Genomic DNA, 56,113 nt, shown 5'->3' with positions numbered 1-56,113 from the left:
CGCCGTTTTCGTGCATGATCCGGTGCGTCTCGTATTTCTGGATCAGGTCCTTCATGGTCTGCGCGTTGGGGCCGATGTACGGGATGCCCCTCTCGTCGAGCATGTCGGCGACCCACTCGTTGTCCGCACCGAGGCCGATGATGTCCTCGCGCTGCGAGATGTAGTACAGGGCGCTCCAGACGATGTCGTAGCGGCGGCTCGAGAGGGCCTGCAGGAACTCCTCCGTCGTCGTCACGTAGGCGATCTCCGCCGCCAGGTCGCCCGAGTTGAGCGTCTCGCACATCGTCTGGGTCACCTTCATGTCGCCCCAGCCCTGGGCATCCCCGCCGGGGCCCGTCACGATCAGCACCTTCCGCATGCAGGTCTCTCCTCCACGTCAGAATGTAAACAGTTCCGGGTCGTGCCGGTATGTTCTCAATGCGTGCGCCGTCAGGGGCGACGCCGCCTCCAGCAGGCGCGCGATCGCCCCGATCTTCTCCCCGCTCCAGGCGATCCGCGAGACGACCTGCAGGTCGATGCGGACCTCCCCCCCGCCCCGGGCGGGAAATTCGGCAAGCACCCCCTCGCTCATCGCCCGGTTGGGGTCGAGGATCTCGACGGGGCCTTCGAAGCGGGCCTGCAGGGCCTCCTCGAAGAGGCGCCGGCTGTACCCGTAGTGCGTGCAGCACAGGGCGGCCGCCACGGGCAGGCGCCTGTCCGTGATTCTCCCTGCGGCCTGTCCCACGCAGTCCTCGATCATGGCCCGGACGGTTGCGCCCTCGGGCGCCTTTTCGATCTCCCCGGCGAGCCGGTCGCAGGGCTGGCAGACGATGCGGCCCGGGTCGATGCCCCGGTCGACGAGGCGCGCCCGGTGGGTGCCCGCCTCGACGGTGGTCGGCGTGCCGAGGAGGATGACGCGGCCCTCCGCCCGTGCGCTCAGGTACGCGTGCATCAGATCGACGGCGAACCCGATGATGTCCGTCACCGGCACGGGGGCCCGCCGGCTGAAGGGTGTGTCGGGATAGAGCGCCGAGAGGGTGTTGCAGGCAATCAGGATCCGGTCGGGCCCGAAGCGCAGCATGGCCGAGAGGGCCCGGTCAAAGACGCGGATGCGCTCGGCCATCCCGGGCAGGCGGTTGTAGCCGCGGTCCTGTTCCGGCCAGGCGTTGAAGTAGGTCAGGGACACGGAGCGGCCCCCCCCTTTCGCCTGCAGGCCCCTGACGATGTCCGCGCAAATCGAGAGGCCGCCCATGCCCGAGTCGGCGATGAGCAGCGAAAGATGCTCTTTCGTCGCAACGGCGCTCATCTCACCGCGCTCCCCGCGCAGGCCGCTTCCGGGTGAGCCACTCGACGGCCAGGTCGTAGGCCCACTGGGGCGCTTCGTCGATGCTCCCCTCCATGATCCGCGTCATCGCGTCGACCCAGAGCTCCCGGTGCTGCATGGTTGCGATGCGGTTGCGCATCATGGCTGCGCCCTTGGCGGGCTCCTGATCCATCCGGGCCAAGATCATCGCGATCTCGTCGCGGAAGCCCTTGATGCCGTAATATCGCAGATACCCGTGCCAGGCATCGGCTATGCCGTTCCGCTCCGCGAGCGGCAGCGTGACCTTTTTCAGGGCTTCGAAGAACCCCGCCGATTCAGCGCCCCGGAGCAGCCGGAGACTATCGGGCCCGATGTCGTAGGGAACGATCTCGATGTGCGAGAGCCCCTCCCGCGCAACACCGGCCTTCACCAGGTATCCCAGCTTGCGGTAGAGCAGGTCCGTCTCCTGCCAGAAGACGAAGTTCCCCAGGCTGTAGCAGACGGGCACGCCGCCTGCGAACTGGATCCCCTGCGGGACGTGGGCGTGATGGCAGACGATGAGATCGGCCCCGGCCGAGGCGATGCGGCCGAAGGCCGCCGCAAGATAGGGCGGCGGGAAGGGGATGTACTCGACCCCGCCGTGGCAGACGACCAGGACGATGTCCACGCCGGGCCGGACGGCGCGGACGCTCTCCGTGACGGCGCCGATGTCCCACCCGAAGACGCCGGGGCCCGAGACGGCGGCCGTCAGGTCCTCGCCCTCGCTGAAGTTGACGATCCCGATGCGGATCCCCCTCACCTCGAGGACGAGGGGCCGGCAGGCCTCCTCGGGGGACATGCCCGCCCCGACGGTGCGGATGGAGTGCCGTTCGAGCAGTTCCAGGGTTTGCCTGAAGGCTTCCGGCCCGTAATCGAAGACGTGATTGTTCGCAAGCGTGACGGCCTCGAAGGGGACCGACGTCAGCCCGCGGATGTGCTCCGGGCGGCCCTTGAAGACGGAGCCGCTCTTCCAGACCGGGGCGGCGTCCCCCGAGAGCGCGCACTCCAGGTTGACGATGCGCAGGTCGCACCGGCGAAGAACCGGCATCAGGTCGCCGTAGACCGCCTCGGGCGTCTCTGCGACGATCCCGTCGAAGGCGCGGATGGGGGCCCAGTCCGAGGCGATGATGATCTCGGCCCGGGCCTGCGGGACCGCGGCGTTCTCCCATCGGCCCCTGCCCCAGTCAAAGCCTCCCAGCCCTGCCCGTTCCATCCTCTCGATCCCCGATCTTGGTCAACCCGACCCTGCCTCTGCGAGAAGGGCCTCGATCCGGGCGTCCTTCTCCTGCCACAGCTGCTGCACCCACCGGTGCATGGCCTCCCGGAAGGAAGGGTCGCCCTCGTAGTCGCCGCGCATCAGCTCCCGCGGGATTTCGATGGTTCTCATGCGCACGATGATGCGCCTGAGCCTGCCGCACATGAACTCCCAGAAGGTCGGGATCCCGTCGGGGTAGACGATGGTCATGTCCAGCAGGGAGTGAAACTTGTCGCCCAGCGCGTTGAGGGCCAGGGCGAGCCCCCCGGCCTTGGGGCGCAAGAGGTGTTTGTACTCGCTCTGCTGCCGCTCGTGCTTGGCCTTCGTGAAGCGCGTCCCCTCGAGGAAATTCATGACGCTCGTGGAGACGGTGGCGAATTTCGCGCAGGCCCGGCGCGTGGCGTCGTAATCCTTGCCCCGCTGCTCGGGGTGCTTTTCCAGGTACGCGGCGCTGTGGCGGTACAGGAACGGGTAATCCAGAGCCCACCAGGCGAATCCCATCAGCGGCACCCTGATCAGCTCCCGCTTGATGAAGAACTTCAGCAGGGGGATGCGGCGGTTGAGCAGGTGCTGCATCACGAAGATGTCCACCCAGCTCTGGTGGTTGCTGACGACCAGGTACCACCCGTGATAGTTCAGGCCCTCCAGCCCCTGCACGTCCCACTTCGTTTTTTGCGTCAGGCGCATCCAGGCGCTGTTGCAGGCGATCCAGTTCTCCCCGATCCAGTGGAGGACCCGGTTCAGCGCCCGGGTCAGGGGCGGGTACGGCAGGAGGAATTTCGGGACGGCGAAGACGAACAGGACGGTCACCCACACCAACACGTTGAGGGCCAGGAGAAATGCCGCGATGGCTCCCACCAGATAGGACGGAAGAAAATTCAGCATGATGCCGTTCCTGTCGGACGTGTCGCCGCCCGGGGCCGCCACACGCCTTGTCACAAAGAAAAAGGGCCAAGCCGAGTCGCTTAACCCTTTGAATGCTCTGGAGCGGGCGATGGGAATCGAACCCACGACGTTCAGCTTGGGAAGCTGACATTCTGCCTCTGAATTACGCCCGCTCTTGAAGGGAAACAACCGATTTTGAAAGAGAGCCCTAAATTAACCGGATTGGCCGATTTGTCAAGATTTTTTTGCCCTTAGCCTCGCCAGGATGGACTGACCGTGGGCGTCGAGGCCTTCCATCGCGGCAAATGCCGCCGCCGGTTTGCCGAACTTGGCGAGCGCCTTGGCGTCGAAGGAAAGCAGACTGATCCGCTTGACGAAATCATAGACCCCCAGCGGCGATGAGAACCGGGCCGTCCCCCCCGTGGGGAGGATGTGGTTGGGGCCCGCCAGGTAATCGCCCAGGGCCTCGGGGGTGTGGTGGCCGAGAAAGACGGCGCCGGCGTTGCGGATCCCGCGGAGCAGCGATTTCGGGTCCGTCACGAGAAGCTCCAGGTGCTCGGGCGCGAACCGGTTGGCCACCTCGACGGCCTCCGCCAGGTCCTGCGTCACCACGACAAGGCCGTACTCCCTGATCGCCTGCGCGGCGATGGACTCCCGGGAGAGTCTCCGGAGCTGCCCCTTCACCTCGGCCAGGACCCGCTTCGCGAGGTCTTCGTCGGGCGTGACGAGGACGGCGCTCGCCAGCGCGTCGTGCTCGGCCTGGGAGAGCAGGTCCGCCGCGGCGACCGCGGGGTCGGCCGATGCGTCGGCGATGACGAGGATCTCGCTGGGCCCCGCGATCATGTCGATCCCCGTGCGCCCGAAAACGAGCTTCTTGGCCGTCGCCACCCAGGCGTTGCCCGGCCCCACGATCTTGTCGACGGCCGGAACGGATCGCGTCCCGTACGCCATGGCCGCCACGGCCTGGGCGCCGCCCACCTTGAAGATCCGGTCGACGCCTGCGATCTGCGCCGCCGCCGCGAGGATGGGGTTGAGCCCTCCTTGGCCGACGGGGCTCGTCATGACGATTTCCCTGACCCCGGCGATCCTCGCGGGGATGGCCGCCATGAGCACCGTCGAGGGGTACGCGGCAAGGCCGCCGGGAACGTAGATCCCCACGCGGTCGAGGGGGACTATCTTCTGGCCGAGCTCGACGCCTGCCCGCGTGTAGGACCAGCTCTCGAGCCTCTGCCGCTTGTGGTACTGCTCGATGCGTCCAGCCGCCAGCTCCAGGACCGCCCGCCCCTGCTCCGGTACCGCGCACAGGGCCTCGCGGATCTCGAGGGGGGAGACCTCGACGGTCTTTTCGGTCAGCGCCACGCCGTCGAATCGCTTCGTGTAGGCAAACAGGGCCCTGTCGCCCCGCCTCTCCACGTCCCGGAGGATGGCGAAGACCTTCTTTTCGAAGGCCGGGTCGAAGGATTTCCCCCGGCTGACGATCCGCTTGAACTCCCGCTCAAAGCCCCTGTCCGATGTCCGCACGATCCGCATGATCCTGTTTCCCTTCCCGCCGCGCTTCGGGCAGCAGGCCTCGAGCATCGACCGGCAAGGCTTGCCTGCCTTGCTGCCCGCGGCTTGCGGCTGCCGTGATTATCCCTTGACCCTTTGGATGCTCGCCCCGAGAGCGGTGAGCTTCTTCTCGATCGCCTGGTATCCCCGGTCGATGTGATAGACGCGGGACAGGGTCGTCCTGCCCTCCGCCACGAGCCCCGCCACGACCAGCGAGGCCGAGGCCCGCAGGTCCGTCGCCATGACGGGTGCCCCCTTGAGCCTTTTGACCCCCTTGACGACGGCGTTGTGTCCCTCGACGGCAATGTTGGCCCCGAGGCGCCGAAGCTCCGCCACGTGCATGAACCGGTTCTCGAAGATGGTCTCCGTGATCACGCTCGATCCCCGCGAGACGGCCATCAGGGCCATCATCTGGGCCTGCAGGTCCGTGGGGAACCCCGGGTAGGGCAGGGTCTTGACATCGACGCTCTGGATCTCCGGCGCGCCCCGGACCCTGAGGCCGCCCTCGGCCGCCTCGACGGAGATCCCCGCTTCCTGCAGCTTCAGGATGAGGGCTTCGAGGTGTTCCGGGTTGCAGCCCTCGAGGACGACGTCGCCTCCCGTGATGGCCGCGGCGATGAGGAAGGTCCCCGCCTCGATCCGGTCGGGGATGACGCTGACCTCGCAGGGCTTGAGGCTCTCGACGCCCTCGATGGTGATCACGTCGGTGCCCGCTCCCTGGATCCTCGCCCCCATGGCCTTGAGCGCATCGGCGAGGTTGACGACCTCGGGCTCCTTGGCGGCGTTCTCCAGCCGGGTGGTCCCCTTGGCGAGGACCGCCGCCATCATGATGTTCTCCGTGCCCCCCACGGTGGAGATGTCGAAGTAGATCCGGGCCCCCCTGAGACGCCTGGCCTTCGCCTCCACGTAGCCCTCCCTGAGATCGATCTCGGCCCCCATGGCCTCGAGGGCCTTGAGGTGGAGGTTGATCGGGCGGGCGCCGATGGCGCAGCCGCCGGGAAGCGACACCCTGGCCTGCCCCATCCGCGCGACCAGCGGCCCGAGGACGAGGACGGAGGCGCGCATGGTCCGCACCAGGTCGTAGGGCGCCTCGCAGTTGGCGATGTTGCCACCGTTGATGCGCAGGGTCTCGCCCTCGCCCTCCATCTGTGCCCCGTGGTTGGCCAGGAGCTTCTTGATCGTCCGGATATCGGCGAGGTCGGGGATGTTGCGGTAGGTGCTCCAGCCGTCGGCGAGAAGCGAGGACACGAGGACGGGCAGGGCGGCGTTCTTCGAGCCGCTGATCCGCACGCGTCCCTCCAGCTTTTTCCCGCCTTCGATGATGAATTTGTCCAACAGATGATCTCCAAAAGAAATTCTTACACCCTGTCGCAGGAAGGGGGCGGGATTCAGGATGCGAAGTGAGGCGTCTTTTGGGCAACCGCTCTTATCGAAGTGGAGCGGTGGCAGCGCAAATTGTTTGAGCCCAGGGGGCGAGTTTTTGCGTCTGCAATGGAACGAGATGGAGAGCGGTCCAAAAGCGTCTATTCGCAGGAAGAATCCTGCTGCCTTCCTACTACACGATTCCTTTCCTTCTCGCAATCACCACCCGGTCGAGGCCGGCCAGGTCCGTGCGGAACCGGACCCCTTCGAACAGCCCCGTCTGTTCCAGGATCTCCGTGAGGGCCGCCCGCTGCCCCGCCCCCATCTCCATGAGGAGCCAGCCGCCGGGCTTGAGCCTCTCCCGCGCGCCCTCGGCGATGCGCCGGTGGAACTCGGTCCCCTCGGGCCCCGCCACGAGGGCCTCCCGCGGCTCGTAGAGCGTCACCTCGCGGGCCAGCGTCTCGTATTCGGCCTCGCTGATGTAGGGGGGGTTCGAGCAGACGATGTCGAAGGCGCCCTCGGTCCCCTCGTAGCAATCGCCCTGCACGAAGGTGATCGGCCGGCTCTCCCCGAGGAGCCGCCGCGCGTTTTCGCGGGCCACCTCGAGGGCCGCCGCAGAGCATTCCGTGGCCGTCATGTCGCAGCCGGGCCACTCCGAGGCCACCGCGATGCCCACGGCGCCCGATCCCGCACCGATGTCGAGGATCCGCGCCTGCACCCCCCGGTAGGCGTCGCGGAGCGCAAGGACCTCCTCGACGAGGCACTCCGTCTCCGGCCGGGGGACGAGGACGGCGGGTGTTACGGCAAACTCGAGGGACCAGAACTCGCGGAAGCCCCGGATGTAGGCCATGGGCTCCCTGCGCTTGCGCCTCCCGGCCAGCTCGAGGACCCGGAGGATCTGCTCGTTGTCCAGCTCGACGGAAAGATCGCGGTAGAGCTCGGCGCGGTCCTTGCCCAGGCAGAAGCCGAGCAGGACCTCGGCGTCGAGCCTCGGGGTCTCGATGCCCGCCCGTTCGAAGACCTCGGTGAGACGGGAAAGAATCCGGGAGATGGAGCGCTTGGCTTCCTGTGACATCCCCTGCCCCTTTCTCAGCGCGCAGGGCGGCTATCCGGCCGCCGTCTTTTTCAGCTCCTCCGTCTGGTAGTGGGTCGCCAGGGCGTCGATCACGGGCTGGAGCTCCCCGTCGAGGATGGCCTGGAGGTTGTAAAGGGTGAGCCCGATGCGGTGGTCCGTCACGCGCCCCTGGGGGAAATTGTAGGTCCGGATGCGCTCGCTGCGGTCGCCGGTGCCCACCTGCTTGCGGCGCGCCTCGGACATCTGGGCGGCGCTTTCGGCCTGCATCTTGTCCAGCAGGCGCGCCCGCAGGACCTTCAGGGCCTTGGCCTTGTTCTTGAGCTGGGATTTTTCGTCCTGGCAGCTCACGACGAGGCCCGTGGGGAGGTGGGTGACCCGCACGGCCGAATCCGTCGTGTTGACGCTCTGCCCCCCGTGGCCGCCCGACCGGAAGACGTCCACCCGGATGTCGTTGGGGTCGATCTGCACATCCACCTCCTCGGCCTCGGGCAGAACGGCCACCGTGACGGCCGAGGTGTGGATCCGGCCCTGGGCCTCGGTGACGGGGACGCGCTGGACCCGGTGGACGCCGCTTTCGTACTTGAGGCGGCTGTACGCGCCGCGGCCCTCGATCATGGCGATGACTTCCTTGAAGCCGCCCATGCCCGAGGCGGAGCTGGAGCTGAGCACCTCGACGCGCCAGCCCGACAGCTCGGCGAAACGGGCATACATGCGGAACAGGTCGGCGGCGAACAGGCCCGCCTCGTCGCCGCCCGTGCCGGCCCGGATCTCGAGGATGACGTTCTTCTCGTCGTTCGGGTCTTTGGGAAGCAGCAGGACCGTGAGGCGCTGTTCGAGTTCCTCGATCCTCCCCTTGAGCGCAGGGATCTCCTCCTTGGCCAGCTCCCGGAGCCCCTCGTCGCCTTCCCGCAGCATCTGCTGGGCCTCGTCGAGCTGGCGGCACGTCTTCTCGTAGTCACGGAACGTCTCGACGAGCGGCGTCAAATCGGCGTGTTCCTTGCTGAGCCTCTGGTACTCGGCGCGGTTGGCGATCACAGCGGGATCGCTCAGGAGCCTCTCGAGCTCCTCGTAGCGCTTTTCGATGTCCTTGATGCGCTGAAACATATTGCTGCGTTCCCTGTGGCGGTTGTGGGTGATGAGGGGACGCCGCCTTCCGGGCGGCATACGAACGGGTGAGCGCGTCTGCGGCGCCCTAGAGGAAGCGGCTCCTCGGGTGAGGGGGAACGGTCGGTCGGGTCATCGAGGTCATGGCGTTCGGGTCCGGGCCCGGAAGACAGGTCCGCCCCGCTGCGCATCGGCAACGGGGCGCCGGGTTGTCGCTACTTCGCCTTCTCTTCCCGGGCTGCCTCTTTTGCGGCTTCCTGGGCGGCGTACTTTTTCTTGAAGCGGTCGACGCGTCCAGCCGTGTCGATGATCTTCTGCTTGCCCGTCATGAAGGGGTGACACTTGGAGCAGATTTCGATCTTGATGTCCTTCCGGGTCGAGCGGGTCTTGATGACGTTGCCGCAGACACAGGTGATCGTCGTCTCGTGGTATTCGGGGTGAATGCCTTCCTTCATAATGTCTTCTTATCCTCCTTGCCGTGGGCCCGATTTCCGACCGGGCCGGCATGTGAAGGTTGGGAGTATAGTCAAAATTCGAGGAATTTCAAGGAAAAATTTCAGCTCCCTTCGCTTCGTCGGGCGCACCGGGCACGGGGACCGGGTCATCGGAAAGGCAGGACCCTCTTTCCTGGTTCGCTGATGCCTGATGCCTGGTGCCTGTCCTACTGGTTCATCGAGGCGAAGAATTCCTCGTTGGTCTGCGTCTTGCGCATCTTGTCGATGATGAACTCGATGGCATCAATGGGGTTCATCTCCTGCAGGAGCCGCCGCAGGATCCAGACGCGGTTGAGCTGGTCCTTCGGGGTGAGCAGCTCCTCCTTGCGGGTGCCCGAGCGGATCAGGTCGAAGGCCGGGAAGACTCTCCGGTCCGCGATCCGGCGGTCCAGGACGATCTCCATGTTGCCCGTGCCCTTGAACTCCTCGAAGATGACCTCGTCCATCCGGCTGCCCGTGTCGATGAGGGCCGTCGCGATGATCGTGAGGCTGCCGCCGTGCTCGATGTTGCGCGCGGCGCCGAAGAAGCGCTTGGGCTTGTGCAGGGCGTTGGAGTCGACGCCGCCGGAGAGCACCTTGCCGCTCGGCGGGACGACGGTGTTGTAGGCTCTCGCGAGGCGCGTGATGCTGTCGAGCAGGATGACGACGTCCCTGCGGTGCTCCACGAGGCGCTTGGCCTTCTCGATGACCATCTCGGCCACCTGGACGTGGCGGGTCGCCGGCTCGTCGAAGGTCGAGGAGATGACCTCGCCCTTGACGCTGCGCTCCATGTCCGTCACCTCCTCGGGGCGCTCGTCGATGAGCAGCACCATGAGGGTCACCTCGGGGTGGTTGGCGGCGATGCTGTGGGCGATGTCCTTGAGCAGGACGGTCTTGCCCGCCCTCGGCGGGGAGACGACCAAGGCGCGCTGCCCCTTGCCGATGGGGACGAAGATGTCCATGATCCGCGTGGAGAAGTTCTCCGGGTCGCTTTCGAGCTTGAGCTTCTGGTCGGGGTACAGCGGCGTGAGGTTGTCGAAGAGGATCTTGTCGCGGGCCTGCTCGGGCGCCTCGAAGTTGACCGAGTCGACCTTCAGGAGGGCGAAGTATTTCTCCCCCTCCTTGGGCGGTCTCACCTCGCCGGAGACGGTGTCGCCGGTCCGGAGGTTGAAGCGGCGGATCTGCGAGGGCGACACGTAGATGTCGTCCGGCCCCGGGAGGTAGTTGTAATCGACGGCCCGCAGGAACCCAAACCCGTCGGGGAGGGTCTCAAGGACCCCCTCGCCGTAGATGGCCCCGTTCTTCTCGGCCTGGGTCTGCAGGATGGCGAAGATGAGGTCCTGCCGGCGCATGCCGCTTGCGCCGGGCACGTTGAGTTCCTTGGCCAGGACCGTCAGTTCATTGATCGGCTTCCTCTTGATCTCGACGATGTTCATGATGGTCTTCCTCGATGCTGTTGCGCGCCGGGTTCACTCCCCGGTCGCCGCAAGGCGGCGGAAGCAGGGATGACCCTTCCTTCTCGAACAGGCGCGCATGGGTGTGGGTGAGTTACTCTTCGTATCCCGGGATTAATTCAACGGGCAGTGCGTCGAACAGCTGGGTTACTCAAGGGAAGGACTTGCAAAAGCCTCTTTGAGATGGCCGCTATGTACAACAAGCCTTCCCCCCTTGTCAAGAGCTATTTCCCCCGCCGAAGCAGGATGAAATTCAGGTGCCGCCCCGTTTTCGCCCCGTCGCGGCGGTGCGAGAAGAAGAGGTCCGGCCGGCAGCAGGTGCAGAACCCGGATGTGCAGATCCTCTCGGGCCTGACCCCTGCCTCCTCGAGCTGGAGCCTGTTGGCCAGCGGCAGGTCGAACATCCAGCGCCCTTCCCTCGCGCCCGGCCGCAGGACGCGCTCCGCGCCGCCCCGCTTCGACATGGCCTCGAAGACGGGCCCGTCGACCTCGTAGCAGCAGGGCCCGATGGAGGGGCCGACGGCGGCCGAGAGATCCTCCGGCCGGGTCCGGAATCTCTCCGCCATCACGCGCACGGCCTTGCCCGCGATTCCCAGGGCCGTCCCCCGCCACCCGGCGTGGACGGCGGCGACGGCCCTGTTTCGCCTGTCCAGCAGGAGCACCGGGGCGCAGTCGGCCGTCTTGATGCCGATGGCCACGCCGGGGCGGTCCGTCACGATGGCGTCGTACTGCCTGTCAGCGAGCAGGTGACAGGCGCTTGCATCCTCGATGACCAGAAACCGCTCGCCGTGAACCTGGTTGACGACAAAGAACCGCTCGCAGGGAATTCCGAAGGCAGCGGCAAGCCGCTGCCAGTTCTCGCGGACTCGATCCGGGGGGTCCCCCTCCCGGGGGCTGAAGTTGAGGGTGGCATAGGGGCCGCCGCTCACACCCCCGATACGTGTGCAAAACCCGTGCAAAATCGACGGGACACTTAAAAATTCCTCCGACTCGAGGTATCGAACGGGGCCGCGTTGGGCGAGTTTGAGCATGATCATCAACGGGAATCATGGAGTTTTGGAATAATGGAAGAATCGGGTTTTCAAAACACAATCCCCTTCCGCGACCCATCATTCCGGTATTCCATCATTCCATCACTCCGTGATTCTGGAAGGCTTTTTCTCTCAAAAACCGGATCACCTCCGCCATGTCCTCGGGCAGGGGCGCCTCGAAGGCCATCTCCTGCCCCGAGACGGGGTGGGAGAAAGACAGCCGGCTTGCGTGGAGGGCCTGGCGGGAGATCCTCTTGAGCACCGCCCGCAGCGCGGGGGGCTCGATGGTCCGCTTCGACCCGCCGTAGACGCTGTCGCCGACGACGGGGTGCCCCAGGGAGGCCAGGTGGACGCGGATCTGGTGTGTCCGCCCCGTCTCGATCTGCGCCTCCAGCAGGGTGAAGGCGCCGTAGCGCTCGAGGACCCTCCAGCGCGTGAGGGCCGCCTTTCCCCGGCGGCTCGCCGTGGACATCTTCTTGCGCTCCACGGGGTGGCGCCCCACGGGGGCGTCGACGACGCCCTCGTCCGCGCGTACATCGCCGTGGACGAGGACGGTGTAGCGCTTGGAGACGCGGCGTCTCTTGAACTGCTCCGCCAGGTCCCGGTGCGCCTCGTCGGTCTTGGCGATCACCATGAGGCCCGAGGTCCCCTTGTCGAGACGGTGTACGATCCCCGGCCGCATCACACCGCCGATGGTCGAGAGATTCCCGCAGCGGAACTGCAGCGCGTTGACCAGCGTTCCCCGGGGATTCCCCGCCGCGGGGTGGACGACCATTCCGGCGGGCTTGTCGACAACGAGGACGGCATCGTCCTCGTAGAGGACGGCCAGCGGAATGTCCTCGGGGACGATCCCGGACGGCAGGGGCGGAGGCCGGTGAAGGGAAACCCTCTCGCCGGGCCTGAGGCGGTGGGCCGCCCTTGCAGGCCTGCCGTCGACGAGCGCCTCGCCGTCGTCGATGAGGCGACGGGCCTGCGAACGCGAGAGCGCGGCGTCCTTCCGCGCGAGGTAAACGTCCAGCCGGAGGCCCTGCTCCTCCGGACCCACGGTGAACTCCGCCTTTGTCCCCCGCTGCGTCGTCATCCCATCCTACCTGGGGCCAGAACGGCCCTCAGGGCGCTTCGGATTTCGGGCAGTTCCTCCGCCGACAGGGTGCGGGGGTCGAAGAGGACCTCGTCCCCGGCGATCCGTGCCACCACCGGCACCGGCAGGGACCGGAGCTTCTCGTCGATGCGCGCGGCCGAGAGCCCCTCCGAGCGCAGGGCCACGAGAACCGTGGGGATCTGCTGCGTCGGCAGCGAACCGCCTCCCGACATGGAGGACCCCTGCCTCAACCCGAGTGTCACGGCCGGGAAGTGTTCCTTCCTCAGCATCTGCAGGAGTCGCCTGGCGCGCCTCGTGACCGACTCGACGGGCTCCGTGAGCGCCGCAAGCGAGCGCAGGCCCGAAACGGCTTTCTGCTCGTTGAGGTAGAGCTTCGCCGTGGCCTCGAGAGCCGCGAGGGTCAGCTTGTCGATGCGAAGGGCCCGGTTCAGGGGGTTCCGCTTGATCGCCTCCAGCAGGTCCTTCCTGCCCACGATGATGCCCGCCTGGGGACCGCCGAGCAGCTTGTCGCCGCTGAAGGTGATCACGTCGGCCCCCTCCCTCACGGCATCGACAACGGTGGGCTCGGGCTGCAGGCCGTATCGATCGAGCCGGATGAAACAGCCGCTCCCGAGGTCGTTCATCACGGGGATTGCGTGACGGCGGCCCAGCGCGACGAGTTCCGGGACGGGGACCTCCTCGGAGAAGCCCACGATCCGGAAGTTGCTCGGGTGGACCTTCATGATGAGGGCCGTGTTCCCGCCGATGGCCCTCTCGTAGTCGGACAGGTGGGTGCGGTTCGTGGCCCCCACCTCGCGCAGCACGGCGCCGCTTCGCTCCATGACCTCGGGGATGCGGAACTCGCCGCCGATCTCGATGAGCTCGCCCCGCGACACGATGGCCTCCCGGCCCCGGGCAAGCGTGCTGAGCACCAGCAGAACCGCGGCGGCGTTGTTGTTGACGACCAGGGCATCCTCGGCCCCCGTGAGCTCGCAGAGGATCCCCCGGACGTGGTCGTAGCGGAGACCCCGCTTCCCGGAGGCCAGGTCGAACTCCAGGTTGGAGTAGCCCCGGCTCACCTCGACGATGCGCTCCAGGGCCTCTTTGCACAGGGGCGCGCGCCCCAGGTTCGTGTGCAGGATGATCCCGGTGGCGTTGATCACGCGCCTGAGGCTGTACTCGTGGAGCCGCTCGATCCGGGCCTCCACGGCATCGGCGGTGGACTCGACCGTGAGCGCCTCGCCGAGGTCCCGCGAGCCCGCCAGGATCCCGGCGCGGAGCGAACCCACGACCTCCCGGATCGTCTCGAGGACCTTCTCCCGGGGGGCCCGCGCAAGCATCCCCCGCTTCTCGAGCGCGGCGAGGACCTCGTCGATCTTGGGCAGGCTCTTCAGGAGGGATCTCTGGTTGTCGTCCATGGGCGCCTCATTCAAGGGCTGGAACAATGGAATGATGGAATGGTGGAATTGTGGGTTTTAAAGGAGTGTCTATACATTACACCCATCATTGCAATATTCCAACACTCCATTCTTCCGCAGCCTTCGGGTGCTATTCCCTGCAATAATCCCTGAAATTATTGACGGCGATGAAGAACTCCCGCATCATCACGACCCAGTAGTAGCGGCCGCGGGGAGTCAGGTAGAGCCAGTCCTTGCGGTAGTCGTACCGGACGGCGCCGACGAGGCGGAAGGGCAGCAGAAGCCGCCCCAGGTGCCAGTCGAAGGCCTTGCCGTACTTGTTGCGCATCGCGGGGATGTCGAGGAAAAGGCCGAAGAGCTTCATGAGGAAGTCGTAGCGCACCCGGTCGCCGAGGCTGAATGCCTTGGCGGCCGCAAGCGGGATCTCCCCGCGGTTGACGCGGGCGACGTAGTCGCGGATGTCGAAGGTGTTGGCGTAGCAGGTCCCGTAGAGGTAGCCGATGGAGCCGCTCCCCAGGCCGGCGTAGTCTTCGTAGTTGACGACGTACTCGTCGATCATCGCTTCCTTGCGGGAGAAGCACCACGCCGAGGAGAAACGGTAGGGCGGCACGAGCCGCCCGGTGATGATCCCGTAGAATTCCCTCTCGCGGTCCTCCGATACGGGCCCCAGGGTCCCGTGCACGAGCTCGCGCGTCCTCGTCGAGACCATGAGGGGGTAGTAGGTGATCTGGTCGACCCCGGTCTCCAGGAGCCGGTCGATGTCGGCCTTGAGGCTCTCCGCGCTCTGCCGGGCGAAGTTGAAGATCATGTCGGCATTGAGCGTGTCGAACAGGCCCCCGATCTCCTTGAGCCTCGCGGCGATGGAGGCGCCGCTGCCGTACTTTTCGTAGCGGTCCATGGCCTTGAGCAGCCCGTCGTCGAAGCTCTGGATCCCAACGGACAGACGGTTCACGCCGGCCTTTTTCAGGACGTCGAGGTGACGGTCCGTCAGGTGGTTGGGGTTGGTCTCGACGGAGATTTCGCGGATGGGAAAGAGGCCCTTCGCGTGCCCGAGCGTGGCGGCCAGCTCGTCGACCATGACCGTCGGCGTGCCTCCGCCGGCGTAGATCCCCTCGAACGTGTAGCCGCGGTCCTTATAGAGGGAGAGCTCCTTCCGGAGGGCCCCGAAGTATTCCCGGCACAGGCCCTCGTCGAAGGTCACGCGGTGGAAGGAGCAGTAGGGGCAGAGCTTTTCGCAGAACGGGACGTGGAGATAGAGCAGGCAGGGGCCCGCCGTGCGTGCCGGCGGAAGCGCCGGGGTTGCCCCTCCTTGGAAGTTCATGGCCCGGGCGAACTGTCTTCGCGCCGCGTGCCCGATGATTTTATCGATCACGGGAACCTCTCCGGGGATGCCTGGAAGACATTTTCCTTGCAGTCAGGCGACGTTAGCAGACATCACCCAAATTATCAACAGGAAAGGCTCCCGGCTCGAGGCCCGGGGAGGCGGGCAGGGCCCGAAGCGGTTGAAATTCCGGTCGCGTGGTGCTATAGCATCAGCGAATTCGTCCGGCCCTCGTTGCCCTTCGCCTCGCATTGTCGCCTCGGGCCTGCAGCCCGCAGACTGCGAGGGGACCGGGCCGGCACGGACGAACACCGATTCTCCCGCTGTCGAAAAGAAAGAGGCCGCATATGACCGTGCACAAGACCTGGCAGCTCTGGCGCGACGGGAAGATGGTCGACGAGGAGGCGGCGCTTCTGCGGAGGAAGGCCGCCGATCTGCCCGTCCCCTTCGACGCCGAGGCGAAGAAGGACATCCGGACCCTCGTCGAGGCCTTCCTGAACCGCAATGACGCCCTGGGGCTTGCGGCCCCGCAGATCGGGATCAGCAAGCGCATCATCGTCTTCAAGGTCAAGGACTTTGACAAGAAGGGCGTCAGCGGCAAGGACGACTGGGAGGTCCTCATCAACCCCCGCGTCACGCAGGCGCGCGGCGACGAGGAGGTGATGAACGAGGGCTGCCTGTCCTGCCCGGACATCAGCGTGGAGGTCACCCGCCCCACGGAGATCAAGGTGAAGGCCGTCGACATGGACGGCAACAAGGTCAACCGGCGCTACAAGGGGTTCCTCGCCCGCATCGTGCAGCACGAGATCGACCACCTCGACGGCCGCCTCGTCGTCGACCACGAGGGCACGATTTCCTACCCCAAGGAGAAGCAGGCGTTTTTCGACAAGCTGTTCAAATAAGGCCGGCGCAGGGCAAAGCGCGCCTGGAGAAGAGCCGCGAACGCCCCGGGATCAAGCAGGTCCCGGGGCGTTCGCGTTTTCGACATGTCCCGCAATCTCACGCCTGCGCCGCAGGGTTCCCCGGTCGGCCCGCCGGTTCACGGCAACGGGATGTGAACCCGCAGTCGATGCCCGGCTCAATCCTCGGCAGCCTTTGCGGGCGCAGCCGCCTTGCGCCTCCTTCTCTTTCTGAGAAGCTGCAGCGTGAAGACGGCCGCCAGCAGCCCGATCCCCACGACATCCGTCACGGTCCCGGGCGTGATCAGGAACGCGGCTGCGACGCCCGTTGCGATGCGCTCCGGAACCGTCGAGTGGTCCTTCAGGTACCCGATGACCGTCGCGCCCAGTGCGACAACGCCCATGAACAGCGTGAGAAGGACCTGCCCGAACCAGACGTAGTCGAACGGCGTCTTCCCGTCGAGAATCGTCGGCATCCAGAGGACGATCGGCGCGGTCACGAAGACAAAGGGGATGATGAACCCGCCCGATGCGAGCGTGAAGGCCCGCAGCCCCGTCCGGAAGGGATCGGCGCCCGAGATGCCCGAGGCCGCGTAGGCCGCGAGAGCCACGGGGGGCGTCACGTCGGCCAGGATGGCGTAGTAGAAAACGAACATGTGCGACACGAGGGGGTGAATTCCCCACTGCAGCAGGGCCGGCGCCGCGATCATGGCGGCGATGATGTACTGGGCCGTCGTGGGGATTCCCATGCCCAGGACGAAGCAGGCCAGCGCCGTGTTCAGGAGCGTGAAGAAGAGGGTGATGTCGCTGACGGTGCCCATGCCCATCAGCAGGGGGTGGACGAAGTGAGCGAGGTTGGTGGCCAGCGCGATGACGGCCGTGGCGAACTTCAGGCCGATGCCGGTCAGCGTCGTCGCCCCGACGATGAACCCCACGCAGGCGCAGGCCGCCCCGATGGCGATCGCGTTCTTCGTCCCGTCCTCGAGGCTCGAAAGGATCTGGGGGATGCGCATCTTGCTCTCCTTGTAGAAGAGTCCGGCGATGACGATGAGCATGTTGGCCCAGAAGGCGGCCAGGGACGTTTCCACCCCGAGATAGAGCAGCCCCGTGAGGACGACGGCGATCCCGAAGGAAATCCCCGTCGCGATGCGTTCGGCGCTTCGCCAGAAATAGTAGAGCGCGATGGCCGGAAAGACGACCCAGCCCGCAAGGATTTCCACATCATCGAAGGGGTTGATGCCGAACAGGCAGGGCAGCACGCTGAGAAGCAGCGGCATCAGCAGCGGCTTGGTCCTCGGGTGAATCTGGCCGGTGGCCGTCGCATAGATGATCCCCCAGAAAGCGGCCAAGAAGGGGCTCTTCCCCGTGACGAGCAGGTAGATGATGATGAAGAGGGGGAAGATCAGAAGCCCCCGCTCCCGAAGCACGTCCATCACGCGGGGGAGGTTGTCCCTGGATATGCCCACGAGCCCGCTCTTTCTTGCCTCCAGGTGAACCATCGTCCCCACGGCGAAAAAGTAGAACAGGGCCGGGACGATCGCGCAGGTTGCGATCTTGATGTAGGCAACCCCGAGGAATTCGGCCATGATGAAGGCCGCCGCCCCCATGATGGGGGGCATGATCTGGCCGCCCGTGGACGCCGAGGCTTCCACGGCTCCCGCAAACACGGGGCGATAACCCACCCGTTTCATCAGGGGGATCGTGAAGGAGCCCGTCGTCACCGTGTTGGCCACGGAGGAGCCGCTGATGGAGCCCATGAACCCGCTGGAGATGACGGCGACCTTCGCCGGCCCGCCGGCCGACCAGCCCGCCAGCGCCATGGCGAGGTCCATGAAGAGCTGGGCAAGGCCCGTCCGGGCGATGAAGAGCCCGAAGAGGACGAAGTGGAAGACGAAGGTGGCCACGACGCCCAGCGGGATGCCGTAGATGCCCTCCGTGCCGAGGAACATGTAGTCGACGATCCGCGAGATCGAGTAGCCCCGGTGGGCGAAGATGTCGAGGCCCGGGATGCCGAGGAAGTAGGGCCCGAGATAGCAGTTGATCAGCACCAGCATGGCAATGATCGGCAGCGGCGCCCCGATGCTCCGCCGGGCTCCCTCCAGGATGAGCAGGAAAGAGAAGCTGCCGACGACGAGCTCCGCCAGGTCGGGGCTGCCGGCCCTCAGGCCGATGTTGTGGAATTCCACGAAGACGAAGACGGAGATCAGGCAGGCCATGAGGGCGAAGAAGACGTCGAAGTAGGGCACGTTGTCCAGCCGGTAGTCGGCTGCCTTGCGTTCACGGACGACCGCCACGAGCATCCGGACCCAGTTGAAGAGAAACAGCGCGATGATGGCGCAGAAAATCCCCAGCAGGAAGAGCCCCCAGAATACAAGCTCCGGGTTGAGGTCCTCGAACCAGGAGCGGATGTTGAGGTGGACATAGCCCAGCCGGGCCAAGTAGACGATGAAGACGACCATCGCGGTGTAAATCGGGAAGTCGACGAAGGGAGTCAGGCGCAGGGGCAGGTTCTCCCGCTGCTTGAAGTACAGCACGAGTGCGAAGGTGGCCGCGGCGAGCGCGGCCGAGGCGCCGAAGGACAGGGCCAGGATCTCGCGGAAGATGGCCGTGTTGAGCATGGCCGCCACGGCGGCGTAGAGGACATCGTAGAAGAGGTGCTTGCCGCCCTTGAGGTGGACCTCTTTCTTCATGGTATAGACGAAAAACACGAGCGGCAGGACGAAGGCCAAGTGGAAGGCCCTGTGGCGCCATTCCTGCAGGACGCCGAACCCCGCCGTGTAGATGTGGAAGACCGACAGGACGATGGTCATCGCGAAGATGAGCTTCGCCGTGATGCCCGTCAGGGGCCGAAAGCGCATCTCGGGGTCGTACTTTGAGATCTGATCCGGGTCCTCCTTGATCTCGGGGGTCGAGATGATCTCTTTTTTCTCCTCTGCCATGTCGTCCATCCTTGCCGGTATTCACATCAGGTCCGAAACGCCCAAAGCAGCAACTCCCAGGCAAAAACCCTTTGAACCGATATCGTGACAGGCCCATCCCCCGCAAGGGCCGGCAGGAATATTTCGCGGCCCTTGACTGACAGGGTGCCTCCCCAGGCCTCGGTCACCTGGAGCCGGATCTCGGGCAGGAGCTGCCTCCTGTTGGAAAGCCGGAAGCCGCCGCCGGTCCGCTCGAAGACCTCGCCCTCGGAAACAACAGCGGGAAGCCCCGTGTTGAGCGAGCGGAATTCCGTCTCGTATAGAATAATCCGGTATCCATCGTCAATTCGGAAATGGTCCGTGACGTCCGATTTCTCCACCGAGTGGACGAAGGACAGCGCGAAGGTGTCGCCGGGCGAGACCCGCTGCAGCAGCAAGACGCGGCCCGCTCCGCCGGATTCCCGCACCTCGAGGCCGTGCAGCGGGAAAAGGCCGGCCGCCAGGACCCCGGCGGCGACGATCGCCAGCGTCTGGAAAACCCTTCTCATAAAAAAAGCCGGGCACCCCGTGGAGTGCCCGGCTTGCCTCCTGCGAGGAAACAGGGCGTCCTATTTCTTCTTGGGCACCGCCTTCTTGGCCGGCTCCGCCTTGATGATGCCCGCTTCCTTGTAGTACTTCTCCGCACCCGGGTGCAGCGGGATGGCCATGCCCGCCAGCGCCGTCTTGGTCTGCACGTTCTTGCCCTGCGCATGGGCCTGGGCCATCTTCGCCGCGCCGTGCTCCCAGAGGGCCTTGGTCAGCTTGTAGACGACCTCATCGGGCACCTCGGCCCCCACGACCCACTGGGCCATCGTGGTGATGGTCGCCACGTCCTTCTCCTGCCCCTTGTAGGTCCCCTTGGGGATCACGATCCGGCTGTAGAAGGGGAACTTCTTCGTGAGGTCCTTGATCTTGGCTTCGTCGATCGGGACGAGAACGATGTTCGTGGAGATGGCCAATTCCGTGATCGCCGCCGTGGGCCAGCCCGCCGTCGTGAAGGTCACGTCGGCCTGCTTGTCCTGCAGGCGCTGGGCGCCGCCCGAGAAGGAGAGCCAGTCGACGCCGGCGAAGTCCTTGTAGGTGAAGCCGTAGGCGCCGAGCACGTTCAGCGTGTCGACCTCGGTTCCGCTGCCGCGGTCGCCGGGGACGAGCCTCTTGCCCTTGATGTCCTTGACGGTCTTGATGCCCGAGTCGGCCCGGGCCACGATCTGGATCGTCTCGGGGTAGAGCGATGCGATGAAGCGGAGGTTCTTGGCCGGCTTGTCCTTGAACTGCTCGAGGCCGTTGTAGGCATTATAGGCCACGTTGCTCTGGACGAAGGCCGACTCGACCTGCTTGTCGCGGATCAGGTTGCAGTTGGCCACCGAGGCCTGCCCTGCCTGGGAGGTCACGACGACCTCGGGCACCTTCTCCGTCAGCGCCTGGGCCAGGATGCCTCCGAGGGGATAATAGGTGCCGCCCGTGCCGCCGGTGGAAATGACAAAGAATTTCTTCTGCTGGGCGATCGACGTCCCCGCGAGGACGAGGGTCAGCGCCAGGACGATGGATACGACGAGAAATGCTCTCTTCTTCATCCGAAACCCTCCTTGTCTTGTTTGAAGTTGGCTCCTGCGAACAAAAGACCGGCTGCGTCACCCGCCAACGTGCAGCCCCGAGCCGAACCTCCGGGGCACGATGACCGATTCGGTCCGATGGATTTGATTAAAATAATTCCCCCCCCTTGTCAAGCATTTCCCTCGGCCATACGCCGGGTTCCATTCGCAAAACCCGTTTCAAAACGGTGCCTTTTGCGGCACGGGAGGCGCCGAGGCTTCAAAATCCCCTTGATTTTTCGAATGCGAGATAATAAAAGGTACCGTTCGTTTCAGAAGCGGCCCGGTCGTGTCACGGGCCGTTTCGCACCGGGAGATCAGCCGATGATCAGGTTCATCGAGGTCCACAAGTGGTTCAAGGACCTCCACGTGCTCAACGGGATCAACTTCCACGTCAAGCAGGGCGAGGTGGTCGTCGTCTGCGGTCCCTCGGGATCGGGAAAGTCCACGCTCATCCGCTGCATCAACAGCCTCGAGCCCATCCAGAAGGGGAAGCTCATCGTCGACGGGATGGACCTCAGCGACCCGAAGACCAACATCACGAAGCTTCGCGCCGAGATCGGCTTCGTCTTCCAGCAGTTCAACCTCTACCCGCACCTGACAACGATCAAGAACATCACGCTCGCGCCCATCAAGGTCCGAGGGATGAACAAGAAGGAAGCCGAGGACCTGGCCATGTCCCTCCTCGAGCGGGTGGGGCTGACGGAGAAACGGGACGCCTACCCGGCGCAGCTCTCGGGCGGCCAGCAGCAGCGCGTGGCCATCGCCCGGGCTCTCGCGATGAAGCCCAAGATCATGCTCTTCGACGAACCCACGTCGGCCCTCGACCCCGAGATGATCGGCGAGGTGCTCCAGGTCATGCTGGGCCTGGCCAACACGGGCATGACCCTCGTCGTCGTAACCCACGAGATGGGCTTTGCCCGGGAGGTCTCCAACCGGGTCGTCTTCATGGACTACGGCAAGATCCTCGAGGAGGCCCACCCCGAGGAGTTCTTCAAGAACCCGAAGCACGAGCGGGCAAAGCAGTTCCTGAAGGAGATCCTGTCTCCCATGCATTAGGCCGAAGACCCGGGCAGCGCGCCCGTGAAAGGAGAAGTTGCGAAGTTGAGAAGTTGTGAAACTTGGATGAACTGAAAACCGGCCATAAGTTCTCTGCTTTTCCGAACTTCTTCACTTCATAGGTTCCTAACTTTATACTCTTATGCGGGTGCCCTGCATCCAGGCATTCATAAAGTGAAGAGTGAAGCAGCCCTGAATCAACCGAAAAGGAGGACTCACATGAAGAAAGCACTGGCTCTGTTACTGACCGTTGCCTTCGTGGCCGGACTGGCGGGTGTCGCCCTGGCCGAAGACACCTACGACATCGTGAAGAAAAGGGGCGTCCTCGTGGTGGGCGTCAAGGACGCCTCGCCCGGGTTCGGCTACATCGACCCCAAGACCCGCGAGATCGTGGGCTACGACGTCGACTTCGCGGCCTACCTCGCCAAGAAGATGGGTGTGAAGCTCGAACTCAAGGGCGTCACCTCGGCGGCCCGGATTCCCCAGCTCCAGGCGGGCAACATCGACCTGGTCATCGCGACGCTGACCTACACGCCCGAGCGGGCCAAGCAGGTCGACTTCTCCCACACCTACTTCCTGACGGGGCAGAAGTTCCTCGTGAAGAAGGGCACCGTGAAGAGCCTCGCCGACCTCGACGGCAAGAAGATCGGCACGGCCAAGGGCACCACCTCGGAGCAGAACGCCTCCAAGGCCCTGCCGAACTCGACGATCCTTTCCTTCGACGACTACCCCCAGGCCTTCCTGGCCCTCCAGCAGGGCAAGGTCGCGGCGGTGACGACGGACGAGTCGATCCTGGCCGGCATCCTCGGCAAGGCCCCCAACAAGGAGCAGTTCGAGATCGCCGACATCCGGATCTCCGACGAGCCCTACGGGATCGCCATGCGCAAGGACAGCCCCAAGATGCTGAAGTTCGTCAACGACACGCTCCTCGAGATGGAGAAGAACGGCGAAGCCAAGAGGATCTGGGACAAGTGGTTCCACCCCAAGAGCGACCAGCCGATGCAGCGCGGCAAGTTCAAGATCACGGCGGACCGGAAGTAGCAGCGGTTCCCCCGTCCCAGCGTTCGGACTGAACGGCAGCCGTCCGCACCCGCCAGGCGGGAGGGTGCGGACGGCTCCTTTTTCAGGCTCCGGCCGACCCTCCGGGCGGCCGGCAGCCGCTGAACCGGCGGCAGCAGGGCAATGTTCAATTACCAGTTCGACTGGTCCGTCGTCCTCACGGGACAGTACTCCCAGTGGATCGTCGACGGCATCAAGATCACCATCCAGCTCTCGGCGGTGTCGATCGTCCTGTCGTTCCTGATGGGGCTGCTCATCGCCGTCATGCGCCTGAGCCACGTGGGCCCCATCCGGTGGTTCGCGCAGGGCTACCTCGAGTTCATCCGGAACACGCCCCTGCTCGTCCAGTTCTTCTTCTGGTACTTCGGTTCCTACCAGATCCTGCCGCAGTCGGTGAACGACTGGCTCAACGCCCGGGACTTCGAGTTCTCCGCGGCGGTCATCGCGCTGACGATCTACACCTCCGCCTTCATCGCCGAGGACATCCGCTCGGGCATCCGCTCCATCCCGAAGGAGCAGATGGAGGCGGCCCGCAGCTCCGGCTTCTCCTACATCCGCTCCATGCAGTACATCATCCTGCCCCAGGCCGTGCGGCTCACGATCCCGCCGCTCATCAGCCAGTTCCTCAACCTCACGAAGAACTCGTCGCTCGCCATGACGATCGGCGTCGCCGAGCTCACGTACCAGGCCAGGCAGGTGGAAAGCTACACCTTCAAGGGCTTCGAGGCCTTCACGGCGGCCACCCTCGTTTACCTGACGCTGTCGGTCACCATCACGGCCCTCGTGACCCTGTACGACAAGAAAGTCCTGTCTCCGACGGGGATGAAATAACCCATGGACGGCTGGTTCGGGTTCCAGGTCATCTGGGACAACATCGAGCACTTCCTCATCGGGCGCTACCCGAGCGGCCCCATCGGCGGTCTTGCGCTCACGATCTGGCTGGCCGTGGTGTCCTGCACCCTTTCCATCCTCATCGGCATCTTCGCGGGCCTGCTGTGCGTCTCCCAGCACCGCTTCATCCGGTATCCGGTGCTGACCGTGGTGAACGCGATCCGGGGGATCCCGCTGCTGATGGTCATCTTCTGGATGTACTTCCTGCTGCCGGCTTTCATGGGGATGGTGGTCCCGGAGAGCTGGACCGTCATCGCGGCCCTCACCGTCTTCACCTCGGCCTACATGTCGCAGATCGTCCAGGCCGGCATCAAGGCCATCCCCCGCGGCCAGACCGAGGCGGGGCTCTCGACGGGGCTGACCCGCGGCCGGGTGATGGTCTACATCGTCCTGCCCCAGGCCGTGCGGAACATGATCCCCTCCTTCGTGAACCAGCTCGTGTCCCTCATCAAGGACACCTCGCTGGCCTTCATCGTCGGCGTGGCCGAGCTCACCCACGTGGCCACGCAGGTCAACAACCGCACGATGATCTACCCGGCCCAAATCTTTTTCTTCATCGCCGTCGTCTACTTCATCCTCTGCTTCATGCTGACGAGCTACTCCCGGTATCTGGAGAAGAAGCTCGCCTACCGCAAGGGCATCTAGGCCGGTGACCGGGGGAATATCTTTCCGGGCAGAGAAGGCAAGTAGGTGAGAGGGTAAGAACGTTGGATGAGTCGTCAGCCGCATTCTCGCTCATGGCTTCTCCAACCTTCTTACCTTCTTACCCTCTTGCCTTCTGCTCGGATGGGCGAACATAAGACCGGGAGAGGAAAACGATGTCCGACGGGAAAACGTACGAAATCCCGCACGAGGTGCGGGCGCAGGTCATGGCGGGGCTGGCCCTGGCCTGGGACGGACAGTGGTTTCTGAAGGTCAACGACAAGTTCGGATGGGAGACGGCGGCTGAGATCAACCTCCGGACGCGCCACGCCTTCGGGCGCCTCGAGATGCGAAGCACCCTGCAGGCCCTGGGCAAGAGGAAGGCCGACGACCTGAAGGACGCCCTCGAGGTCTGGCAGGCCTACTTCCGGATGTTCGGCGCCGACCGCGGCGTCTTCGCCGGGGATTACGCGATCGAGGGCGACACCCTCGAGGTGACGGTGCACAAATGCGCGGCCTATGACGGGGCGAGGCGGGCCAAACTCGAAAAGGACGTCCAGGCCTGTCTCACCTGCGAGGGGCTCTGGCAGGTCTGGTTTTCATCCCTGCTGCCCGACCATGCGGTGAGCCAGGAGGTCATTGCCCGCATGGGCTTCGGCGACCCGCAGTGCCGCTTCCGCGTGACGGCGAAAGCGCGGTGAATCCCGCGCTACGCGCCCTCGGCTTCCCTGCGCGCCTGCTTGATCTGCCTCCGGGCTCGGACGAACTCGATGACGCTCGGCAGGACGGAGAGCACGATGATGCCGAGGATCACGAGGGTGAAGTTCTGCTTCACGAAGGGAAGGTTGCCGAAGAAGTAGCCGCCGAGGATGAAGACGCACATCCAGGTGACCGCCCCGGAGACGTTGAAGGCGAGAAACTTCGGGTACGTCATCTTCCCGATGCCCGCCACGAAGGGGGCGAAGGTGCGGATGATGGGCAGGAACTTCCCGATGAAGATCGTCTTGCCGCCGTACTTCTCGTAGAAGTGGTGCGTCCGGTCCAGGTATTCCTCCCGCACCCAGCCCCGTTCCACGATCTTGGCCCCCACGAAGCGCCCGATCCAGTAGTTGACGTTGTCGCCGATGATCGCGGCGGCCGTCAGCAGGATCAGGATCGTCTGCAGGTCCAGGGATCCCCGGGCCGCGATCGTGCCCGTCACGAAGAGCAGCGAGTCCCCCGGCAGGAAGGGGGTCACGACCAGGCCCGTCTCGCAGAAGATGATCGCGAACAGGATCAGGTAGACCCAGGTCCCGTAGGTCTGGATCAGCCCGTCGAGGTGGCGGTCGATGTGCAGGACGAAGTCGATGTAGTTCAGTAAAAAGTCCATGGCGCAAGGCTCAAGGCTAATCGCTCAGGCTTGAAAAAACAAGAGCGAATATCGTGCCACCGGGCGGCCGTTTTTCCGGAAAATTTGTTGCCCTCCGCCTCACGCCTTCAGCCTTTGCCGTCACTTGATTCTATCGATATCCGCCCCGCGGCCCACCACGACGAGCAGGTCGCTGTCCTTGATGATGAAGCCGGCCGCGGGGATCATCTGGATCTTCTCCGTGAGCGTGTCGCGCACCGCGATGACGTCGACGTGATACCGGTTGCGCAGCTGCAGCTCGGCGATGGACTTGCCGATGAAGCCGGCAGGCGGCGCGATCTCGCAGATCATGTAGTCCTCGGACAGCGGGATGTAGTCCAGGACGTTGGGCGACACGATGCTCCTGGCGACCTTGTCGGCCATGATCTTCTCGGGGATGATGACCTCCGTGGCGCCCACCTTCTCGAGGATGAGCTTGTGGTCCTCGTTGGGGGCCTTGACGATGATGTTCTGCACCTTCATCTGCTTGAGGTGCAGCGTGATCAGGGTGCTGGCCGCCAGGTCCTCCCCGAACGAGACGATGACGAGATCGTCCTCGCGCAGGCCGATGGCGTTCATGATCTCCGGGTCCGTGCCGTCGGCGACGATGGCCTTCGCGGCGTAGTCCCTCACGTGCTGAACGGCTTCCTTTGCCTTGTCGATGGCGATCACCTCGACGCCGCTCTTGGTCAGCTCCTTCACGAGGTTGATCCCGAAGATGCCCAGCCCGACCACGACAACCCGCTTCTTCATGGCAGCGCCCCCTTATCCGACCATGACGGTCTCTTCCGCGTACACGACGGTTTTCCTGCCTTCCCGGAACGACAGCGAAAAGGCCAGCGTCAGGGGCCCCACCCTGCCCGCGAACATCATGAAGACGATCACCAGCTTCTGGAAGTCCCCCAGCCTCGGCGTGATCCCCATGGATAGCCCCACGGTGCCGAAGGCCGACACGGTCTCGAATATGTACTCCACGAACCGCTGCCGCTCCATGGGGCCCGCCTCCGTGTGACCCGCCGCCATGACCGCCGCCACGGCAAAGAAAACGGCGAGGATCGAGGCCAGGGTGATGGAGAGTGTCCGGCCGATGATCTCCCTCGGAACGGTACGGCTGGCAACCGTCACCTCCTCGCTGCCGCGCCAGCGGTTCCAAATCATCAGAAGCAGAAGGGCGAAACTCGTCGTCTTGATTCCCCCCGCCGTGGAGCCGGGGGAGCCCCCGATGAACATGAGCACGAGCAGCATCAGGATCGTGGCGTTGGTCAGCTGGCCGATGTCGACGGTGTTGAATCCCGCCGTCCGGGGCGTGATGGACTGGAACAGCGAGACCAGGAGCTGCGTCTGGGGGGAGAGGCCCTTGAGGGCGTAGCCGTCCTCGAAGATCCAGAACAGAGCGGCGCCCGCCAGGATGAGCCCCGCCGTGGTAACCAGGACGATCCGGCTGTGGAGCGAAATCCTGGCCCGTCGGTCTCTCAGCCGCGCGAACACCTCGTGGTGCACGACGAAGCCGATCCCGCCCAGCACGATGAGCGTCATGATCGTCGCGTTGAAAAGCAGGTCACCCCGGTAGCGGACGAAGCTGTCCGGGAAAAGCGAAAACCCGCAGTTGTTGAAGGCCGAGACGGAGTGGAACACGGCAAAGTAAAGGGCTTTGCCGGCGGGAAACTCCATGACGAAATGGATGAAAAGCAACGCGACGCCCGCAGACTCGATGACAAGGGTGGACAGGATGACGGACTTGAGGATGACGAAAAAATCACGCCGGGGCGTGTGCAGGAACGCGCTCTGGACGATCTCGCGGCCCTTGAAGGAGATGCTTCGCCCCATCATCCCGAATAGAAACGCCGAGAACGTGATGATGCCGAGCCCCCCCACCTGGAAAAGGCAGATGAGGACGACCTGTCCCGCCGTGGTGAGATCGGTGCCCACGTCCACCGTGGAAAGCCCCGTCACGCAGACGGCCGAGGCCGACATGAACAGGGCGTCGATGAAGCGGATGCCCCTGGTCGAGGCGAAGGGAAGCCACAGCAGGACGGCGCCGGCCAGGATGACGCCCGCAAAGCTGAGGATGAAGATCCTCGCCGGCGAGAGGTGACGCGCCAGAAACGGTCCCAGCCCCAGGGGCTCTCTGCTGTGCATAGGGCGGATAAAAAACACGCCTTCACCGTGCATCGAGGAAGAAGGCGCTGTTGTTTCGGATGCTTTTACGCCCGCCGGAACCGGCCGTCAACAGAAACTTTCGGATCTCCCCGCCGGCTGCCCGCGCGCATCGCCGCTGCCTCTCACAGGGCGACCGCCGGGAAGGCCGCGAGGATCTCCCGCAGAAACTCCCCCGGGAGCACCCCTGTCAGGAGCGTCACGAGGGCCGCCGCGCCGATCCATGCCGTCAGAAGCGGCCTCCCCTGGCGGATTTCCAGGCAGCCCGCGTCTTCGCGCATGTACAGAACCGCCACGACCCTCAGGTAGTAGAACAGGGACACGACGGTCATCGCGACGGCCACGAGGACCACGGGGAGATGCCCGGCCTCGATGCCGGCCTTGAACAGGGTGAACTTGGCGAAGAACCCGCCCGTGGGCGGCAGCCCCGCGAGCGAGACCATGAACGCCGCCAGGGCGAAGGCGAAGAAAGGTCTGCGCGAGGCGAGGCCCGACAGGTCCTCGATCTGCAGGCGCCCGCCCTCGCGGCGCTCGAGGGAAACGGCGACGGCAAAGGCCCCCAGGTTCATGAAGAGGTACACCAGGAGGTAGAAGGTCAGGGCCGTCCCGCCCTGCGCCGGCAGGGCCGCCAGGCCGATGAGCATGTACCCCGCCTGGGCGATGCCGGAGTAGGCGAGCATCCGCACGAACCCGCTCTGCCTAAGCGCGGCGAGGTTTCCGACGATCATGCTGGCGGCTGACATCGCGAGGACGGCCTGCGTCCAGAACGCCGGGCCGGGACCCGGCAGGGTGAGCCCCAGGCGAAGCAGCACGGCGAAGGCGGCCACCTTGGGCGCCACGGAGATGTAGGCGGCCACCGGTACAGGGGCCCCCTCGTAGGCGTCGGGGGCCCACATGTGGAAGGGCACGGCGGCGATCTTGAACCCGATGCCCGCGGTCACGAGGGCCAGGCCCGCGAAGGCCAGCGAAGGCTGCGCGAGCGGACGCGACAAGGCCGCGAAGCCCGTGGTCCCCGTCGCGCCGTAATAAAGCGCCAAGCCCATCAGGAAGAGGGCCGACGCGAAGCTCCCGAGGAGGAAGTACTTCACCGCCGCCTCCATCCCGTTCCGGGCCGCCCGGTCGGAGCCGACCAGGACGTAGAGAGGAAGCGCCAGGATTTCGAGCCCCAGGAAAAGCACGAGCAGGTCGCGGCTCGCGGCCATGACGTGCATGCCGACCAGGGCGAACAGGGCAAGCCCGTACACCTCGCCGCCCTCCTGCTCCCCGGCGTTGCCGTCGCGGGAAAGGACGATGGCCGCAAGGGCCGCCAGGTCCGTGAGGGCGAGAAAGATCAGGGTCGCGTCGTCCTTCACGATCAATCCGCCGAAGCCCCGGATGCGGGCCCCCAGGAAAAGCAGCGGGATCGACGCCAGGGAGGCGGCAACGGCTCCGGCCGCGCAGGCGGCGGCCCTCCGTCGGCCGGTCTCGCCGGAAAAGAGGAGAATCCCCGCCGCCGCGGCAAGCAGGAGGATCTCCGGCAGCAGGCTCATGGGGTTAACGTCGGGAATGCTGAAGGCCATGGGTCCCTCCCTCCGCAAGGATGTTCGCCTCCGCCGCAGGCATCGCCTCGCGGGCGGTGCCCGGCGCCGAGACGGCGATGATCTGCCGCGCCGCCGGCTCGAGACGGTCCGTCAGGCCCGCCGGGAAAAGGCCGATGAAGAACATCGCCAGCACGATGGGCGTCATGATGAGCTTCTCCCGCAGCGAGAAGTCCCCGAAGCCGGTCTTCTCCGGAGAGCGGTCCTTCTCGAAGAGCACCCGCTGGGTCATCCAGAGCAGGTAGAGGGCGCCGAGAACGACCGAGACGGCGGCCAGGGCCCCGAGCCACCAGGCGTACCGGAAGCTCCCCAGCAGGAGCAGGAACTCGCCCACGAACCCGTTGAGGCCGGGCAGCCCCGCGGAGGACAGCATGGTGATGACGAAGAAAGTCGCCAGCACGGGCGTGCGGCCCGCCAGCCCCCCGAGCCGGTCGAGGTCGCGTGTCTTCTTGCGCTCGTAGAGGGCCCCCACGAGGATGAAGAGCGCCCCCGTGCTGAGGCCGTGGTTGAGCATCTGGACGATGCCCCCCTTGAGGCCCGCGATGTTGAGGCAGAAGACGCCCACGACGATGAGCCCCATGTGGCTCACGCTGGAGTAGGCGACGAGCTTTTTCAGGTCCTTCTGGGCGAAGGCCGTGAGCGCCCCGTAGACGACCCCGATGAGGCCCAGGGTCATGACGGCGGGCGTGAAGGTTGCCGTCGCCTCCGGGAAGAGGGGGAAGCAGAAGCGGAGGATGCCGTAGACGCCCATCTTCAGAAGAACCCCCGCCAGCAGGACGCTACCCGCCGTCGGGGCCTCCACGTGGGCGTCGGGAAGCCACGTGTGCAGGGGGAAGAGGGGCACCTTGACGGCGAAGGCGACGAAGAAGAAGGCGAAGAGCCAGAACTCGTGCGGCGCGGGCACGCGGAGGGCCGTCCAGCGGGTGATGTCGAAGCTCGGGGCGCCTCCCTGCGACTGGGCGAGGAAGGCCATGACGATGAAGCCCACGAGCAGAAAGAGGCTCCCCGCCACGGTGTAGAGGATGAACTTGAGGGCCGCGTAGCGCCGGTTTTCGCTTCCCCAGATGCCGATGATGAGGAACATGGGGATGAGCATGGCCTCCCAGAAGACGTAGAAGAGGATCGCGTCCAGGGCCGTGAACACCCCCAGCATCCCCGCCTCGAGGACGAGGAAGGAGACGAAATAGGCCTTTACCTTCTGACCGACGCTCTCCCACGACACGAGGACGGCCGCCAGCGACAAGAAGCCCGTCAGCGGCAGCAGGAAGAGCGAAAGCCCGTCGATCCCGAGATGCCATGCAATCCCCAGCGATGAGACCCAGGGGTAGAACTCGACGAACTGAAATCCCGGCTCCCCTTCCCGGAAGAGGAACAGGGGGGCCAGGGTTGCCAGGAAGGTCAGAAGAGAGGCGCCGAGCGCAACGGCGCGGGCCCGCCGCTCATCCAGCGCGAGCACCAGGGCGCTCCCCGCAAGGGGAAGTGCGATCAGGGCGGACAGCAGGGGGACGTCATGCATCGTCATCTCAGAGACCTCCGGCGAAAAAGACGGTGAGGACGAGCAGGGCAAAGGCCCCGGCCATCAGCGATACGGCGTAATGCCGAAGCTCCCCCGTCTGCAGCCCGGCCGCAAGGCGGCCCAGGGCCATCGAGAGGGAGCCCAGGCCGTTGACGGCACCGTCGATGAGGCGCGGGTCGATGACGGCTGCGCAGAGGCGGGCGCAGGCCTTCAGGGGCCGGACGAAGAGCCGGTCGTTGAGGAGGTCGATGCCGAAGCCGCTCGCCAGGACGGCCGGGTCCGCAGGCCGGCGCGCCCTCGTGAAGAGCCGGATCGCGCCGGCCAGTGCCGCGAGGACGGCCAGGGTCTGCAGGACCGTGAGGGCCACCTCGAGGGTGTGCGACGCGGCCGTTGCGGGCGCCGCGCCGGGCATGCCCAGGAACCGGGAGAAGAACGTGTCCGCCGTGAAGAGCGGAAGCCCCGGGATCCCCGCGAGCAGCGCGAAGACGGCCAGTACGGCCAGGGGGGCCGTGATGACAGGCCCCGGCCGGTGGGGACGGCCCCCGGAGCGCCGCGCGCCGAGAAAGGCCGAGAGGAGCTTTGCCGAGTAGAGGGCCGTCACAAGGGCGCCGCCGAAGGCGGCCAGCCAGAAAAAGAGCCCGTAGCGTTCGAAGCCGCCCCAGAGGATGGCGTCCTTGCTCACGAACCCCGACAGGGGGAAGATCCCCGCCAGGGCCATGACCCCCACGATGAACGTGACGGAGACGGCCGGCAGGTCCTTCAGGAGGCCCCCCATCCGCGAGAGGTCCTGCTCGCCGTCGAGGGCGTGGATCACGGCCCCGGCTGCGAGAAAGAGCAGTCCCTTGAAGATGCCGTGGGTCAGGAGGTGGAACATGCCCGCGGCCCAGAGACCGCATCCGAGGGCCACGAACATGTAGCCGATCTGGCTCACCGTCGAGTAGGCGAGCACCCGCTTGATGTCGCGCTGGCCCAGGGCGGAGAGCGACGCGTAGAGTGCCGTGACGAGCCCCACGGCGGCGATGACGGGCAGCACGGCGGGGGCCCTCTCGAGCAATGGCGCCATTCGGCACATGAGGTAGACGCCGGCGTTGACCATGGTGGCCGCGTGGATCAGGGCCGAGACCGGCGTGGGGCCCTCCATGGCGTCGGGCAGCCAGACGTGGAGAGGGAACTGGGCCGATTTGCCCATGGCCCCCATGAAGAGCAGCAGGGCGACGGCGGCGACGGTGCCTTCGGAGACGGCGGGGCCCGTCGCCAGGAGGCGGGCGAGGTCCCCGTAGTTGACCGTCCCGAAGGTCACGGCGGCCAGCAGGGTCCCCAGGAGAAACCCGTAGTCGCCGATGCGGTTGACGACGAAGGCCTTGCGGCCGGCGTCGCAGGCCGAGGTCTTCTCGTGCCAGAACCCGATGAGGAGGTACGAGCACAGCCCCACGCCCTCCCAGCCGACGAAGGTGACCACCAGGTTGTCGGCCAGCACGAGGACGAGCATGAAGAAGACGAAGAGGTTGAGGCAGACGAAGAAGCGGCGGTACCCGGTATCGCCCTTCATGTAACCGGCCGAGTAAAGGTGGATGAGAAACCCCACGAAGAGGATGACCATGACCATGACCATGGCGAGGCGGTCGAGCACGAAGCCCGTCTCGATGCGGAGCGCCCCGTCGGAGAGCCACCTCCACAGCGTGACCGAGAACGCCCGGTCGGCCGGGCCGGCAAGCATCTCCGCCAGCAGGGCGAGGGCCGCCGCCAGCGCGAGGCCTACGGAGCCGATGGCGACGGCGGCAATGCCTTTTTCGCTCCACCGGGCGCCGAGAAGGCCGTTGGCCAGGGCCCCCAGGGCAGGCAGGGCGGGCAGGATCCAGATCGATTCGGACAGCATGGCGCTTACCCTTTCAGGATGTTGATCCGGCTCATGTCGAGGGTCCCGAGGAGCCGGCAGAGGGCCACGAGAATGGCAAGCCCCACGGCGGCCTCCGCGGCGGCCACCGTCATGATCATGAAGACGAAGACCTGCCCCTCCGTCCCGTGGAGGTAGCGGGAAAACCCCGCGAGGATCAGGTTCACGGCGTTGAGCATGAGCTCGACGCACAGAAGCAGCACGAGGGCGTTGGAGCGGACGAAGAACCCCGCCGCCCCGATGGCGAAGAGGACGATCCCCAGTCCGACGACGTGTTCCAGGCTCATGAGGGCCTCCTTTTTTTCGTCCGGCTGACGAAAACGGCCCCGACGGCCGCGGCCAGGAGCAGCACGGAGGTCAACTCGAAGACGAGCAGATGCCGGCCGAAGAGGTCGATGGCGATCTCGGAAATGCCGGGCGCGGGACGAGGACCGCCCACGGGGGCCGCCTGCGAAAAACCCTTCCATGCCCCCCAGGCTGCCGCCGCCGTGAGTCCGATGCCGGCCGCGCCCGCCGCCGCGGCACGGGCCGAGGGCCTCCCGCGGGCAGCGGTCCCCTTGAGATCGAGGAGCATGACGACGAACAGGAAGAGCACGAGGACGGCCCCGATATAGACGATGACCTGGAAGAGGGCCAGCACGGGCGCCCCCATGAGGGCGTAGAGACCCGCCGTGGCCAGCATGGCCGCAAGCAGCGCCATGACGCTGCCAACGGGGCTTCGCAGGGCGACGACCCCCAGGGCGGAGGCGACGGAAGCGGCGGCCAGAACCCAGAAGAGGACTGTCTCGATCATGATCGTCCCTCCCCGGCCCGGCCCGGGCCGGCCAGCAGGCGCCCCTTGTCCCAGACAAGGGACTCGCGGCCGGCGGCGGCCAGTTCGTAGTCGGCGCTCATGATGATGGCCTCCACCGGGCAGGCCTCGACGCAGAGCCCGCAGAAGGAGCATCGGTTGAGATCGAGGCGGTAGCGGGCAAGCGCCCGGATGCCCTCGGGGCCCGTTTCGGCCGTGACGGCGATGCAGAGGCTCGGGCAGATCTTCTCGCAGAGGCCGCAGGCCACGCAGCGGGGCGTGCCGTCCTCGCGGGCGACGAGTGCCGGCCGCCCCCGGAAGCGACCCGGAACGGGCCGCTTCTCGTCGGGGTACTGCACCGTGACGGGCTTTCGGAAAAACGTCTGCAGGGTCAGGGCCAACCCCTTCAGCAGGGCCTTGCTCATGTCATTTCCTCACGAAAGGAGTACCGTCAGCGCCGCCGTCGCCATCAGGTTCACGAAGGCAAGCGGCAGCAGCACCTTCCAGGAAAATCCCATCAGCTGATCGTAGCGGATGCGGGGGAAGGTGGCCCGCACCCAGATGAACGCCGCAAAGACGAAGAAGACCTTGACGAGCAGCCACAGGGGCGCCGGCAGAAGCGGGCCGTTCCAGCCGCCCAGGAAGAAGAGGCTCACCAGGCACGAGGCCAGCAGGATGTGGGCGTACTCGGCCATGTAGAAGAGCCCGAACTTCATGGAGGAATACTCCGTCTGGTAGCCGGCGACCAGTTCGTTTTCGCACTCCAGCAGGTCGAAGGGCGTGCGGTTGGTCTCCGCGGAGATGCAGATCAGAAAAAGGGCAAACCCCAGGGGCTGCTTCACGGCGAACCAGAGCCCCTCCTGGGCCTTCACGATCTCGACGAGGCTCATGGAGCCGGCGAGGATCAGCACGCCCACGACGGACAGCGCCAGCGGGATTTCGTAGCTGATCATCTGGGCGGCGGCCCGCAGCCCGCCCAGCAGCGAGTACGTGTTGTTGGAAGACCAGCCGGCCATCAGGATGCCGTAGACGCCCAGGGAAGAGAGGGCCAGGAGGTACAGGACGGCCACGGGCAGATCCGCCACGACGACCGTCGGCGAAGCCGGCACGACGGCGAAGCAGGCCAGCACCGACACGAGCGCGATGGCCGGCGCCAGGAGAAACCAGAAGCGGTTCGCATGGGAGACGGTCATGTCCTCCTTGAAGAGGAGCTTGATCCCGTCGGCGATCGGCTGCAGCAGGCCCCCGGGGCCGACGCGGTTGGGGCCCAGCCGGACCTGGAAGAAGCCCAAAAAGCGTCTCTCCATCAGGGTCATATAGGCGACAAGGCCCATGACGGCCGAAAAGATGAGGACGATCCGCACTACGCCCCACAGGAAATCCGCTGTCGTCATGTCCCGATCCTCGCAATGGCCGCCGGCACGGCGCTTGTGCCCGGCCGGGTGAGGGAAAGACCTGCGGCGCTGCCCGCCGCGTGGCGCAGGAGAAGCCGGCTGCACGGCACGGCCGCGTCCCGCTCCGCCTCGGCCCGGGCGCAGCCGAAGGGAGTCCTGACCTCCACGATCTCACGCTCCGCAAGCCCCAGGCGCTCGAAGTCCCCGGCGCTCATCACGACCCGGAGGCCCCGGCGCAGCTGCGCCAGATCGGGGCTCTGCCTCGACAGGATCCCGTCGCCGAAGAGCGAGGGCACCGCCTCGAGGATGAAGGGCATCCCCTGCCCGGCATCCTGCGGCACGGCATCAACGGACAGGATCGCCGTCTTCTGCGCCGCCGGGGCAGCCGGCACGCGGGGCACGGCCTCGCTGCCGAGGGCCGCGGCGAGGGCCCGGAGGATCTCCCCGTCCGGCCGGGACCGCCCGAAGGGGGGCAGCACGGGACGGAGGGTGCGCTTCTCCCCCAGGAGCGACAGAACGGTCCCCCGCTTCTCGTGGAGGAGGGCCGCGGGCAGGACCACGTGCGCAAGGCCGGTCACGGTCGTTTCGAAGGGGCCCTGGCAGACGATGCAGTCGAGCTTTTCCATGGCCTGCCGCACCCGCGACGGCTCAGGCAGGCTCTCGAGGGGATCTTCGCCCAGGAGGTAGAGTGCCCGGATGCGGCCGGCCTCAATGGCCTCGACAAGAGACAGCCCGTCGACGGCCACTTCACCGGAGGTAAAGCCCGCTTCGAACACGGCGCCGGCGCTGTTGGCCTGCCCTCCCAAGGGCAAGACGGCCCGAACCCGGTCCTGCAGGAAGGCCGCCAGGCGCGCCTTGTGCCGGTTGTCCCCGCAGGGCTCCGGTGCGACGAGCACCACGATGTCCCGCTTTTCCTCGAGCAGGCCGATGAGGCGGGCCAGGGTGCAGGAGTCGATGCCGAACCGCGCCAGGTCAGCCGGGGGATTTATCCTCTCCGGGCCGAGGGCCTCGAGAAGCTCCGCGCAGAATTCCTCCACCAGCCCGGGGCCGACGGTGAGGGCAAGTGTCGCCCGCCGTGTCAGGGCGTCGGGCCAGGACGAGACGACGGCGAGCTGCCTGTCGCCCTTTTTCATCCAGCTGTTGACGAGGGGCTTGAGCACGGGGTGCATCTCGGCGGCCCCTCCTCCCAGGACGATGAGGACATTCGCTTCGTCGAGATCCCGGAGGGTCCCCACTGCGACCCGCGTGCCCCGGGCGCCTTCGAGGATCTCGAGGATCCGGCGGTACCCGCCCGCCTGGATCGAGCCGATCGGGCCGCCGCCCAGGGTGTCCCGCCAGAAGGCGCCCCAGGCAGCCGCCTCCTCCGTCGTGAGATGGTCCGCCGTGAGCAGGGCGATCGACGCCGCGCCGTGGGCGCGCCGGATGTCGTCGAGGGCCTTCGCCGCATGGCCGACGGCCTCGTCCCAGCCGGCCTCGCACAACGCCCCGTCCCTGCGGAGCTTCGGGGCGCCGAGACGGCCGGGGCTCTCGAAGGCACGCCAGCCGAACTGCCCCCTCGCGCAGAGAAGGCCTTTTTCGCCTCCCGACGCGGCGGCCGGTGTCACGCGCCGCAGCCGTCCCTCTTCCAGGTGGAAGTCGGCCCGGCAGACGAGGCCGCAGTGGCTGCAGACGGTGGTTTCCTGCCGAAGTTTCCAGACGCGGGTCCGGTCCTTGAAGAGCTTGTCGTTGAGCGCGCCCACGGGACAGGTGGAGACGCAGAGCCCGCAGAAGTCGCAATCGAGGGGCCGGCCCCCGTCGGTTCCCACAACCGTCCGGTGGCCCCGGTGGAGAAACTCCAGCTCGTCCCGGCCCTGCAGCTCGCCGCAGATCCGCACGCAGCGGCCGCACAGGACGCAGCGGGTCATGTCGCGCTCGATGAGCGGCGAGCGGCGGTCCACGTAGCGCGCGAAACGCTCTGTCCCGAAAGGGGACTCGGTGATGTTGTAGCGGATCACCAGGTCCTGCAGGGTACACTCGCCGGCCTTGTCGCACACGGGGCAGTCCAAGGGGTGGTTCACGAGGATGAGCTGCAGCTGGGTCCGCACGGCGTCGAGTACGGCGGGGGTCTCCGTGAGGATCTCCATGCGGTCCCGCGCGGGGGTGAAGCACGACGGGATCAGGCTGCCGGGCTTCTTCCGGTCCTCGACGACGCAGAGGCGGCAGGCCCCGAAGGGGGTGATCCGCTTGTCGTGGCAGAGCGTCGGAACGAAGACGCCCGCCTTCTCGGCGGCCTGCAGGATGGTGCTCCCCCGCGGGACGGTGACCTCGATGTTGTTGACTTTCAGGGTGATCATGGGGTTCCTCTAGTGGATCGCCTTGAACCTGCAGGCCCGGATGCAGGACTTGCAGCGGATGCACCGGTCACGGTGCAGGACGGCCGGCTCCTTCTTCTGCCAGGAAATGGCATTGACGGGGCAGACCTTCACGCACAGTCCGCAGCGCTTGCAGGCCTCCGCGTCGATCTCGAAGCGGATGAGGTCCGTGCAGACCAGCGCCGGGCAGCGCTTCTCGCGGATGTGGGCCTCGTACTCGTCGCGGAAGTACCGCAGGGTGCTCAGGACGGGGTTGGGGGCCGCCTGCCCGAGGCCGCAGTGGGAGGTGGCGGCGATGTGGTTGGCCTGCCTCTCCAGGAGCGCCAGGTCCGAGGGCTCCCCCTGCCCGACGATGATCTTCTCCAGCGTGCCCAGCATGACCTTGAGGCCCACGCGGCAGGGAACGCACTTGCCGCAGGACTCGTCGACGCTGAACTGCGTGAAGAAGCGGGCCACGTCCACCATGCAGTTCGTGTCGTCCATGACGACGACGCCGCCCGAGCCCATCATGGCGCCGGCGTCCTGCAGCGAATCGAAGGTCACCGGCAGGTGCAGGTGCTGTTCCGTGAGGCACCCCCCAGAGGGCCCGCCGAGTTGGACGGCCTTGAAGCGGGCGTTGCCCCGGATGCCCCCGCCGATCTCGAAGATGATCGTCCGCAAATCCGTCCCCATGGGCACCTCCACGAGACCCACGTTCTTCACGGCCCCCGTCAGCGAAAAGACCTTCGTGCCCGTGCTGTCCTCGGTGCCGATGGAGCGGAACCACGCGCCCCCGTTGAGGATGATCCGGGGGATGTTGGCGAAGGTCTCCACGTTGTTGAGGCACGTGGGCCGGCCCCAGAGACCCGACTCGGTGGAACGAGGGGGCTTGATGCGCGGCATGCCGCGCCTTCCCTCGATGGAGTACATGAGCGCCGTCGATTCGCCGCAGACGAAGGCCCCCGCCCCGGGGTAGATGTCGATGTCGAAATCGAACCCCGTGCCCAGGACGTTGCGGCCCAGGAACCCCTTCTCGCGGGCCCGGTCGATGGCCGTCCGCAGCATCCGCAGCGCCAGGGGATACTCGGCCCGGACGTAGATGTAGCCCTGGCGGGCGCCGATGGCGTAACCGCAGACGATCATCCCCTCCAGGACGGCGTGGGGATCCGACTCCATGACGCTGCGGTCCATGAAGGCGCCGGGGTCTCCCTCGTCGCCGTTGCAGATGACGTACTTCGGGAAGGCGGCGTACTTGCGCGCCTCTTCCCACTTGGTGCCCGTGGGGAACCCCGCGCCGCCCCGGCCGCGCAGGCCCGAGAGCTTCACCTCGCCGATGACCTCCTCGGGCGTCATGGCCGTCAGGGCCTTGTACAGGGCGAGATAGCCGTCGTGGGCGATGTACTCCTCGATCGACTCGGCGTCGATGTGGCCCCGGTTGCGCAGCACGATGAGCTTCTGCTTCGCAAAGAAGTCCAGGTGCTCGATCCCCGGGATCTCCTTCTCGGTGCGGGGCTCGCTCAGCAACGGCGAGGTGGGGTGCTGCAGCGAGGCGAAGAAGCCCTTCAGCGTTTCCGTGAAGTGCTCCTCCGAGAGGACCTGGAAGACCTTGCCGCCCGGCAGGAACATGATGGAGGGGCCCTGGTAGCACGAGATCAGGCACTCGGTCTCCACGAGGCCGATCCGGTCGCGATAGCCCAGTTCGTCGAGGGCCCTTTCCAGCAGAGAGCGCACGTCGATGGGCCTGCGGAACTTGCAGCTCCGGCTCGCGCAGTAGGCGATCTTGCTGACCGACGAGATCATTCGATCTCCACCCGTTTCTGCGGTTTCTCGAGACCCTGCCCGATGGCGTACTCCGCCTTCGGGCGGCCGCCTAGGACGTGGCTGTAGAAGATCTCCCGGGTCTTCGCGGCGTCGAGCTTGCCGTATTTGACGGGCGCCTGCCCGGGAAGATGCACGGTGATCATGGGCTCCATGCTGCAGAGTCCCGCGCAGCCCGTGACGCGCAGCTTCACGCGGCCGATCCCGAGGCGCTCGATCTCCCCCTGCAGGGCGGAAAAGACATTGCGCCCGCCGGCGGCAATGCCGCAGGTGCCCATGTGGACGTCGACGGTCGCCACGCCCTCCTCGAGCTCTTTCTTCCGCTCGTCGATGTAGCTTTCCTTGATTTCAGTCAATTCCTTGATGGTCATGTGCGCGCACCCCGTTTCCCCAAAAGCCCGGTTTCAGGTCTTTTCGATGATCTCCTCCACGTGTTCCGGGTCGATGAGGCCGAAGGTCTCCTCGCCGATGACGACGACGGGCGCCAGGCCGCAGGCCCCCAGGCAGCGGACCTCCTCGATGGAGTACTCGCCGTCGGCGGAGACCTCCCCCTCCTCGACCCCGATCTTCTGCTTGAGCCGGTCCATGATCTCGCCGGAGCGCTTCACGTAGCAGGCGGTCCCGCTGCAGACCTTGACGACCTTTCGCCCCCGCGGGACGGTGCTGAAGTAGGAGTAGAAGGTCACCACGCCGGAAACCTTGCTCGGGGGGATCCCCATCCCCTCGGCGATGTATCGCTGGAGAGTCACGGGCAAGTACAGGGTGATGTCCTGCACCTTCTCGAGCACCACGAGCAGGGAGCCGGGCACCCTGCGGTGCGACTCGATCAGGGCGTCCACTTTCGCCATCTGCTCCTCAGAAAACTGTTTCACGAGCTCCTGTCTCATCGTTTCCCTTCTCCCTTGACCGAATGCCTTTCGCCCTTTGCCTTTTTTACCGGTCCACCTCGGCCAGCACGATGTCCACGGCCCCGATGACGGCCACCACGTCGGCCAGGAGCCTGCCGCGGATCATCTTCACGAGGCCCTGGAGGTTCACGAAGGACGGGGGGCGGACCTTGAGCCGCAGGGGCCGCGGGCCGCCGTCGCTGACGATGTAGAACCCCAGCTCGCCCCGCGGCGACTCGACGGCGTGATAGACTTCGCCCGCCGGGGGCTTCATGCCCTCCATGACGAGACCGAAATGCCGGATGAGGCCGGCGATGCTGTGCTTCAGCTCGTCCTTCGCGGGGAAGACGGCCGGCGAGCCCGACGCCGTCCAGGGCCCCTCGGGGAGCCCGTCGACGGCCTGCCGGGCGATGCGGGCGCTTTCGCGCATCTCCCGGATGCGGACGAGGTACCGGTCGTAGACGTCCCCTGCCGTTCCGGTGGGTATTTCAAAATGAAATTCGTCGTAGCCGCTGTACGGCTGCGCCCTCCGCAGGTCCAGGGGCACCCCGGCGCTGCGCAGCATGGGACCCGAAATGCCCAGGCGGATGCACTGCCCCGCGTCGAGAACGCCGACCCCCTTCGTCCGGCGCTTCCAGATGGGGTTGTCCGTCAGCAGCGTCTCGTACTCGTCCACCCGTTTCTGGAAGGTGTCCGTGAAGGCCCGCACGGACCCGACAAAGCGGCCGTCGATGTCGGCCGCCAGGCCCCCGACCCGCAGAAAGCTGGGCGTCAGCCGGGAGCCCGAGAGCGTCTCGAAGATGTCCATGAGCGCCTCCCGCTCGCGCAGGGCATAGAACAGCGGCGTCATGGCCCCGAGGTCGTGGGCGTGGGTGCCGAGCCAGAACAGGTGGCTCGCGATCCGCTGCAGCTCGGCCAGGGCGACGCGGACGTAGCGGGCCCGCCGGGGGACCTCGATGTCCATGAGCTTTTCCACCGCCAGGACATAGGCCAGGTTGTTGCTCAGGGCCGCCAGGTAGTCGAGGCGGTCGGTGAGTACGATGACCTGGTGGTACGTGCGGCTCTCGGCGAGCTTCTCGATACCCCGGTGCAGAAAGCCGATGTCGGGGCGGGCGTCGACGACGGTCTCGCCGTCGAGCTCGAGGATGACGCGCAGAACCCCGTGGGTGCTCGGATGCTGAGGGCCCAGGTTCAGGCTCAGGGTCTCGGCGCTCATGTCCTGTCCGTCCCCTCCAGGGGGAAGTCCTTCCGCAGCGGGTGCCCCTCGAAATCGTCGGGCAGCAGGATGCGCCTGAGGTCGGGGTGATTGCGGAAACGGATCCCGAAGAGGTCGAAGCACTCCCGCTCGTGCCAGTCAGCCGTCTCCCAGACCCCCGTGACGGAGTCGATGACCGGGTCTTCCTCTTCGAGTGCAACCTTGACCCGGAGACGGTGCCCGTGCCGCACCGAATACAGGTGGTAGACCACCTCGAAGCGCGGCGCGGCAGGATGGCGGTCTACGCCGCACAGGTCGGCGAGGAAATCGAAGGCAAGGGCTTCGTCATCGCGTAGGCATTCACAGAGCGCGACAAGAATGTTGCGATCCACCGTCAGGGTCGTCTCGCCGCGAAACGTTGCCGGCTCGCCGAGGGCCGTGCCGAAGCGCGCCCGGAGGGCGTCAAGGTTCATCGTGCGCCTCCCGCCGCCTCGCGGGCGATTTTTTCCTGGAGCCGGATGAGGCCGTCGAGCAGCGCCTCCGGCTTGACGGGACAGCCCGGGATGTAGATATCGACGGGCAGGAACGTATCGGCACCCTGCACGACGGCATAGGTCGGAAAGAGCCCGCCCGAGCAGGCGCAGGCGCCCATGGCCACGACCCACTTCGGCTCGGCCATCTGGTCGTAGAGACGTTTGACCGCGGGGGCCATCTTGCGGGTCACCGTACCGGCGACGATCATCACGTCAGCCTGACGCGGCGAGGGGCGGAAGACCTCCATGCCGAAGCGGGCCATGTCGTACCGGGCGGCGGCCGTGGAGATCATCTCGATGGCGCAGCAGGCCAGCCCGAAGGTCAGGGGCCAAAGAGAGTTTTTCCGGGCCCAGCCGACAACGCGGTCGAGGTTGGCCGTGAGGATGGTGGTTGCGCCGAATCGCTCTACTCCCACTGCAGGTCTCCTTTGTGCCAGACGTAGACGAGGGCCGCCAGCAGGACGGCGATGAAGACGAACATCTCGACGAGCCCGAAGAAGCCGAGATCCCGGACCACGACGGCCCAGAGGTACAGAAAGACGATTTCCACGTCGAAGACGACGAAGAGCAGGGCTATCTTGTAGAACCGGACGGGAAACTGTGTGCCCGCCCTCCCGGCGGGGGGCATGCCGCATTCGTAGGGCACGTCCTTTTCGGGGGTCAGGGGGCGGCGCCCGACCCAATGGGAGAGCAGAAGGATCAGGGCTGCCGACCCGACGACCAGCAGCAGATAGATGGAGATGGAGGTGGAGGCCGTCATCCCGTTGCGTGTTGCCCCTTTCAATAGAGGATGAGCGATGGATGGCAACGGCCGTGCCACGGGAAAGCCACCCTGTGGCAAGCGGCGGGTCCAGGACGGCCAGCGGCGGCTCAAGAAATTGATTTCAATGGGAAATATTTAATTTTCCGGCTGGAACTGACCGCGGGTCACATGGGCTGCGGGGTCCCGATGGGGGGGTGTGGCGGGGCGGGGGTATTTCAAAACGAAATGGGGTGTTCGCTCAGCGCACGCTCTCAGGGCGTCGAGTTGAAGTCTTTCTCGGATTCCTTGAGCTTTCGCCAGAGCGTCGTGTAGCCGATGCCGAGCTTCTTCGCCACAAGCTTCTGGTTGTAGTTGTACTTCTGCATGGCCTTGAGCAGGTGGCGGCGCTCCATCTCCTTCAGGGGGATGATCTCATCGTCCCTGTCCTTCTCCGTGAGCCGGAGGTAGTGCTCGAAGGCCAGCGGGAAGTCCTCAGGCTTGAGCATCTTGTGGCCCGACAGCAGAGCGGCCCTCTCCAGGCTGTTCCGCAGCTCCCGGACATTTCCGGGCCAGGGGTAGGCCATGAGGACCGCCATGGCCTGCGCGGAGACACCCTCGATCCCGGTGCCGAGCCTGCCGTTGATGTCCTGGAGAAAGTAGTCCACGAGGGGCTGGATGTCTTCCTTGCGCTCCCGCAGCGGCGGGACGATGATGTCGATGACGCTCAGCCGGTAGTACAGGTCCTCCCGAAAGGTGCCTTCGCCGATCATCTTCTTGAGATCCCGGTTGGTGGCGGCCACGATGCGCACGTCGACGGAGCGCGATGCCGTATCGCCCACCCGCCGGATCTCCTTTTCCTGAATGACGCGCAGCAGCTTCGACTGGAACTGCGGCGAGGTGTCGCCGATCTCGTCCATGAAGAGTGTCCCGCCGTCGGCCACCTCGATGAGACCCTTGCGGGTCTGCGTCGCCCCCGTAAAAGCCCCCCGCACGGAGCCGAAGAGTTCGCTCTCGAGGATCTCGCCGGGGATGGCGGCGCAGTTGATGGCGACGAATTGCCGGTTGCGCCGATGGGTGCTGCGGTTGTGGAGGATCCGGGCGATGAGCTCCTTGCCCGTGCCGCTCTCGCCACGGATGAGAATGCTGCTGTCGACGTCGGTGACCCGGAGGGCCGTCTTGAGAACCTGCTCCATGCTGCGCGAGACCCCCACCACCTCGTCGACGAGGTAGCAGTAGGGCTCGTTGACCCGTCGCAGGGATTGCATCCCGCCCTCGCGCCGGTGCAGGGCCTCGCGGACGATCTCGAGGAACTTCCTGTTGTTTACGGGCTTCATGACATAGTTGAGGGCGCCCATCTTGATCGTCTTGACGACGCAGTCGATGGAGCCGAAGGCCGTGACGATGATCACGTCCAGGTGGGGGTGGTGCTCCTTGATCCAGTGCAGCAGGCCGACGCAGAAGCAGTCCGGTGCGCACAGATCTGAAACGACCAGATCCGGGATGCGTCGCTCCACGAGCTGCATGGCCTCGATCTCGGTGGTCGCTTCATCAATCTCGTACCCTTCATCGCGAAGCAAGGCGGCCAGCGCGGTCCGTGCCGGCTCGTCGTTATCGACAATCAGGATTCGTTTCAAGCGGACAGGTCGCCTCCGATCACGCCGGCGGTTTCAGCCGCCGTGTCTCCCCTATACCAAGATCGCGTGCCGCCGACAAGGCCCTCGATCAAACGGAAGGGCGGCGGCGAAGGGCCGCCTTGAGCGAGGCCGCGTAGTCTCCCACGGCAGCCGCCATTCCCGGGTCGCCCGCCCTCTCGCCGATGAGCCGCACGAAGGCGCTCCCGACGACGGCGCCGTCGGCCATGCCGCCCACCCGGCGGGCCTGCTCGGGCGTGGAGACGCCGAAGCCCACGACGACGGGGAGCTTCGTCAGTGAACGGATCGCCTCGACGTTTGCGCGCGTCTCCTCCAACTCGGGGTCGCGGGTGCCCGTGACGCCGGTGACCGAGATGTAGTAGACGAACCCCGTGGCCGCCCTGAGGATCTTTTTCACCCGGTCCGTGCCCGTCGTGGGCGCCACGAGGGAGATGAAGTCGATGCCGGCCGGGTCGGTGTGGCGGCGGAGCTCTCCCGCTTCCTCCGCCGGGAGGTCCACGACGAGCACCCCGTCCACCCCCGCGGCGGAGGCTCGCCTCGCAAAGCTCTCGTTCCCCATGGAGAAGATGGGGTTGTAGTAGCTGAAGAGCACGATCGGGATCCCGACAGCACCCCGAAGATCGCCGACGAGGTCCAGGATGCGGGTGAGGGTTGCGCCCTTTTTCAGGGCCGCCTGGGATGCAGCCTGGATCACGGGCCCGTCGGCCGTGGGGTCCGAGAAGGGCACCCCCACCTCCAGGATGTCCACGCCGGCATTCTCCAGGGCCGGGATCAGGCGCCGCGTCGTATCCAGGTCGGGGTAGCCCGCCGTGATGTAGGCAACGAGGGCCTTCTCGCCTTTTCTCTTCAGCTCTGCGAAGGTCTTTTCAATGCGTTTCATGGACCGTTCCTCCCGCTGACTCCGCGATGATCCCCGCGTCCTTGTCGCCCCGCCCCGAAAGGTTGACAACGATGATCCGGTCTTTCCCCATCGCCGGGGCCAGCCTCATGGCGTAGGCGACGGCGTGGGCGCTCTCCATGGCGGGGATGATCCCCTCGGCGGTGCAGAGCATGCGGAAGGCCTCCAGGGCCTCGCGGTCCTCGACGGAGACGTAGTCCGCCCTTCCCGTCTGCCTGAACCAGCCGTGCTCGGGCCCCACGCCGGGGTAATCGAGCCCTGCCGCCACCGAGTGGGCCTCGCGGATCTGGCCGTTTTCGTCCTGCAGGAGGTAGGACTTGCTGCCGTGCAGGACGCCGACGCTGCCCGCCGAGATGGAGGCCGAGTGCTTTCCCGTGGCGATCCCGAGCCCCGCCGCCTCGACGCCGACCAGGCGCACGGCTCGGTCGTTGCGGAAGGGGAAGAAGATCCCCATGGCGTTGCTGCCGCCGCCCACGCAGGCCACGATGCAGTCGGGCAGGCGGCCTTCCAGCCGGAGGATCTGGCGCCTCGTCTCGCAGCCGATGACGCTCTGGAAGTCCCGGACCATCATCGGGTAGGGGTGCGGGCCCGCGACGGAGCCGATGATGTAGAACGTGTCGCGCACGTGCGTCACCCAGTGGCGCATGGCCTCGTTCATGGCGTCCTTCAGGGTGGCCGAGCCGGCCGTGACGGGGACCACCTCGGCGCCCAGGATCCGCATCCGCAGCACGTTGGGCGCCTGCCGGCGGATGTCCTCCTCGCCCATGAAGACGCGGCACTCCATCCCGAAGAGCGCGGCCACGGTGGCCGTCGCCACCCCGTGCTGGCCGGCCCCCGTCTCGGCGATGACGCGGCGCTTCCCCATCCGCCGGGCCAGCAGGGCCTGGCCGAGGGTGTTGTTGATCTTGTGGGAGCCCGTGTGGTTCAGGTCCTCGCGCTTCAGGTAGATCTTCGCCCCGCCGAGCCTCTCCGTGAGGTTGCGGGCAAGGTACAGCGGCGTCTCCCTGCCCGAGTACTGCCGGAGATAGTCCCGGAACTCCGCCTGGAAGGCCCTGTCCCTGCGGCTTGCCCTGTAGGCGGCCTCCAGCTCAGCGAGCGCGGGCATGATCGTCTCGGCAACGTACCTCCCACCGAATATCCCGAAATGCCCCTTCCTGTCGGGCAGCGTTGGCATCCTCACGTCTCTGTCTCCTCTTTTTGCTGACGGACACTGTTCATAAATCCCCCTTCAGTCCATGTCGCAGGGAGATTCTCCTGAAAACGGGTTCCCGGTCACCCGCGAAACTCGGGGCACCATGGGTTCTGACCGCGGCGGCGAGGGCGCGGAGCTTGTCATGATCCTTTTTCCCCGGTGACGCCTCCACCCCGCTCGACAGGTCGACGGCCAGGGGCTGAACCGCCTCCAGGGCCGCCCCGACGTTGTCCGCGTTCAGCCCCCCCGCCAGGATGAGGGGGTGACGGCGGGCGAAGCTGCGCGCGAGGTCCCAGTCGCAGGTCTTCCCCGTCCCGCCGAAGCGGACCGGGTCGCGGGCATCGACGAGAAAGGCCCGCACCGGGTAATCGTCCGTTGCGACGAAGTCCGCCTCGCTCCGGAAGGAGACGGCCTTGATCAGCCTCTCGCGGGGAAGGCGGCGGCAGTATTCCGGCGTTTCGCTCCCGTGGAGCTGGATGAAGTCGAGCCCGCACAGATCCGCGACCCGCAGCACCTCATCGGCGGGCAGGTTCACGAAGACCCCCACCGTGCAGACCATCGGGGGCAGCGCATCGATGATCCCCCTGGCCTGGCCGGGAGTCACGCAGCGGGGGCTTGCGGGGTGAAACACGAATCCCAATGCGTCCGCCCCGGCTTCGGCTGCCGCCTGTGCATCCCCCATATTGGTAATGCCGCAGATCTTGATCTGAACCATTTCGGTCTATTCCGTCTTTCCGATCTGTCGCCCGTCGCCTGCGGCCCGATGCCTATTCATGGCCCAGCAGTTCCCTCAGCTTTCTGCCGATGTCCGCCTCCCGCATGAGGCTCTCGCCGACGAGAAAGGCATGAATGCCCGCTTCCATGAGACGCTCGATGTCCCTGCGGCCCTCGATCCCGCTCTCGCTCACCGCGGTGACGCCCTCCGGGATTCGGCGGGCAAGTCGGCTGCTGACCTCGAGGTCCGTCCGGAAGGTCTGCAGGTCGCGGTTGTTGATCCCCACGATCCGCGCACCCGCCGAGAGGGCCTTTTCCAGATCGGCCTCGTCGTGCACTTCCACGAGGGCCGCAAGGCCAAGCTCGGAGGCGAGGCCGATGAAGTCCAGCAATTCACCCGCTTCCAGGACCCTCGCAATGAGAAGCAGGGCATCGCCGCCCAGGACACGGGTCTCGGCGATCTGGTAGGAATCGATGACGAAGTCCTTCCGAAGAAGAGGCAGATTGACGGCCTTTCGGATCTGCGGCACGTACGCGGCACTGCCCTCGAAGAATTTCCTCTCCGTCAGGATGGAGACGGCCGAAGCCCCGCTTTCCTCGTAGGTGCGGGCGATCGCGACGGGGTCGAAGTCGTCGCGGATCCGGCCCTTCGACGGCGAGCTGCGCTTGACCTCGGCGATCACCGCACAGCCGCTTCCCCGGAGCGCCGCCGCGAAGTCGCGCGTCGGCGCCCTGTCAGCCAGCATCCGCCGCAGCTCCGAATGGGGAAGGATATGTTTCTGGCGGGCAACCTCGTCGCGCTTGTTGCCGATGATTTGCTGGAGAATCATGTGTCGCAAAATCCCCCCTGTCCCCTTTTTCAAAGGGGAAGGCCTCAGGGGTCTTCCCCGCACCCCGTCTTTCAGCTCCGGCTCATTTCGATGAGCGCCTGCAGCTTTTTGATTGCGGCGCCGCTGTCGATGCACTCCTCGGCGACCTTGACCCCCTCGGCGATCGACTGCGCCTTCCCGCCGGCCACGATGGCCAGCGCCGCGTTCAGGACGACGATCCGGCGGCGGGCGCCCTCCTCGCCCGAAAGGACGGCCTTGGTGATCTCGGCATTCGTCGAGGCATCGCCGCCGGCGAGCGACTCCCCCCCGTCGGTCGCCCCGAAGTAGTCGACGGGGTCGATGTTGTAGGTCCTGACGATCCCGTCCTTGAGCTCCGAGACGCGCGTCCTGCCCGTGACGGTGGCCTCGTCGAGACCGTCCGATCCGTGCACGACGAAGGCGTGCTTCGTCCCGAGGTTCTTCAGCACCCCCGCGAACATCTCCGTGAGCTTCGGGTCGTAGACGCCGACGAGCTGCGCCGTCGCCGAGGCGGGGTTGGTCAGCGGCCCCAGCATGTTGAAGATCGTCCGCAGGCCGATCTCGCGCCGCGGCCCGATGGCGTACTTCATGGCCCCGTGGAGCCTCGGCGCGAAGAGGAACCCGATCCCCGCCTGCTGGATGCATTCCTCGACGATCTCGGGGGGGGCATCGATGTTGACCCCGATCGCCTCGAGAACGTCGGCGCTGCCGCAGCCGCTCGAGACGGCGCGGTTGCCGTGCTTGGCCACCGTGAGCCCCGCGGCCGCCACCACGAAGGCCGCCGTGGTGGAGATGTTGAAGGTGTTGCGGCCGTCGCCCCCGGTGCCGCAGGTATCGACGATGACGGGCGAGCGGGCGTCGATGCGCGTGGCCTTGAGGCGCATCACCCGTGCGGCGCCGGTGACCTCGGCGACGGTCTCCCCCTTCATGCGCAGGGCGGTGATGAAGGCCCCGATCTGGGCGGGTGTCGCCTTCCCCTCCATGATCTCCGTCATGACCTCCGTCATTTCCGATTCCTCGAGGTCGATTCCCTGGACGACCTTCGCCAGTGCTTCGCGGATCATGATGCTACGCTCCTTTCCCGTTCCCGGTGACGATCTCCAGGAAGTTCTTCAGAATGCGCTTCCCGTTCGGGGTGAGGACCGACTCGGGGTGGAACTGGACCCCCTCGAGGGGGAAATGCCTGTGCCGCAGCCCCATGACCTCGCCCTCCTCGGTCTCGGCGCTCACCTCGAGAAAGGCGGGAAGCGAGTCCCGGCGGACGAGCAGCGAATGATACCGGCCCGCCGTGAGCGGGTTGGGCAGCCCCCTGAAGATCGTCCGGCCGTCGTTGTAAACGGGCGAGGTCTTGCCGTGCATCAGCCGCTCCGCGCGGACGACCTCGGCGCCGAAGGCGTAGCCGATGGCCTGGTGCCCCAGGCAGATGCCCAGGATGGGGATCCGCTCGTGGAACCGGCGGATCGTCTCGACGGTGACCCCCGCCTCCCTCGGGGTGCAGGGGCCCGGCGAAAGGATGATCGCCTCGGGGGCCATCGCCTCGATGTCCTCGAGGGTGATCTCGTCGTTGCGGTGCACGGCCACCTCGCAGCCCAGCTGGCCCAGGTATTGGACGAGGTTGTAGGTGAACGAATCGTAGTTGTCGATCATGAGTATCATCTCTTTTCTCCTTCGCCGTCAAGCTCAAACCCCCTCGCCGCCAGCCTCACCGCCTTCATCATGCCGGCCGCCTTGTTCAGGGTCTCCTCGTATTCCTTCCCGGGGTCGGAGTCGGCCACGATGCCCGCGCCCACCTGGATCGAAAGCGTCCCGCCCCGCAGCAGCATCGTCCGGATCGTGATGCAGAAGTCCATGTTGCCCGTGAAGCTCACGTACCCCACGGCGCCCCCGTAGGGCCCGCGGCCCTCCGGTTCTAGCTCGTCGATGATCTCCATGGCCCGGACCTTGGGGGCCCCGGTGAGCGTCCCCGCCGGGAAGGCGGCCCGCATCACGTCGAAGCAGTCCTTCCCTTCGGCCAGCCGGGCCCGCACGTTGGAGACGAGGTGCATGACGTGGGAGTAGCGCTCGACGACCATGTACTGGTTGACCTGGACGCTGCCGATGGCGGCGATGCGCCCCAGGTCGTTTCGACCCAGATCGACGAGCATGACGTGCTCGGCCCTTTCCTTCGGGTCCTCGAGAAGCTCGTCGGCCAGCGCCCGGTCCTCCTGCTCCGTGCGGCCGCGCCGCCTCGTGCCCGCGATGGGCCTCAGCTCCGCGAAGCCGTCCTCGACGCGGACCATGACCTCCGGCGAGGAGCCGATGAGGTAAACATCCTCCATCTTGAGGAAGAAGAGATACGGCGACGGGTTGACGAAGCGAAGCGCCCGGTAGAGATCGACGGGGTCAATCGAGTTTTCGGCCGAGAACCGCTGCGAGAGGACCGCCTGGATGATGTCGCCCGCAACGATGTATTCCTTGGCCCGGCGGACCATGTCCCGGAAGGCCTCGGGCGTCATGTTGGACTCGAACACCACGTCTGAATGGCAAGCCCTGCTTCTCAGGAGCAGCGGCTTGACGGGCTCCTGCAGCCGCTCGATCATGCCGTCGATCTTCGCCGTCGCCTCGGCGTAGGCCCCCTCGAGGCATCCCGGCCCGTCGTCACACCGGGCCGAGGCGACCACCTTGATTGTGTGGCGGACGTTGTCGAAGACGATGAGCGTGTCCGTGACCATGAAGACGGCATCGTCCAGGCCGCTGTCCGCGCGGGGATTCTTCGCCAGGCGCTTTTCGAAGTAGCGGACCATGTCGTAGGACAGAAACCCCACGGCACCGCCGCTGAAGCGGGGCAGGCCGCCCACGGTGACGGGCCGGTAGCGGGCGAGAAGCTCCTTGAGCACCGCGAGGGGATCGCCCCCGTGGGGGATCTGCATGAGATGGCCGTTGCTGCGGACCTCCACCTCGCCGGGCTTCACGCGGACCACCGCCAGGGGGTCGGCGCCCAGGAAGGTGTAGCGGCCCCACTTCTCGCCGCCCTCGACGCTCTCGAGCAGGAAGGCGTAGGGCCGCTTGCGGATCTTGAGAAGGGCCGTAACCGGGGTTTCCTCGTCGGCGAGAATCTCCCGGTAGACGGGGATGAGGTTTCCCCGCTTCGACAGTTCCTTGAATTCCTCAAACGACGGCTTGAACATTTTTTCTTCCTTCCGTGCTTCCCCCTTTCCAAAGGGGGAAAGAGGGGATTTATCTCTGAAATGAAAAAGGCCGTGCTCCCGGCACGGCCTCCTGATTCCTGCAATACGCTAAAAACAAAAAAGCCGTGGAGCACCTCAGGGGTCCCCCACGGCCTGGATTTCTCTTCTTCACGTCATACCGGCAGCAGGCAAACCCCTCCTATGAAGTTGCGCCACCACCAGCTGGTTTTCGAAAGGATCGTCTTTGACATCATGATTTCTCCAACCGCCTGCCTGTATAGCAGACCTCGCCCCGCCTGTCAATACGGTTTATCGGGTCCGCATCAGCGCCGCCACGGCGGGGGCATCCCCCTCGAGGGCGGCCTGCGCAATGCGGTCCAGCGCCTTGCGGTACAGGCCGATCATCCGCCCGGTGTGCGGATTTCCCCCGATGATCTCCGCATGCAGGTCCGGGCGCGAGAAGACCCGGTCGATCATCTCCATCTTCCCCCGAAACAGCGGCGTGGAGAAGCGCACCAATTCCTCCCGCGAAATCCCCGTGTCATGGACGGCAAGCCCCAGGGCGAGCGTGCTGAGGTGATTCAGAACCTGCACGACGGCCATGATCTCGTCATGCCGCTCGGGCGTTGTCTCGACCAACTTTGCGCCGTTTCTCCCGAAGACGTCCCGGGCCCAGGGAAGCCACCGGCCGCCCCGCGCCGGGCAGATCGCGATATTCTGCCCCTCCAGGGAAGGCACCGAGGGGCCGAACAGGGGGTGCAGGCCGATGACCTCCGAGACCGACGATTCGAGCATGGCCCGCACCGGTTGAGCCTTCAGGGACGTCAGATCCATGAGGAGCGATTCCCGCTTCATGTGCGGGCCCACCTGCCGGATGACCTCAATCGTCGCCCCGATGGGCACGCTCACGATGACGACGGGGCAGGACGCCGCCATCTCGTCCGGGCGCGGGCCCGTGCCCTTTCCCGAGACGATGACCGGGTGGCCTTCCTTCTCGAAGAATGCGGCGAACCAGCGGCCCATGCCGCCCGTGCCCCCGATGATGCCGATGGGGAAACGCTTCGGAGGGGAGATGGGGGTTCCGGTGTTCTTCATCGGTTTGCCTTTTGTCTGAGCAGGTGATCTGCAACGACCAGGCACACCATGGCCTCGCAGACGGGGATCACGCGCGGGATGACGCAGGCGTCGTGCCTGCCCCGCACGGAGATCGTTTTCGGGTTTCCGTGGATGTCGATCGTGTCCTGCTCCAGGGCGATCGAGGCAATCGGCTTGCAGGCCGCGCGGATCACGATCTCCTGCCCCGTCGTGATCCCGGCGAGGACCCCGCCTGCGCGGTTCGTCCCGAACCCGCCGGGCCCAAGGGGGTCGTTGCACTGCGATCCCCTCAGCCTGGCCGCCTGGAACCCCGCGCCGATCTCCACGCCCTTCACCGTCCCGATGCCCATGAGGGCCTTCGCGAGGTCTGCGTCCATCTTGTCGAAGACGGGCTCGCCGAGCCCGGCCGGGCAGCCGGTCACGCGCACCTCTACGATGCCGCCGAGGGTGTCGCCTGCGCGCCTGGCCTCCTCGAGCAGGGCCTCCATCCGTGCCGCCGCCTCCGGGTCGGGGCACCGCAGGCGGTTCGAGCCGGCCGCCGCTTCGGAACGCGTCTCGATCGCGATGCCGCCCAGTTCCACCGTGCAGCCCGACACGGCGATCCCCTCGCGCGCCAGGATCCTGCGGGCGACGGCCCCGGCCGCCACGCGCGCAGCGGTCTCGCGCCCCGAGGCGCGGCCGCCACCGCGGTGGTCCCGGATGCCGTATTTCTTCATGTAGGTGAAATCCCCGTGCCCGGGGCGGAAGACCTCCCGCAGCTCTTCATAGGCGCTGCTGTCGATGTCCAGGTTGCGGATCAAAAGGGCGATCGGCGTCCCCGTCGTTTTCCCCTCGAACACCCCCGAGAGGATCTCCACGCGGTCCTCCTCCCGCCTGGGGGTGGACGCGGCGTGTCCCCCCGGCCTGCGGCGGTCGAGCTCGTCCTGGATGTCCGCCTCCGCAAGATCGAGACCCGGCGGGCAGCCGTCGATGACGGCTCCGAGGCCGGGACCGTGGGACTCCCCGAACGTGGTGACCCTGAAGATTACGCCGAAGGTGTTACCGGACATGCGTCCGCCTCCCGTCTTTCTTTACCCGCCGCCGGGCCGGGCTCTCCGACAGCGCGCCGGCAATCTCCGCGGCAATGGCCTCGGGGTGCTTTCCCGCCGTGTCGACGGCCAGATCGGCCACGGCACGGTACACCGGCAGGCGCTCCGCCAGCACCCTCTCGACCTCTTCCAGCGTTCCCGCCCCGGTGAGGGACGGCCGCTGACCCGTGCCGCTTTCGTCGTTGCGGATCCTGCCGGCAAGGGTCCTCGCGTCGGCCCTGAGCCACACGAATTTCCCCCGCTCCCCGAGCGCCGTGACATTCTCGGGGTCCATGACCGCGCCGCCGCCCAGGGCGATGACGGCCCGGTCGAGGGAGGCAAGCTCGGCGATTGCCGCCTTCTCCGCCTCGCGAAAGGCAGGCCACCCCCCCGCCTCGACGATCTCGCGGACGGTCCTTCCCGTCTTCGCAAAGACCATCCGGTCCGAGTCGAAAAAGGGCCTCCCCAGGAGCCTCGCCAGTTCCCTTCCGACGGATGTCTTGCCGCTTCCGCGGTACCCGATCAGGACAATATTCATTTCAGCCTTCAACCTTGCAGGCCCCCTCACCTGCCCCCTCTCCCGCCGGGGCGGAGAGACTGCGGTTTTGGAGATCAAGCGGCCCGGTACAGCTTTTCGAGTTCGTCCCAGAAGCCGGGGAAGGATTTCCCCACGCAGCCGGGGTTGCGGATCCGCATGCCCGGTGCCACGAGCCCCAGCACGGCGAAGCTCATGGCGATCCGGTGATCGTTGTAGGTCTCGATCTCCGCCCCCCGGGGCGTCCCGCCCGTGACGACGAGGCCGTCCTCGAGCTCCTCGGCGCGTATGCCCGTCTTCGAAAGCTCGCTGACGAGGACCGCCAGGCGATTGCTCTCCTTGAGACGCAGGTGCGGCACGTTGCGGATGAACGTCCTTCCCGGCCGCAGGGCCGCCAGAACGGCCATCGTCGGGACCATGTCGGGGATGTCCTCCATGGAGGCCGTGAAATCGCCGGGCGCGAGTCTCCCGCCCGACACCTCGATCCACTGGTCCGTGGCCGCAACGCCGCAGCCGAGCTCCTTGAGGAACCGGAGGAAGCGCACGTCCCCCTGGTGGGTCCAGAAGTTCGTGTTCGCCACGCGGACCGTTCCGCCGCAGAGGGCCGCGGCGAGGAAGAAATAGGACGCGCTCGACAGGTCCCCTTCCACGAGATACCGGCAGGACCGGTAGCGCTGGCCGCTGCGCACGGTGAAGAGGGCCTCGGATCTCTTCTCCACGGCGACGCCGAAGGCCTTCATCGTCGCGAGGGTCATCTCCACGTAGGGCCGCGAGACGGCGGAGCCGCGGATCTCGACCTCCACGTCCCCCGCGGCGTAGGGGGCCGCCAGCAGGATCGAGGAGACGTACTGGCTGCTCTCGATGTCCTGGAAGACGGCACGCCCGCCGTGCATGGTGCCTCCGCGGATCGTGACCGGGGGATAGCCCGGGACGTTGCGGCATTCGCTGGACACGCCGAGGCTGCCCATCGCGTCGAGCAGCGGCTTCAGGGGCCGCTCGCAGAGCCTTGCATCCCCCGTAAGCGTGGTGTCGCCGGACCCGATGGCCGCAACGCCGGCGAGAAACCGCATGGCCGTCCCGTTGCTGCCCAGGTAGAGCTCCCGGCCGGGGTTCGCGATGCGGCCCCCCGTGCCCGTGACGATCACGTCGGGGCCGGAGTTGACGATCTGCGCGCCCAGCAGGCGCAGCGCCCCGACGAGGTGACCCGTGTCCTCCGCGATCAGCGCATTGCGCAGCAGCGACGTCCCCTCGGCAAGCGACGCCGCGACGAGGGCGCGCTGGGTGAAGCTCTTCGAGCCGGGGACCTGCACCGCGGCCTTCACAGCCGCCAGCGGCCTGATTTCCTTCACGTCGATCATCGCCTCTCCCCCATAGCTCCCTTTCACGTTTCTCTTTGCCCTTCACCCCGGGCCCGGTTTTGCGCCAGGGTCGTCCGCACCACGCGCATCATCAGCTCGACCGGGGGCTCGAGCCCCGTCCAGGTGCGGATCTGCTCCGCCCCCTGGCGGACGAACATGGCGAGCCCCGTGACGACACCGCATCCCGCGGCGCGGGCCTCCCGGAGCAGGCGCGTCTCGAGGGGGTTGTAGATCGTCTCCACGACCCACTCGAAACGGGCCAGGTGACGCCCGTCCACGGGGGATTCCCCCGTGTCGGGGTGCATCCCGACGGGGGTCGCATTGATCAGGACATCCGCCTCCGTCCTCCCCAGACCGGCCAGCGGCCGTGTCTCGCACGAAAACCACCTGGCGAGGGACTCGGCCCTGTCGCGGCTCCGGTTGAAGACGATCGGGGTCCCCCCCGCCCGGAGGATCGCGTAGACGGCGGCCCGCGCGGCGCCGCCCGCGCCCAGCACGGCGACCGTCCTTCCCGCCAGGGGAAAATGCTCCTGCATGGCGGCCAAGAGGCCCGTCCAGTCCGTGTTCGAGCCCTTGAGCCAGCCGCGTTTGTTGGTCACGGTGTTGACGGCCCCGATGGCCCGGGCGTCGTCGTCCACCTCGTCGAGGAAGGCCATGATGGCCCCCTTCAGAGGCAGGGTCACGCTCACGCCGTCGAGCGGACGCTCGCGGATCATCCGGACCGCGAGCTCCAGGTTCTCGACGCGGTGGGACTCGTAGTCCGCGCGGACCCCCATGGACCCGAAGGCCGCGTTGATCATCAGGGGCGAGAGGCTGTGCCCCACGGGGTTCCCGAAAAGTGCGAAGTGTCTCATTCCTGTTGCCATGGCGGCCCTCACGACTGCAGCATCCCCAGGATGGTTCTCATCTCCCTGACCGTCAACTGCCCCGGCGCCGAAGC

Annotated in this window: 55 protein-coding genes and 1 tRNA gene (2 of these 56 cut by a window edge); 6 read left to right on the top strand and 50 right to left on the bottom strand. The window is 66.2% G+C overall.

What is annotated here, in order from left to right; translation table 11 throughout:
• The 15 genes from HPY67_10435 to HPY67_10365 all read right to left on the bottom strand — a co-directional run.
• Positions 1-358, bottom strand: partial view of a hypothetical protein gene (locus tag HPY67_10435; protein ID NPV05135.1) — the beginning only. Its footprint begins 635 nt before the window's first position; only the first 358 of its 993 coding nucleotides appear in the window; it begins with the start codon at positions 356-358; its stop codon lies off the left edge, out of view.
• 18 nt (positions 359-376) lie between these two features.
• The gene (locus HPY67_10430) at positions 377-1,285 is read right to left on the bottom strand and encodes a hypothetical protein (GenBank protein ID NPV05134.1); all 909 of its coding nucleotides are present in this window, start codon (positions 1,283-1,285) and stop codon (positions 377-379) included.
• 1 nt (position 1,286) lies between these two features.
• Positions 1,287-2,534: a CapA family protein gene (locus HPY67_10425; protein NPV05133.1), complete on the bottom strand. Its 1,248-nt coding sequence runs from the start codon at positions 2,532-2,534 to the stop codon at positions 1,287-1,289.
• A gap of 21 nt (positions 2,535-2,555) precedes the next feature.
• The gene (locus tag HPY67_10420; protein ID NPV05132.1) at positions 2,556-3,461 is read right to left on the bottom strand and encodes an acyltransferase; all 906 of its coding nucleotides are present in this window, start codon (positions 3,459-3,461) and stop codon (positions 2,556-2,558) included.
• Between the two features lie 98 nt (positions 3,462-3,559).
• Positions 3,560-3,634 (bottom strand) — tRNA-Gly (locus HPY67_10415).
• A gap of 61 nt (positions 3,635-3,695) precedes the next feature.
• Positions 3,696-4,991: a histidinol dehydrogenase gene (hisD, locus tag HPY67_10410; protein NPV05131.1), complete on the bottom strand. Its 1,296-nt coding sequence runs from the start codon at positions 4,989-4,991 to the stop codon at positions 3,696-3,698.
• 99 nt (positions 4,992-5,090) lie between these two features.
• The gene (gene murA / locus HPY67_10405) at positions 5,091-6,344 is read right to left on the bottom strand and encodes a UDP-N-acetylglucosamine 1-carboxyvinyltransferase (protein ID NPV05130.1); all 1,254 of its coding nucleotides are present in this window, start codon (positions 6,342-6,344) and stop codon (positions 5,091-5,093) included.
• Between the two features lie 220 nt (positions 6,345-6,564).
• Positions 6,565-7,446, bottom strand: a complete 882-nt coding sequence (gene prmC / locus HPY67_10400; GenBank protein NPV05129.1) for a peptide chain release factor N(5)-glutamine methyltransferase — start codon at positions 7,444-7,446, stop codon at positions 6,565-6,567.
• Between the two features lie 30 nt (positions 7,447-7,476).
• On the bottom strand, positions 7,477-8,550 hold the full coding sequence (prfA, locus tag HPY67_10395) for a peptide chain release factor 1 (GenBank protein ID NPV05128.1): 1,074 nt from the start codon (positions 8,548-8,550) through the stop codon (positions 7,477-7,479).
• Positions 8,551-8,765: 215 nt separating this feature from the next.
• Positions 8,766-9,005 (bottom strand): 50S ribosomal protein L31, encoded by a 240-nt coding sequence (rpmE, locus tag HPY67_10390; protein NPV05127.1) that lies wholly within the window; start codon positions 9,003-9,005, stop codon positions 8,766-8,768.
• Between the two features lie 206 nt (positions 9,006-9,211).
• The gene (rho, locus tag HPY67_10385; protein NPV05126.1) at positions 9,212-10,459 is read right to left on the bottom strand and encodes a transcription termination factor Rho; all 1,248 of its coding nucleotides are present in this window, start codon (positions 10,457-10,459) and stop codon (positions 9,212-9,214) included.
• 242 nt (positions 10,460-10,701) lie between these two features.
• On the bottom strand, positions 10,702-11,514 hold the full coding sequence (pgeF, locus tag HPY67_10380) for a peptidoglycan editing factor PgeF (GenBank protein ID NPV05125.1): 813 nt from the start codon (positions 11,512-11,514) through the stop codon (positions 10,702-10,704).
• Between the two features lie 88 nt (positions 11,515-11,602).
• A complete protein-coding gene (locus HPY67_10375) occupies positions 11,603-12,589 on the bottom strand; it encodes an RluA family pseudouridine synthase (GenBank protein NPV05124.1) in 987 nt (328 codons plus the stop codon).
• On the bottom strand, positions 12,586-14,007 hold the full coding sequence (locus tag HPY67_10370; protein ID NPV05123.1) for an L-seryl-tRNA(Sec) selenium transferase: 1,422 nt from the start codon (positions 14,005-14,007) through the stop codon (positions 12,586-12,588). The genes HPY67_10375 and HPY67_10370 overlap by 4 nt, the downstream gene beginning before the upstream one ends.
• A 130-nt stretch (positions 14,008-14,137) precedes the next feature.
• Positions 14,138-15,379 carry a coproporphyrinogen III oxidase family protein gene (locus tag HPY67_10365; protein ID NPV05122.1) on the bottom strand — a complete coding sequence of 414 codons (1,242 nt, stop codon included), beginning with the start codon at positions 15,377-15,379 and terminating at the stop codon, positions 14,138-14,140.
• 296 nt (positions 15,380-15,675) lie between these two features.
• On the opposite strand from HPY67_10365, the gene def reads away from it, so the two are divergent.
• Positions 15,676-16,230, top strand: a complete 555-nt coding sequence (def, locus tag HPY67_10360; GenBank protein NPV05121.1) for a peptide deformylase — start codon at positions 15,676-15,678, stop codon at positions 16,228-16,230.
• Between the two features lie 176 nt (positions 16,231-16,406).
• Here the strand turns inward: def and HPY67_10355 are convergent, their stop codons facing one another.
• From HPY67_10355 to HPY67_10345, 3 genes are read right to left on the bottom strand one after another with little or no spacing between them, the layout of a single operon-like run.
• Positions 16,407-19,166 (bottom strand): TRAP transporter fused permease subunit, encoded by a 2,760-nt coding sequence (locus tag HPY67_10355; protein NPV05120.1) that lies wholly within the window; start codon positions 19,164-19,166, stop codon positions 16,407-16,409.
• A gap of 26 nt (positions 19,167-19,192) precedes the next feature.
• Complete coding sequence (locus HPY67_10350) at positions 19,193-19,693, bottom strand: DUF1850 domain-containing protein (protein ID NPV05119.1); 501 nt, start codon at positions 19,691-19,693, stop codon at positions 19,193-19,195.
• Positions 19,694-19,753: 60 nt separating this feature from the next.
• Positions 19,754-20,758 carry a TAXI family TRAP transporter solute-binding subunit gene (locus HPY67_10345; protein ID NPV05118.1) on the bottom strand — a complete coding sequence of 335 codons (1,005 nt, stop codon included), beginning with the start codon at positions 20,756-20,758 and terminating at the stop codon, positions 19,754-19,756.
• A gap of 342 nt (positions 20,759-21,100) precedes the next feature.
• On the opposite strand from HPY67_10345, the gene HPY67_10340 reads away from it, so the two are divergent.
• The 5 genes from HPY67_10340 to HPY67_10320 all read left to right on the top strand — a co-directional run bounded on the left by HPY67_10340 (position 21,101) and on the right by HPY67_10320 (position 25,128).
• Positions 21,101-21,835 carry an amino acid ABC transporter ATP-binding protein gene (locus tag HPY67_10340; GenBank protein NPV05117.1) on the top strand — a complete coding sequence of 245 codons (735 nt, stop codon included), beginning with the start codon at positions 21,101-21,103 and terminating at the stop codon, positions 21,833-21,835.
• A 219-nt stretch (positions 21,836-22,054) separates the two neighbouring features.
• Complete coding sequence (locus HPY67_10335; protein NPV05116.1) at positions 22,055-22,876, top strand: ABC transporter substrate-binding protein; 822 nt, start codon at positions 22,055-22,057, stop codon at positions 22,874-22,876.
• Positions 22,877-23,017: 141 nt separating this feature from the next.
• On the top strand, positions 23,018-23,725 hold the full coding sequence (locus HPY67_10330) for an amino acid ABC transporter permease (protein NPV05115.1): 708 nt from the start codon (positions 23,018-23,020) through the stop codon (positions 23,723-23,725).
• Positions 23,726-23,728: 3 nt separating this feature from the next.
• Positions 23,729-24,430, top strand: a complete 702-nt coding sequence (locus HPY67_10325) for an amino acid ABC transporter permease (GenBank protein ID NPV05114.1) — start codon at positions 23,729-23,731, stop codon at positions 24,428-24,430.
• Between the two features lie 173 nt (positions 24,431-24,603).
• Complete coding sequence (locus HPY67_10320; protein NPV05113.1) at positions 24,604-25,128, top strand: hypothetical protein; 525 nt, start codon at positions 24,604-24,606, stop codon at positions 25,126-25,128.
• 8 nt (positions 25,129-25,136) lie between these two features.
• On the opposite strand, the gene HPY67_10315 is transcribed toward HPY67_10320, so the two are convergent.
• From HPY67_10315 to aroD, 32 genes are all read right to left on the bottom strand, one after another.
• Positions 25,137-25,796 carry a DedA family protein gene (locus HPY67_10315; GenBank protein ID NPV05112.1) on the bottom strand — a complete coding sequence of 220 codons (660 nt, stop codon included), beginning with the start codon at positions 25,794-25,796 and terminating at the stop codon, positions 25,137-25,139.
• A gap of 120 nt (positions 25,797-25,916) precedes the next feature.
• Positions 25,917-26,567, bottom strand: a complete 651-nt coding sequence (locus HPY67_10310; GenBank protein ID NPV05111.1) for a TrkA family potassium uptake protein — start codon at positions 26,565-26,567, stop codon at positions 25,917-25,919.
• 12 nt (positions 26,568-26,579) lie between these two features.
• Positions 26,580-27,953 carry a hypothetical protein gene (locus tag HPY67_10305; protein ID NPV05110.1) on the bottom strand — a complete coding sequence of 458 codons (1,374 nt, stop codon included), beginning with the start codon at positions 27,951-27,953 and terminating at the stop codon, positions 26,580-26,582.
• A gap of 143 nt (positions 27,954-28,096) precedes the next feature.
• A complete protein-coding gene (locus HPY67_10300; protein ID NPV05109.1) occupies positions 28,097-29,530 on the bottom strand; it encodes an NADH-quinone oxidoreductase subunit N in 1,434 nt (477 codons plus the stop codon).
• Positions 29,505-31,070 carry an NADH-quinone oxidoreductase subunit M gene (locus tag HPY67_10295; GenBank protein NPV05108.1) on the bottom strand — a complete coding sequence of 522 codons (1,566 nt, stop codon included), beginning with the start codon at positions 31,068-31,070 and terminating at the stop codon, positions 29,505-29,507. The genes HPY67_10300 and HPY67_10295 overlap by 26 nt, the downstream gene beginning before the upstream one ends.
• 1 nt (position 31,071) lies before the next feature.
• Entirely contained in the window at positions 31,072-32,940 is a 1,869-nt protein-coding gene (gene nuoL, locus HPY67_10290) for an NADH-quinone oxidoreductase subunit L (protein NPV05107.1), read from the bottom strand.
• Positions 32,941-32,945: 5 nt separating this feature from the next.
• Positions 32,946-33,245, bottom strand: coding sequence for an NADH-quinone oxidoreductase subunit NuoK (nuoK, locus tag HPY67_10285; GenBank protein NPV05106.1), 300 nt, complete (start codon positions 33,243-33,245; stop codon positions 32,946-32,948).
• Complete coding sequence (locus HPY67_10280) at positions 33,242-33,751, bottom strand: NADH-quinone oxidoreductase subunit J (protein ID NPV05105.1); 510 nt, start codon at positions 33,749-33,751, stop codon at positions 33,242-33,244. The genes nuoK and HPY67_10280 overlap by 4 nt, the downstream gene beginning before the upstream one ends.
• A complete protein-coding gene (gene nuoI / locus HPY67_10275) occupies positions 33,748-34,173 on the bottom strand; it encodes an NADH-quinone oxidoreductase subunit NuoI (protein ID NPV05104.1) in 426 nt (141 codons plus the stop codon). Before nuoI ends, HPY67_10280 begins: the two co-directional genes overlap by 4 nt.
• Positions 34,174-34,182: 9 nt before the next feature.
• On the bottom strand, positions 34,183-35,142 hold the full coding sequence (gene nuoH / locus HPY67_10270; protein NPV05103.1) for an NADH-quinone oxidoreductase subunit NuoH: 960 nt from the start codon (positions 35,140-35,142) through the stop codon (positions 34,183-34,185).
• Positions 35,139-37,475, bottom strand: a complete 2,337-nt coding sequence (locus HPY67_10265; protein NPV05102.1) for a molybdopterin-dependent oxidoreductase — start codon at positions 37,473-37,475, stop codon at positions 35,139-35,141. The genes nuoH and HPY67_10265 overlap by 4 nt, the downstream gene beginning before the upstream one ends.
• A gap of 9 nt (positions 37,476-37,484) precedes the next feature.
• Positions 37,485-39,098 carry a 4Fe-4S binding protein gene (locus HPY67_10260; protein NPV05101.1) on the bottom strand — a complete coding sequence of 538 codons (1,614 nt, stop codon included), beginning with the start codon at positions 39,096-39,098 and terminating at the stop codon, positions 37,485-37,487.
• 170 nt (positions 39,099-39,268) lie between these two features.
• Positions 39,269-39,661, bottom strand: a complete 393-nt coding sequence (locus tag HPY67_10255) for a (2Fe-2S) ferredoxin domain-containing protein (GenBank protein NPV05100.1) — start codon at positions 39,659-39,661, stop codon at positions 39,269-39,271.
• A 33-nt stretch (positions 39,662-39,694) separates the two neighbouring features.
• On the bottom strand, positions 39,695-40,177 hold the full coding sequence (locus tag HPY67_10250; GenBank protein NPV05099.1) for an NAD(P)H-dependent oxidoreductase subunit E: 483 nt from the start codon (positions 40,175-40,177) through the stop codon (positions 39,695-39,697).
• A gap of 46 nt (positions 40,178-40,223) precedes the next feature.
• Positions 40,224-41,393: an NADH dehydrogenase (quinone) subunit D gene (gene nuoD / locus HPY67_10245; GenBank protein NPV05098.1), complete on the bottom strand. Its 1,170-nt coding sequence runs from the start codon at positions 41,391-41,393 to the stop codon at positions 40,224-40,226.
• A complete protein-coding gene (locus HPY67_10240; GenBank protein ID NPV05097.1) occupies positions 41,390-41,845 on the bottom strand; it encodes an NADH-quinone oxidoreductase subunit C in 456 nt (151 codons plus the stop codon). The genes nuoD and HPY67_10240 overlap by 4 nt, the downstream gene beginning before the upstream one ends.
• Complete coding sequence (locus tag HPY67_10235) at positions 41,842-42,321, bottom strand: NADH-quinone oxidoreductase subunit B (GenBank protein ID NPV05096.1); 480 nt, start codon at positions 42,319-42,321, stop codon at positions 41,842-41,844. The genes HPY67_10240 and HPY67_10235 overlap by 4 nt, the downstream gene beginning before the upstream one ends.
• The gene (locus tag HPY67_10230) at positions 42,312-42,665 is read right to left on the bottom strand and encodes an NADH-quinone oxidoreductase subunit A (protein NPV05095.1); all 354 of its coding nucleotides are present in this window, start codon (positions 42,663-42,665) and stop codon (positions 42,312-42,314) included. The genes HPY67_10235 and HPY67_10230 overlap by 10 nt, the downstream gene beginning before the upstream one ends.
• Before the next feature lie 254 nt (positions 42,666-42,919).
• Entirely contained in the window at positions 42,920-44,281 is a 1,362-nt protein-coding gene (locus HPY67_10225) for a sigma-54-dependent Fis family transcriptional regulator (protein ID NPV05094.1), read from the bottom strand.
• An 88-nt stretch (positions 44,282-44,369) separates the two neighbouring features.
• On the bottom strand, positions 44,370-45,179 hold the full coding sequence (locus HPY67_10220) for a tryptophan synthase subunit alpha (GenBank protein NPV05093.1): 810 nt from the start codon (positions 45,177-45,179) through the stop codon (positions 44,370-44,372).
• Positions 45,166-46,371: a tryptophan synthase subunit beta gene (trpB, locus tag HPY67_10215; GenBank protein NPV05092.1), complete on the bottom strand. Its 1,206-nt coding sequence runs from the start codon at positions 46,369-46,371 to the stop codon at positions 45,166-45,168. The genes HPY67_10220 and trpB overlap by 14 nt, the downstream gene beginning before the upstream one ends.
• Before the next feature lie 40 nt (positions 46,372-46,411).
• Positions 46,412-47,104 (bottom strand): phosphoribosylanthranilate isomerase, encoded by a 693-nt coding sequence (locus HPY67_10210; protein NPV05091.1) that lies wholly within the window; start codon positions 47,102-47,104, stop codon positions 46,412-46,414.
• Between the two features lie 52 nt (positions 47,105-47,156).
• The gene (trpC, locus tag HPY67_10205; protein NPV05090.1) at positions 47,157-47,933 is read right to left on the bottom strand and encodes an indole-3-glycerol phosphate synthase TrpC; all 777 of its coding nucleotides are present in this window, start codon (positions 47,931-47,933) and stop codon (positions 47,157-47,159) included.
• Positions 47,934-48,004: 71 nt separating this feature from the next.
• On the bottom strand, positions 48,005-49,015 hold the full coding sequence (gene trpD / locus HPY67_10200; protein ID NPV05089.1) for an anthranilate phosphoribosyltransferase: 1,011 nt from the start codon (positions 49,013-49,015) through the stop codon (positions 48,005-48,007).
• A gap of 4 nt (positions 49,016-49,019) precedes the next feature.
• Positions 49,020-49,607: an aminodeoxychorismate/anthranilate synthase component II gene (locus HPY67_10195; protein NPV05088.1), complete on the bottom strand. Its 588-nt coding sequence runs from the start codon at positions 49,605-49,607 to the stop codon at positions 49,020-49,022.
• Positions 49,604-51,118: an anthranilate synthase component I gene (gene trpE / locus HPY67_10190; GenBank protein ID NPV05087.1), complete on the bottom strand. Its 1,515-nt coding sequence runs from the start codon at positions 51,116-51,118 to the stop codon at positions 49,604-49,606. Before trpE ends, HPY67_10195 begins: the two co-directional genes overlap by 4 nt.
• 309 nt (positions 51,119-51,427) lie before the next feature.
• Positions 51,428-52,213: a prephenate dehydrogenase/arogenate dehydrogenase family protein gene (locus HPY67_10185; GenBank protein ID NPV05086.1), complete on the bottom strand. Its 786-nt coding sequence runs from the start codon at positions 52,211-52,213 to the stop codon at positions 51,428-51,430.
• A complete protein-coding gene (gene aroC, locus HPY67_10180) occupies positions 52,210-53,262 on the bottom strand; it encodes a chorismate synthase (protein ID NPV05085.1) in 1,053 nt (350 codons plus the stop codon). Before aroC ends, HPY67_10185 begins: the two co-directional genes overlap by 4 nt.
• The gene (locus tag HPY67_10175; protein NPV05084.1) at positions 53,252-53,818 is read right to left on the bottom strand and encodes a shikimate kinase; all 567 of its coding nucleotides are present in this window, start codon (positions 53,816-53,818) and stop codon (positions 53,252-53,254) included. Before HPY67_10175 ends, aroC begins: the two co-directional genes overlap by 11 nt.
• A gap of 74 nt (positions 53,819-53,892) precedes the next feature.
• Positions 53,893-55,170, bottom strand: a complete 1,278-nt coding sequence (aroA, locus tag HPY67_10170; GenBank protein NPV05083.1) for a 3-phosphoshikimate 1-carboxyvinyltransferase — start codon at positions 55,168-55,170, stop codon at positions 53,893-53,895.
• A 26-nt stretch (positions 55,171-55,196) separates the two neighbouring features.
• On the bottom strand, positions 55,197-56,039 hold the full coding sequence (locus HPY67_10165; protein ID NPV05082.1) for a shikimate dehydrogenase: 843 nt from the start codon (positions 56,037-56,039) through the stop codon (positions 55,197-55,199).
• An 8-nt stretch (positions 56,040-56,047) separates the two neighbouring features.
• Positions 56,048-56,113: the end of a type I 3-dehydroquinate dehydratase gene (gene aroD / locus HPY67_10160; GenBank protein ID NPV05081.1), read on the bottom strand. 615 nt of this gene lie beyond the right edge of the window; only the last 66 of its 681 coding nucleotides appear in the window; its start codon lies off the right edge, out of view — the gene reads right to left on this strand; it ends in the stop codon at positions 56,048-56,050.

It is taken from the genome of Syntrophaceae bacterium, from assembly GCA_013177795.1.
In the GTDB taxonomy this organism is placed as follows: Bacteria; Desulfobacterota; Syntrophia; order Syntrophales; family UBA2192; genus UBA2192.
Note: the sequence above shows the minus strand (reverse complement) of the source record. Positions and strands in the feature narration are given on the sequence as shown.

Excerpts from the sequence above, each read along its gene's own strand:
- HPY67_10430 (NPV05134.1), bottom strand. The coding sequence starts at position 1,285 with ATGAGCGCCGTTGCGACGAAAGAGCATCTTTCGCTGCTCATCGCCGAC.
- HPY67_10425 (NPV05133.1), bottom strand. The coding sequence starts at position 2,534 with ATGGAACGGGCAGGGCTGGGAGGCTTTGACTGGGGCAGGGGCCGATGG.
- HPY67_10420 (NPV05132.1), bottom strand. The coding sequence starts at position 3,461 with ATGCTGAATTTTCTTCCGTCCTATCTGGTGGGAGCCATCGCGGCATTT.
- hisD (NPV05131.1), bottom strand. The coding sequence starts at position 4,991 with ATGCGGATCGTGCGGACATCGGACAGGGGCTTTGAGCGGGAGTTCAAG.
- prmC (NPV05129.1), bottom strand. The coding sequence starts at position 7,446 with ATGTCACAGGAAGCCAAGCGCTCCATCTCCCGGATTCTTTCCCGTCTC.
- prfA (NPV05128.1), bottom strand. The coding sequence starts at position 8,550 with ATGTTTCAGCGCATCAAGGACATCGAAAAGCGCTACGAGGAGCTCGAG.
- rpmE (NPV05127.1), bottom strand. The coding sequence starts at position 9,005 with ATGAAGGAAGGCATTCACCCCGAATACCACGAGACGACGATCACCTGT.
- rho (NPV05126.1), bottom strand. The coding sequence starts at position 10,459 with ATGAACATCGTCGAGATCAAGAGGAAGCCGATCAATGAACTGACGGTC.
- pgeF (NPV05125.1), bottom strand. The coding sequence starts at position 11,514 with ATGATCATGCTCAAACTCGCCCAACGCGGCCCCGTTCGATACCTCGAG.
- HPY67_10375 (NPV05124.1), bottom strand. The coding sequence starts at position 12,589 with ATGACGACGCAGCGGGGGACAAAGGCGGAGTTCACCGTGGGTCCGGAG.
- HPY67_10370 (NPV05123.1), bottom strand. The coding sequence starts at position 14,007 with ATGGACGACAACCAGAGATCCCTCCTGAAGAGCCTGCCCAAGATCGAC.
- def (NPV05121.1), top strand. The coding sequence starts at position 15,676 with ATGACCGTGCACAAGACCTGGCAGCTCTGGCGCGACGGGAAGATGGTC.
- HPY67_10355 (NPV05120.1), bottom strand. The coding sequence starts at position 19,166 with ATGGCAGAGGAGAAAAAAGAGATCATCTCGACCCCCGAGATCAAGGAG.
- HPY67_10350 (NPV05119.1), bottom strand. The coding sequence starts at position 19,693 with ATGAGAAGGGTTTTCCAGACGCTGGCGATCGTCGCCGCCGGGGTCCTG.
- HPY67_10345 (NPV05118.1), bottom strand. The coding sequence starts at position 20,758 with ATGAAGAAGAGAGCATTTCTCGTCGTATCCATCGTCCTGGCGCTGACC.
- HPY67_10340 (NPV05117.1), top strand. The coding sequence starts at position 21,101 with ATGATCAGGTTCATCGAGGTCCACAAGTGGTTCAAGGACCTCCACGTG.
- HPY67_10335 (NPV05116.1), top strand. The coding sequence starts at position 22,055 with ATGAAGAAAGCACTGGCTCTGTTACTGACCGTTGCCTTCGTGGCCGGA.
- HPY67_10330 (NPV05115.1), top strand. The coding sequence starts at position 23,018 with ATGTTCAATTACCAGTTCGACTGGTCCGTCGTCCTCACGGGACAGTAC.
- HPY67_10325 (NPV05114.1), top strand. The coding sequence starts at position 23,729 with ATGGACGGCTGGTTCGGGTTCCAGGTCATCTGGGACAACATCGAGCAC.
- HPY67_10320 (NPV05113.1), top strand. The coding sequence starts at position 24,604 with ATGTCCGACGGGAAAACGTACGAAATCCCGCACGAGGTGCGGGCGCAG.
- HPY67_10315 (NPV05112.1), bottom strand. The coding sequence starts at position 25,796 with ATGGACTTTTTACTGAACTACATCGACTTCGTCCTGCACATCGACCGC.
- HPY67_10310 (NPV05111.1), bottom strand. The coding sequence starts at position 26,567 with ATGAAGAAGCGGGTTGTCGTGGTCGGGCTGGGCATCTTCGGGATCAAC.
- HPY67_10305 (NPV05110.1), bottom strand. The coding sequence starts at position 27,953 with ATGCACAGCAGAGAGCCCCTGGGGCTGGGACCGTTTCTGGCGCGTCAC.
- HPY67_10300 (NPV05109.1), bottom strand. The coding sequence starts at position 29,530 with ATGGCCTTCAGCATTCCCGACGTTAACCCCATGAGCCTGCTGCCGGAG.
- HPY67_10295 (NPV05108.1), bottom strand. The coding sequence starts at position 31,070 with ATGACGATGCATGACGTCCCCCTGCTGTCCGCCCTGATCGCACTTCCC.
- nuoL (NPV05107.1), bottom strand. The coding sequence starts at position 32,940 with ATGCTGTCCGAATCGATCTGGATCCTGCCCGCCCTGCCTGCCCTGGGG.
- nuoK (NPV05106.1), bottom strand. The coding sequence starts at position 33,245 with ATGAGCCTGGAACACGTCGTCGGACTGGGGATCGTCCTCTTCGCCATC.
- HPY67_10280 (NPV05105.1), bottom strand. The coding sequence starts at position 33,751 with ATGATCGAGACAGTCCTCTTCTGGGTTCTGGCCGCCGCTTCCGTCGCC.
- nuoI (NPV05104.1), bottom strand. The coding sequence starts at position 34,173 with ATGAGCAAGGCCCTGCTGAAGGGGTTGGCCCTGACCCTGCAGACGTTT.
- nuoH (NPV05103.1), bottom strand. The coding sequence starts at position 35,142 with ATGACGACAGCGGATTTCCTGTGGGGCGTAGTGCGGATCGTCCTCATC.
- HPY67_10265 (NPV05102.1), bottom strand. The coding sequence starts at position 37,475 with ATGATCACCCTGAAAGTCAACAACATCGAGGTCACCGTCCCGCGGGGG.
- HPY67_10260 (NPV05101.1), bottom strand. The coding sequence starts at position 39,098 with ATGTTCCTGCCGGGCGGCAAGGTCTTCCAGGTCCTCTCGGAGGAGCAC.
- HPY67_10255 (NPV05100.1), bottom strand. The coding sequence starts at position 39,661 with ATGACCATCAAGGAATTGACTGAAATCAAGGAAAGCTACATCGACGAG.
- HPY67_10250 (NPV05099.1), bottom strand. The coding sequence starts at position 40,177 with ATGAGACAGGAGCTCGTGAAACAGTTTTCTGAGGAGCAGATGGCGAAA.
- nuoD (NPV05098.1), bottom strand. The coding sequence starts at position 41,393 with ATGAGCGCCGAGACCCTGAGCCTGAACCTGGGCCCTCAGCATCCGAGC.
- HPY67_10240 (NPV05097.1), bottom strand. The coding sequence starts at position 41,845 with ATGAACCTTGACGCCCTCCGGGCGCGCTTCGGCACGGCCCTCGGCGAG.
- HPY67_10230 (NPV05095.1), bottom strand. The coding sequence starts at position 42,665 with ATGACGGCCTCCACCTCCATCTCCATCTATCTGCTGCTGGTCGTCGGG.
- HPY67_10220 (NPV05093.1), bottom strand. The coding sequence starts at position 45,179 with ATGAAACGCATTGAAAAGACCTTCGCAGAGCTGAAGAGAAAAGGCGAG.
- trpB (NPV05092.1), bottom strand. The coding sequence starts at position 46,371 with ATGCCAACGCTGCCCGACAGGAAGGGGCATTTCGGGATATTCGGTGGG.
- HPY67_10210 (NPV05091.1), bottom strand. The coding sequence starts at position 47,104 with ATGGTTCAGATCAAGATCTGCGGCATTACCAATATGGGGGATGCACAG.
- trpC (NPV05090.1), bottom strand. The coding sequence starts at position 47,933 with ATGATTCTCCAGCAAATCATCGGCAACAAGCGCGACGAGGTTGCCCGC.
- trpD (NPV05089.1), bottom strand. The coding sequence starts at position 49,015 with ATGATCCGCGAAGCACTGGCGAAGGTCGTCCAGGGAATCGACCTCGAG.
- HPY67_10195 (NPV05088.1), bottom strand. The coding sequence starts at position 49,607 with ATGATACTCATGATCGACAACTACGATTCGTTCACCTACAACCTCGTC.
- trpE (NPV05087.1), bottom strand. The coding sequence starts at position 51,118 with ATGTTCAAGCCGTCGTTTGAGGAATTCAAGGAACTGTCGAAGCGGGGA.
- HPY67_10185 (NPV05086.1), bottom strand. The coding sequence starts at position 52,213 with ATGAAGAACACCGGAACCCCCATCTCCCCTCCGAAGCGTTTCCCCATC.
- aroC (NPV05085.1), bottom strand. The coding sequence starts at position 53,262 with ATGTCCGGTAACACCTTCGGCGTAATCTTCAGGGTCACCACGTTCGGG.
- HPY67_10175 (NPV05084.1), bottom strand. The coding sequence starts at position 53,818 with ATGAATATTGTCCTGATCGGGTACCGCGGAAGCGGCAAGACATCCGTC.
- HPY67_10165 (NPV05082.1), bottom strand. The coding sequence starts at position 56,039 with ATGGCAACAGGAATGAGACACTTCGCACTTTTCGGGAACCCCGTGGGG.